The sequence below is a fragment of the Dongia sp. agr-C8 genome (assembly GCF_054658695.1).
Genome location: NZ_BAAGHZ010000003.1, coordinates 328934 through 386604 on the forward strand (window position 1 = coordinate 328934; position 57671 = coordinate 386604).

Here is a 57671-nt window from a genome sequence, read left to right on the forward strand (position 1 = left end):
GCGCTCGGGGTCTGGCTGTTCGTCGGCACGTGCATCGAATGGATCGAGCGGGTGAAGCTGTTCCGAGTCCATCCGCGGGAGAACTGGAATCGCGCCCAGCACCTGCCGCGCCGCGCTTATGGCATGACCCTCGCCCATATCGGCCTCGCGGTCGCGATCGTCGGCATGACCGGCTCGGCGGCCTGGAAGACCGAGAGCGTCAAGACCATGCAGCTGGGCGAACAGGTGACGCTCGGCGACTACACCTATCGCTTCGACGGCGTCGAGCCGATCCGCGGGCCCAACTATCTCGCCGAGCGCGGCACCTTCAGCGTCAGCCGCGACGGCAAGCCCTACACCACGCTCCACCCCGAGCGCCGGCAATACGAAGTCCAGGAGATGCCGACCACCGAGGCCGCGATCGAATCCTCGATCCGCGGGGACATCTATGCGGTGATCGGCGACCGCACCGGGCCGCAATCCTGGACCGTGCGCATCTATCACCAGCCGCTGGTGCCCTGGATCTGGACCGGTGGTCTGCTGATGGCCCTGGGCGGCATCGTCTCCCTCTCCGACCGGCGCTATCGTGTCGGCGTGCCCAACCGCCTTCCCGTCGTGCAGGCGACCGGAGCCTGAGGAACAATGCCCTTGCGTCGCCTGCTTTACGCCCTGCCGATTCTGCTGCTGGTGCTGTTTGGCTGGCTGGCTTGGCGCGGCCTGGCGCCCGACCGCAATCCTTCGGCTTTGCCCTCGGCGCTGATCGGGCAGCCGGTGCCGCAATTCGATCTGCCGCCGCTCGATCCCGCCGCGGCGAGGCTCGCGACCGCCGACGTCGGCGGCCATGTCACCGTGATCAACTTCTTCGCCTCCTGGTGCCTGCCCTGCAAGGCCGAGCACCCGTTGCTCTTCGCGCTGGGGAAAGACTACGGCGTGCCGGTCTACGGCATCGCCTTCAAGGACAAGCCCTCGGCGACCGCCGCCTATATTCAGGAGCTTGGCAGTCCCTATGCCAAGATCGGCCTGGATGAGACCGGTCGCACCGGCCTCGACTTCGGCCTGATGGGCGTGCCGGAGACGTTCATCATCGACAAGGACGGCATCGTGCGCTATCGGCTGCCGATGCCGCTCGATCCTGACCGCATCCGCGACGAAATCGGCCCGCTGCTGAAGAGCCTGCAGCCGTGAAGACCTGGCTGCGCTTTCTCGCCGTCCTCGCATTGGTGCTCGGCGCGCAGCTGGCGCAGGCGGATCCGCAGGACCCGACCCGCGACCAGCCCTTGCCCGACCCGGCGATGGAAGCGCAAGCCCGCGCCTTCATGCGCGACATCCGCTGCGTGGTCTGCCAGAGCCAGTCGATCGACGAATCCGACGCCGAGATCGCGGCGCAGCTCCGCAACGTGATCCGCGAGCAGATGGCGGCGGGCAAGAGCCCTGACGAGATCCGCGAATTCCTGGTCGCGCGCTACGGCGACTTCGTGCTGCTGAAGCCGCCATTCAAGGCCTCGACCCTGCTGCTTTGGGGCGGGCCGTTCATCCTGGTTGCGATCGGGCTCGGCGTGATCCTGCTGCAGCGCGGGCGAAGGACCGCCGCGGCGCCGGGTGCCGGCCTGGCGCCGCCGGATTTGAGCGAGAGCGAACGCGCCCGGGTGCAGAGAATGCTGAAAGGCGAGGACGCATCATGATCCTGCTCTGGATCGTCCTCGGGGTGATGACCCTGGCGGCGGCGCTGATTCTCGCCTGGCCGTTGTTCGATTCGCGGCGTTTCAAGAACGACAGCGCCTTCGCGCTCGCCGTCTATCGCGACCAGCTGGCCGAGATCAACCACGATGCGGCGCGCGGCATCCTCGACGAGACGCAGGCGCGCGCGGCGCAGATCGAGATCGAGCGCCGCATCCTCGCGCTCGCCGACGCGCCGAAATTCCAGCCGGCCAAGGCCCCGGCGCCGGTGCTGATCGTCGCCATGGCGGTGGTGCTGCCCTTGGCGGCCTTCGGTCTCTACCTGCAGCTGGGAAGGCCGGATCTGCCCGGTTCGCCGGCGCAAGGTCTCGCCGAGTCCGTCGCCGCCTCGCCGGAGTTGCAAGCCCTGCAGCAGGCGGTCGAGAAAGCGCCGACCGATCCTGCCGCATGGCGAGCGCTCGGCGAAGGCCTGATGGCGGCACGGCGGCCGAGCGATGCCGCCAATGCCTTTGCCAGGGCCTTGGGCCTGGGCGACAAGGATCCGAAGCTGCAATCGCGCTATGGCTCGGCGCTGGTGCTGGCGGCGCAGGGACGAGTCGATGACAAGGCGAAGGCGGCCTTCAGCGGGGCGCTCACAGCCGATCCGACCGATCCAATCGCGCGATTCTTCTTGGGCCTCGCCAAGGAGCAATCCGGCGACGCAGCCGGCGCCCTGACCGACTGGCTGGCGCTGGAGCGCGACCTGCCGCCGGACATGCCCTGGCACGCCGACCTCACCCAGAACATCGACCGCGTCGCCCGCGAGCTCGGCAAGGATCCCGCGACCTTGCCCGGCCGGGCACCCGCGGCGAATGCGCCGCAGCAAGGCGGGGCGCCGAGCCAGTCCGATCTGGACGCGGCGGCGCAAATGTCCGACAGCGAGCGCCAGGCCTTCATCGAAAGCATGGTGGCGAAGCTCGCCGAGCGTCTGAAGAGCGAGCCCGACGATCTCGACGGCTGGATGCGGCTCGCCAAGGCCTACGGCGTGCTCGGCAAGCGCGAGGATGCGCGCGCGGCCTGGGCCAAGGCCTCGGCGCTGGCGCCGACGCGGCTCGACGTACAGCTCGATTATGCCAATGCGCTGATCGATGGCAGCAGCGATCTTTCGAAGACCCTGCCGCCGAGTTTCGCCGAGACCGTCACCAAGATCCGCACCCTGGCGCCGGACAATCCGCTCGGTCTCTATTACGGCGGGCTGGTGGCGCGCGCCGAGGGCGACAGCGCGTCCGCCAGGGAAATGTGGCTGAAGGTGCTGGCGCTCATCCCCGAAGGATCGGCCCAGCGCGAGAGCCTGCAGCACGAGATCGATTCACTCTCGAAGTGAGGCGAAGCGTCTGCCTGGTAGAACCGCGGATCAGATGACCTTCTTGAGCGCGCCGAGGAAATCGGCGACCGAGCCCGAGAGTCGGCCGCTGTGGGTCTCGAGGGCGGCGCTGGACTGGTTCAGCTGGGTCGCCGAGTTGCGGGTCTCCGCGGTCGCCCGCTGAACGCCGTCCATGCTGGCGGTGACGGTGGTCGCATTGGCCAGTGCCTGCTCGACATTGCGGGCGATCTCCTTGGTCGCGGCACTCTGCTCCTCCATGGCCGAGGCAATGCTTTCGGCGGCCTCGTCCATGGCGGCGATCACGCCGGACGCGGCGCGGATCGCGCCGGAGACGGCGCCGACGCCGCTTTCGATCTCGTTGACCTGGCTGGTGATCTCGTCGGCGGCACGGGCGCTCTGCCCGGCGAGATTCTTCACTTCGTTCGCGACCACCGCGAAGCCGCGACCGGCCTCGCCGGCGCGTGCCGCCTCGATCGTCGCATTGAGCGCGATCAGGTTGGTCTGGTCGGCGACCTCCTTGATCATGGCAACGACCTGGCGCACCCGTTCGGCGCTCTTGATCAAGGTTTCGGTGCGCTGGCTGGCCTCTTCGGTCTCGCGCTTGGCTTCATGGGCGATTTCCGCCGAGCGATGAATCTGCTGGTTGATTTCGCCGATCGAGGCGTTGAGCTGCTCGGTCGCCGTCGCGACCGTCTCCAGGCTGCTGCGGGCCCCGCCGCTGGCGTCGGCCGCCGCGACCGTGCTTTCGGCAGTTGCGCCGGCCGCGAGGCTCAGCTGTTTTGCCGTGGCGCCGATCTCCTGGGTCACCGCGGCGAGATCCGAGACGATCAGCGCGGTGTTCTGCTCGAAGGTGCCGCGCGCGGCGGCGAAGTCGCGGATCTTGCCCTGCATTGCGCCGGTCGCGGCGTTGATCGCCTCGGCGCCGTGCTGGTAGGCGCCGGACATGCCGGTTTCCACCACGCGGCGGTAGTAGACGTGCCGACTGACCGCCTCCAGCGACGCGGTCGCTTCGCGCACGAAGGCATCGGCGCGATCGATCACGTCGTTGGCCTCCCAGGCCAGCCGCTCGATCGGCGAATCGCCTTCGATGCGCGCAACGCGGGCCTCGAGGTCGCCCGCCTTCAGGCGGCTCAGCATGCCGGTAACCTGGGCGACCAGCCGGCGCTCACGGACCAGGCCGACCAGCGCCAGGAGCTGCAGCAGCAAGGCGACGCCGCCCAGGAACGCGGCGGCGGCCGAAAAGCCGAAGAACGCGACAATGCCGGCGATGAGGACGCCGGCGCCGGCGAGAACGGCCAGCAGCAATGGGCTAAATCGAGAAAATAAATTCGTCATAGGAAACCTTGGCGCTCTTCAATTTTTCGGTCAGGGCGGCGACGGCGGCATGCATGCCGTCCTTGCGGTTGGCATGGCTGTTCTCGATCGCCAGCAGCTCGGCATAGATCGGCTTGATCACATTGTCGATCGGCTCGCGGCGCGGCACCCGGCGATTCGAGTGATAGCCGATGATCTCGCGCTTCTCGTTGAAGCTCGGCGTCACATGGGCGAAGACCCAGTAATGGTCGCCGTTGGTCGCGCGGTTGAGTACATAGGCGAAGATCTCCTGGCCGGCCTGGATGGTTTCCCAGAGCAGCCAGAACACCGCGCGCGGCATGTCGGGATGGCGGATCAGGCTGTGCGGCGCGTCGAGCGTGTGACGCACGTCGAGATTGGCGATGTCGAGGAACGTGCGATTGGCATAGGTGATCCGACCCTTGAGATCGGTCTTGGTGACGATCACGTCCGACGGATCGAAAAATCGCTCGCGACCCGTCAAGGATCGGTCGATGGTCATGAAGCCTGGCTCCTTGGAAGCATAGGAAAAGTCAGGCCTATCCTTGGTCAGGGTGGTTAAAAAACCCTCAACTTCGTTGGGGATTTGCCGCGTGACGGAAGCGCGCAGGGTTTAAGCCTTGGCTTCACTTCGACGTGACCGGTGTCGGGCGATTTAAACTCGACTTGTAGCCACTGGTGTGTTCCGCCCAGTATTCCGCCATGTCGTCCAATCCGTCCCGTTTGTTGACACCGGCGCTCACGGCGCTGCTGCTTTGCGGCTGTTGGGGCGGCGGGACGGCACCACCGCCCCGGGAATCCGTGGTCAGCCATTTCGTGCGCGGCGCACCCGATCAGATCCAGACCACGATCGTCGATCCCCTGCCGGTGCAGGCGGCGGTGCTGCGGCTGCCCGATGGGCAGACGGTCGCCGCCTATCAGATCGATCGGGATCGCAACACCTATACCGATACCACGGATTACTATGGTTCCGGCCTCGGCGTCGGTGTCGAGGGCGGCTCCAATGGCGGCGTTTCCACTGGCGTCGGCTTCGGCTTCCCGCTGTTCGGCGGCAGCGGTCCGGACCAGCGCAGCCATTCCACCACTACCAGCACGCTCCGCTTCAAGGTGCCCGACATGGCCGCCTATCGCCGTGACTGGCAGCATTGGGTGCTGCACGTCGACCTCGACGACGGCGCCAACCGCCGCTCGATCGAGACCCTGCCGCCGGCGCCGCCGCTCGAATAGACCCCGGCCCGGAACCGCGTGACGGGAAGTTGGAGTAGCTCTATCATTCCGATGAACGGGGTGTTGGAGCGCCATGAACCAGCCTGTGCAGAGCTTCTCGACCACGCCGGTACGGTCCCTGCCCGCCGCCTGGTATTGCGATCCCGCGGTCTACGAAGCTGAGCGCGCGGCGATCTTCGCCAGGACCTGGCAGTTCATCGGGCCGGAAGCGGAGTTGGCGCGGCCCGGCGATTATCGCGCGGTGCAGATCGCCGGTTATCGCCTGTTCGTGATCCGCGAGCGCAACGGCCAGCTCCGGGCCTTCCACAATCTCTGCCCGCATCGCGCCGCCCCCTTGCTCAGCGAAGGCGACGGGCATTGCGACGTACTTCGCTGTCGCTACCACGGCTGGACCTTCGCCACCGACGGCCGGCTGATGGCGATGCCGAATTTCGGCGAGGCCGCCTGGTTCGACAAGCAAGCGCACGGCCTGATGCCGGTCCGGGTCGAGACCTGGCGCGGCCTGGTCTTCGCGTGCCTGGACGACAGCGCCGTGCCGCTGGTCGAGTTTCTGGGCGACCTGCCCGCCTTGCTCGAGCCCTATCCGATCGAGAGCTTCGGCAAGCTGGACCAGGCCGAGTTCGCGATGGACTGCAACTGGAAGACCTATACCGACAATTTCGTCGAGGGCTACCACATCCCCGGCATCCATCCGGGCCTGAATGCCGCGGTCGATATGTCGCGCTTCGAGACCACGCATCAGAAGGGCGTCGTGATCATGAAGGCGCCGCAGAAGGGCGGCTCGATCTACGGCGGACTCTGGCTCTGGATCTGGCCCAACATGACCTTGTCCGTCTACCCCGACGGGATGAACACCTCGCGTATCATCCCGACTTCCGAGACCCGCACCGAGCTCCGCTACGAGTTCTATTTCGCCGACCGGAGTCCAGGGCTGCTGGAAAAACACCGCGCGACGATCGAGACCAACTGCGAGATCGTGCGCGAGGACTTCGGCATCTGCGAAGAAGTGCAGCAGAATTTGAAAGCCGGCATCTACCGCGATGGGCCGTTGAGCCCGCGGCACGAGGACGGCGTGCATTATTTCCAGGACATGGTGCGGCAGAGTCTCGGCAATCATGTCGGCAGATAGGAACCGGCGCGTCGTCCTCGCGGCGCGGCCGAAGGGATTGCCAAAGCTTTCGGACTTCCGCCTCGAGGAAGCGCCGATCCCGCAGCCGCAGGACGGCGAGGTCCTGCTGCGGATCCAGTATCTCTCGCTCGATCCCTATATGCGCGGGCGGATGGACGATGGGCCCTCCTATGCGACGCCGACCGCGATCGGCCAGGAGATGGAAGGCGGGACCGTCGCGACGGTGCTCGAATCCCGGCATCCGGATTACCAGCCCGGCGAAACCGTGCTTTCCTATTCCGGCTGGCAGAGCCATGCCGTCGCCAAGGCTGAAGCGCTGCGCAGGCTCGATCCTAACGCGGCGCCGGTCACAACGGCTTTGGGCGTGCTCGGCATGCCGGGCTTCACCGCATACGCGGGTTTGCGCAATATCGGCAAGCCGAAGCCCGGCGAGACCGTCGTCGTCGCGGCAGCGAGCGGTGCGGTCGGCGCCATTGTCGGCCAGATCGCGAAGCTGCAAGGAGCGCGAGCCATCGGCATCGCCGGGGGCGCGGAGAAATGCGCCTTCATCCGCAATGAGCTCGGCTTCGACGCGGCGATCGACCATCGGGCGCCGGACCTGGCGGCGCAACTGGCCAAGACCTGTCCCAAGGGCATCGACGTCTATTTCGAGAATGTCGGCGGCCCTGTCTGGGACGCGGTCTTCCCGCTCTTGAACAACTTCGCCCGCATTCCAGTCTGTGGCCTGATCGCCCAGTATAACGATGTCCCGCCTTTTCCCGGACCGGACCGCTTCCCGGTGGTGATGGAGGACGTCCTGACCAAGCGCTTCCACATCCAGGGCTTCATCCAGTTCGACTACGCCGAGCAGCGCCCGGACTTCTATCGCGACATGGCGGAATGGATACGGGAGGGCCGGGTCAAGTATCGCGAGGACATCATCGACGGGCTGGAGAAGGCGCCGGAAGGCTTGATCGGGCTCCTGCAGGGCAGGAATTTCGGCAAGCTGATCGTGCGGGTCGCGCCGATCTAGCTGACACCACGCCCTAATATTGTGACTGCGGATTATACGGGAGATCGGTATTGCCGTAGTCGATGCCCATCGCGTGCAGGGCCGAAGTCACTTGCGCGCGGTGATGGGTGCCGTGGTTGAAGAGCTGCATCAAGGTGAACTGGCGCGGGTGGCTGCGCTCGCGGCCAAGGCGCGGGTGGTGGTAGCTCACCGTCTCGTCCAGCCAGGTCTTCGGCTGCAGGCGGATCTTGTCGAGCAGCATGGCATCGAAGGCGACGCGCTCCGCCCGCAGGGTCGCGTAGTCGTCGGTGACCTTGCGGTTGGGATCCCAGTCGCGCGGCGGCAGACCGCTCACCGTGAAATCCCAGAGCACGCGATCGACCATCAGGATGTGGTCGAGCGTGCAGTGGATGGAGCCGAAGAAGAGGCCACGGTCCTGCTTGCGGTCCGCGTCGCTCAGGCCGTCGCAGATGCCGTAGAGATTCTGGTTCTGCCACTGGCTGTAGAGCGCCATTTCCAGCGCCCATTCTTTCGTCCCATTGGCTTTCGTGCTCATTTCAGGCCGACCAGGCCGCGGAGCTTATAGAGCAGCTCCAGCGCCTCTTTCGGCGAGAGCTCGTCGGGATTGACTGCGCGCAAGGCGTCTTCGGCCGCGCTCGGTTCGGAGAGCTTCGTCGGTTCCGGCGCCGCGGCGGCGGCAAAGAGCGGCAGATCGTCGGCGAGACGGGTCAAGGCACTCGCCTGCTCGCCTTGCTCCAGCGTCTTCAGCACTTCCTCGGCACGCTTGATCGCGGCCGCGGGCACACCCGCGAGCTGCGCCACATGGATGCCGTAGGACCGATCGGCGGCGCCCGCTGCGATCTCATGCAGGAACTTCACCTCACCCTGCCATTCCATGACCTTCATCGTGTAGGGCTTCAACGCCGGGAGCCGCGCGGCGAGGCTGGTCAGCTCATGGTAATGCGTCGCGAAAAGCGTGCGGCAGCGATTGACCTCGTGCAGATGCTCGAGACAGGCCCAGGCGATCGAGAGGCCGTCGAAGGTCGCGGTACCGCGGCCGATCTCGTCGAGGATGACCAGCGCGCGGTCGCCGGCCTGATTGAGGATGGCCGCGGTCTCCACCATCTCGACCATGAAGGTCGAGCGGCCGCGGGCGAGATCGTCGGCGGCACCGACTCTGGAGAACAGGCGATCGACCACGCCGATCCGCGCCATCTTCGCCGGCACGAAAGACCCGATCTGCGCCAGGACGGCGATCACGGCGTTCTGGCGCAAGAAAGTGGATTTACCGGCCATGTTCGGGCCGGTCACCAGCCACAAGCGTCGTTCGGGGGAGAGGTCGCAGTCATTGGCGACGAAGGCACCGGCATTCTGGCGCCGCAACGCGGCCTCCACCACCGGATGGCGGCCGCCTTCGATCTCGAAGGTCCGGCTGTCGTCGCATTTCGGCCGCACCCAATCCTCGTCGCGGGCGAGAGCCGCCAAGGCGGCGCCGACGTCGATCAGCGCCAGGGCCGCGGCCGCCTCGGCGATCGGCGCGGCACGGGCGATCACCTCGGCGGTGAGATCGGCGAACAGGCGCAATTCCAGCGCCAGCGCGCGGTCGGCGGCATGGACGATCTTCTGCTCGAGCTCCGCCAACTCTCCGGTCGAGAAGCGCATGGCATTGGCCATGCTCTGCCGCAGCACGAAGCGGGGATCGCCTTTCAGCTTGTCGGCATGGACCGGCGTTGCCTCGATGTAATAGCCGATGACGTTGTTGTGACGGATCTTGAGGCTGGGGATGCCGCTCTCGCTCTTCAGCCGCGCCTCCAGCTCCAGCACCAGCTGTCGCGAGCCGTCGCGCAGCTTCAGCAATTCGTCCAGCTCCGGCGCATAACCGGGCGCGATGAAGCCGCCGTCGCGGCTCAAGAACGGCAGCTCGGCCTTCAATGCGCGGGAGAGACGGCCGACCAGCTCGCCATGATGGCCGAGACCGATTTCTGCGGCTTTCAGGAGCTTCGGCGCCGGGTTGCGGGGGGCGGCGATGACGGCGCGCAAGGCCGCGGCCTGTTGCAGCCCGTCGCGGATCGCCGCGAGATCGCGCGGGCCGCCACGGCCGGCCGTGAGCCGTGACAAGGCGCGCTCGAGATCCGGCACCTGGCGGAGCGCCTCGCGGAGAGCCTCGCGCAGCCCGTCGTCGCCCAGCAGGAACTGCACCAGGTCCTGGCGTTCGGCGATGGCGGCGGGGTCAGTGAGCGGCGCGGAAAGAAATTCATTCAGCAGACGCGCGCCCGCACCCGTGACCGTCCGGTCGATGGTGGCGAGCAGCGAGCCCGCGCGTTCGCCGGAGAGGGTGCGGGTGAGCTCGAGGTTGCGCCGGGTCGCGGCATCGATCTCCAGGATCGCGGCGGCGGAGATGCGCTTCAGCGCCGCGAGGCGCGGCATCTTGCCCTGCTGGGTGAGCTCGACATAGTCGAGGATGGCGCCGGCGGCGGCGATCTCGGCGCGGCTGAAGGCGCCGAAGGCATCGAGGGTCGCCGCACCCAGGAAGCGCTCCAGCCGCAGCCGCGCGTTCTCGCTGTCGAAGCGGCTGCCGGGCAGCGGCGACAATTGCCGGCGCCAGTCGCCGAAGACCTCGAACAAATCGGGTGTCGCCAGCAAACGGTCGGGCAGCAGGATCTCGTTGGGATCGAGCCGCGCCAGCGCTGCGGGAAGTGCCGGCTTCTCGATCGCCTGCACGAAAAAGCCGCCGGTCGAGATATCCACCCAGGCGAGGCCGAGGCCGCCGGCGGCGTCGGCGAGGGCGACGAGATAGTTGTGCGCGCGCGCTTCGAGCAGCTCATCTTCGGTCAGGGTGCCCGGCGTCACGATGCGGACGACCGCGCGCTTCACCACCGATTTCGCGCCGCGCTTCTTCGCCTCGGCCGGGTCCTCGATCTGCTCGCAGACCCCGACCTTGAAGCCCTGGCGCACCAGCTTGGCGAGATAGGCGTCATGCGCATGGACCGGCACGCCACACATCGGGATGTCGTCGCCGTCATGCTTGCCGCGCTTGGTGAGCGCGATGTCGAGCGCCGCCGCGGCCTTCACCGCATCCTCGAAGAAGAGCTCGTAGAAATCGCCCATCCGGTAGAACAGCAGGCAATCCGGATGCGCGCGCTTGGCCGCGAGATATTGCGCCATCATCGGCGTGACGGCGTTCTTTTCTCCCGTGGATTTGCCCTGGGGGGATTTATCCACAGGGGCTGGCGATTCCAGAGGTGGCGTCTGGTCGTTCATCCGATCCGATTAGCATTCCGCGGGGCGATCGGTCCATCCTTCGGCCCAGTTATCCGGCCTCCCTGTTGTCCGTTGGCCGGGGCTCGGCCATAGTCGGCCGGGGGACGAGTTAGGACGGGACCGAATGCAGGACTCGAAGGGCGACTCCGCGGGGGAGTCCAAGGGAGGCCTGCGCCTCTGGCTCCTCCAGGGGAAGACCTCCGGCGACAATGCGCAAGTCCTGGCGCTGGGCGAAAGCCTGGCCGGCGCCGGCTCGGGCTGGCAGGCGGAGATCAAGACCGTCTCGCCCGAGCTGCGGCAGGCGGCAAAGCGGCGCTGGCCCCGGCGTCCGGCGCTCGAAGTCTTCGCCGATGCCGGCATGGCGCCACCCTGGCCGGATGTGGTGATCGGCTGCGGCCGCACCCCCTGCATCGTCGCCCAATGGCTGAAGGAACTGAGTGGCGGCCGGCTCGTGCATGTGCAGCTCGGCCGGCTCGGCACCAAGCCGAAGGCGATCGATCTCATCCTCGAGACCGCGCAATACGGCGTGGCGCCGACCGCCAACATGATCTCGCTGACCTTGCCGATCGTGCGGCGCGACCCCGTGCGCGAGGCCGCCGCGCGCGAGACCTGGGAGAAGCAGCTCCAGGACCTGCCGCGGCCCTGGCTCGGCGTTCTGGTCGGCGGCCCAGCCTCGCCGATCCCGTTCGACGCGGCGGATGGCTCGCGCCTGCTGCGCCGGATGACCGAGCTTCGGCGGGTGCTCGGCGGCTCGCTGCTGATCGCCTATGGACCGCGTACCCCCAACCCGGTGCGCGAGATCCTGGAGCTCGGCCTTTCCGGGGATCCCTCCGAGAACCGGGCACATCGCGTGTTCGGCTGGCCGCCGCAGCAGCCCAATCCCTATCCGGCGTTGCTGGCGCTGGCCGACAGGTTCCTGGTCACCTGCGACAGCGCCTCGATGATCGCCGATGCCTGCGTGACCGGGAAGCCGGTCGAGATCTTCACCCTCGCGATGCCCGAGTATCTGACGCGCTTCTCGTCCCGCGGGCTCGGGCTCTCGATCGATGCGCGACGGCGGCGGCGGCATCGCGCCGGCCTGGCTCCAGACTTTCTCGACCGGCTGCGCGACTTCCTGGTGACGGAGCGCCTTCTCTTTCCTTATCGCGACATGCGCGACCTGCTCCATGTCTTGAACATGGCCGCCATTGTAGGCAGTCTGGAGGCGCAAGCTGATGAACCTCCGGTTGCAGGGAGGGGCAGGGCGCTGCAGGAGCGCGAGATCGCCGGCGTGAAGCAGCGCATCATCGGCCTGATCCGGGCAAGACAGAACGGGACGTGAGTATGAGTACGAAAGCACCGACCAAGATGCGCGCCGCGGTTTTGCGCAAGCTGAAGACCAGGCTGAAGATCGAGCGCCTGCCGATTCCCGAGCCGGGTCCGGGCGAGATCCTGATCAAGGTCGTGGCCTGCGGCGTCTGTCACAGCGATCTCCACGCGATCGACGGCGACTGGAATCCGGGCCCGGTCCTGCCGCTCATTCCCGGCCATGAGGTTACCGGCCATGTCGCCGAGCTCGGCGCCGGCGTCACCGGTTTCCGCAAAGGCGATCCGGTCGGCGTGCCCTGGATGTGGAGCGCCTGCGGCCATTGCGAGGCCTGCCTCTCCGGCATGGAGACGGTCTGCCGCAGCGGCCAGGCCACCGGCTATTCCAAGCCGGGTGGCTATGCCGAATACATGGTGGCGCGGGCCGATTTCGTGGCACGCCTGCCGAAACGCGCCGATCTGGTCGCGATCGCGCCGATCCTCTGCGCCGGCGTCACCACCTATCGCGGCCTGAAGCGCACCAACGCGCGGCCCGGGCAATGGGTCGCCGTGGTCGGCATCGGCGGGCTCGGCCATGTGGCCGTGCAATATGCCGTTGCGATGGGCCTGCGGGTGGCCGCGGTCGACATCGACCCGAAGAAGCTGGCGCTGGCGAAGAAGCTCGGCGCCGAGTTCCTGGTCAACGCCAAGCAAGAGAATCCGGTCTCGGCGATCCGCAAGGGTATCGGCGGCGTCCACGGCGCGGTCGTGGCCGCGGTCGCCACCCAGGCCTTCGAGCAGTCGATCGGCATGCTGCGGGCCGGCGGGACCGTGGTATTCCTGGGCCTGCCCGGCGGCAAGGCCGACGAGCTGCGCGCCTCGATCGCACAGATATCCGGCCGCGAGCTCTCGGTGCGCGGCTCCAGCGTCGGCACAAGGCTCGATCTCGACGAGGCGGTCGCCTTCGCGCTGCGGGGCGAGGTCGCTGCCAAGATCGAGACCGCACCCCTGAGCGCCGCCAATGCGGTGCTGAACCGCATGCGCCGGGGCAAGATTGTGGGTCGCGTGGTGCTGACCATCGGCTAGGCGAGCGAGGACGATGTCCGACAAGGAAGGGCATGCGCATCACGATCATGCCCATGATGAATCGAGCCCGCTCTCCGATATCGCGCTGCGGGTCCGGGCGCTCGAAGACCTGCTGGTCGAGAAAGGCGTCGTCGACCGCGCGGCCCTGGACAAGATCGTCGAGACTTATGAAACGTCGATCGGCCCCAGGAACGGCGCTCGGGTCGTGGCCCGGGCCTGGAGCGATGCCGGCTACAAAGCGCGCCTGCTGACGGATGCGACGGCCGCGATCGCCGAACTCGGCTATCGCGGCCTGCAAGGCGAGAACATGGTGGTGGTCGAGAATACGCCGGCGGTCCACAACCTCGTCGTCTGCACGCTCTGCTCCTGCTATCCCTGGCCGGTCCTCGGCCTGCCGCCGGTCTGGTACAAGTCGGCGCCCTATCGTTCGCGGGTGGTCAAGGACCCGCGCGGCGTGCTCCAGGAGTTCGGAGTCTCATTGCACCCTGAGACCGAGGTCCGGGTCTGGGACAGCACCGCGGAGATCCGCTACATGGTACTGCCGATGCGCCCCGCCTCGACGGCGGGTAAGACCGAGGCCGAACTCGCGCAATTGGTCACCCGCGACGGCATGATCGGGACGGCGCCCCTTTGAACACTGTCCATGACATGGGCGGCATGGACGGGTTCGGCCCGATCGCGCGCGAGACGGAGGAGCCGGTCTTCCATGCCGAATGGGAGCGCAGGATGTTCGCGCTCGCTTTCGGAATCGCCGTCGCCGTGCCGAAGACGGAGGACGACCACTTCCGACGCGAGATCGAGAGTCTGCCGCCGGTCACCTACTTGAAGGCGAGCTACTACGAGCTCTGGTACCGCGCCTACAGCGCCATGCTGCGCCGGCATGGCTTGCTGGGCGCGGCCGCGGCCAGCGCAACAGCGCCCACGGGGCTCAACCCACCGCTGACGGCAGAGCAGGTCCGGCCGGCGATCGAGGGTGGTGCCTCGACCCGCATGCCGGACGAAGGAATCGTTGCCCGCTTCAAGGCCGGCGACGCGGTGACGGCGCGCAACATCCATCCGACCGGACATACGCGCCTGCCGCGCTATGCCCGCGGCAAGCGCGGCGTCATCCACGCCGATCGCGGCGTCTTCAGCTTCGCCGACAGCAAGGCGCGGGGCGATGGGCCTTGCCCGCAGCATCTCTACACCGTGGCCTTCACCGCCGAGACGCTCTGGGGCGCGGGCGGGCACGCGGACAAGGTCTACCTCGACCTTTGGGACGCCTACCTGGATCCCGCCATTTCCGATTAGCGATTGTATACAGCCGCTTATGTCCCGCCGCTTGGTTCGGCGGCGGGGATGATGCAGTATTGCCCGATGCGCGCCAGCGGGCGAAGACCGGCAGCGCCACCACTGTCAGGACATGGCCCCGATGACCGCGATCAAGCCGACCTTCACCGAGGAAGACGCCCTCAGCTTCCACATGCAAGGGCGGCCCGGGAAGATCGAGATCATCTCCACCAAGCCGCTGACCACCCAGCGCGATCTCTCGCTCGCCTATTCACCGGGTGTCGCCTGGCCGTGCCTCCGGATCGCCAAGGACCCGAACGCGGCCTACGACTACACCTCCAAGGGCAACCTGGTGGCGGTGATCTCCAACGGCACGGCGGTGCTGGGCCTGGGCGATCTCGGCGCGCTCGCCTCCAAGCCCGTGATGGAGGGCAAGTCCGTCCTGTTCAAGCGTTTCGCGGATATCGATTCAATCGACCTCGAGGTCGACACCAAGGACGTCGACGCCTTCGTCAACAGCGTGCGCTATCTGGGGCCCTCCTTCGGCGGCATCAATCTCGAGGACATCAAGGCGCCGGAATGCTTCATCATCGAGCAGCAGCTGCGCGAATTGATGAATATCCCGGTCTTCCATGACGACCAGCATGGCACTGCGATCATCACCGCGGCTGGCCTGATAAACGCCCTGCATCTTACCAAACGCGAGATGAAGTCTACGCGACTGGTGATCAACGGTGCCGGCGCCGCGGCGATCGCCTGCGCCGAGCTGGTGAAAGCCATGGGTATGCCGGGCGAAAACGTCATGCTCTGCGACACCAAGGGCGTCATCTATACCGGGCGCACCGAAGGCATGAACCAGTGGAAGTCGGCGCACGCCGTGACCACCAAGCTGCGCAGCCTGGAAGAGGCGATGGCCGGCGCCGATGTCTTCGTCGGCCTCTCGGTCAAGGGCGCGGTGACGCCGGAGATGGTGCGGACCATGGCCAAGCAACCGATCATCTTCGCCATGGCCAATCCCGATCCCGAGGTGACGCCGGAGGAGGTCCGCTCGGTGCGCGACGATGCGATCGTGGCGACCGGACGCAGCGACTACCCAAACCAGGTCAACAACGTCCTCGGCTTTCCCTATATCTTCCGCGGCGCCCTCGACGTGCGCGCGTCGACCATCAATGAGACCATGAAGATCGCGGCGGCGCGCGCGCTCGCCGAGCTCGCGCGCCAGGATGTGCCGGACGAGGTCGACGCCGCCTATTCCGGACGCCGCCTGCGCTTCGGCCCGGATTACATCATCCCGGTGCCGTTCGACCCGCGCCTGATCTCGCATGTGCCGCCGGCGGTTGCCCGCGCCGCGATGGACAGCGGCGTCGCGCGGCGGCCGATCATCGACATGGAAAGCTATGTCGCCTCACTGAAGGGCCGGCTCGATCCGAGCGCCGGCTCGCTGCACATGATCTTCGAGCGGGTACAGCACAACCCGAAGCGCGTGGTCTTCGCCGAGGGCGAAGAAGAGAAGGTGATCCGCGCCGCGATCGCCTTCCGCGCCGCGGGCTACGGCACGCCGGTCCTGGTGGGCCGGACCGAGCGGATCGAGGAAACCATTCGGCAATCGAGCCTTACCGACGCGGCCAATCTCGAAGTGGTCAATGCGCGGGTCTCGCCGTACAACAAGCTCTATTCCGACCGGCTCTACAACCGGCTGCAGCGCCAGGGCATCCTCACCCGCGACGCCCAGCGCATGGTGAATCAGGACCGCAATATCTTCGCCGCCTGCATGGTGGCGGAGGGGCATGCGGATGCGATGGTCACCGGCGTCACCCGCAGCTTCTATGTCTGCCTCGACGATGCGACCAAGGTGTTCGACACCCGCGAGGGCCAGACCCTGATGGCGGTCTCGATCCTGATCGCGCGCGGCCGCACCGTGCTGATCGCCGACACCTCGGTGCATGAACTGCCGACGCCCGACCAGCTCGCCGACTTCGCCGTGCAATGCGCCTCGATCGCGCGGCACCTGGGGCATGAGCCGCGGGTCGCCCTGCTCTCCTTCTCCAATTTCGGCCATCCGCCGCGGGAGAAGGCCGAGCGCATCCGCGAGGCGGTGCATGTGCTCGACGACCGTCGGGTCGATTTCGAGTATGACGGCGAGATGCAGGCCAATGTCGCCCTGAACTACGGCCTGATGAAGGAGCTCTATCCCTTCTGCCGCCTGGGCGGCCCGGCCAATGTGCTGATCATGCCGGCGCTGCATTCGGCCAACATCGTCGCCAAGCTGATGGCCGAGCTGGGCGGCACGGCGATCGGCCCGATCCTGGTCGGCCTGGAAAAGCCGGTGCAGATCGTGCAGACCGGCGCCACGGTGAACGAGATCGTCACCGCCGCCGCCTTCGCCGCCCTGGCGACGACGCCGCTCAGCCGGTGAGCATGCCGGCCGCCGCGCAGATCCGCGCCGCGGTGGTGGAAGATTGCGACGCGCTCGGCCGGCTGCACGTCCGAGGCTGGCGCGAGACCTATTCCGGCCTGATGCCCGATTGGGTGATCGAGCGGCTGACGCCGGCGGAGCGCTCGCTGCAATGGCGCAAAGGCCTGGAGCGCGGCGCCCGGGGACCCATCGTCTTCATCGCCGAGGCGGAGGATCGCTCGCCGGCCGGATTCGCCGCGGCCGGCCCGGCGCGCGATCCGGCCTTTCCCTGGCAGGCCGAGATCTATGCCGTCTACGTGCTGCGGCGCCATCAGCGCCAGGGCCTCGGCCGCGCCCTGCTCCGGCGGCTGGGCGCGGAACTGGCCGCGCGCGACCGGCGCCGAACGGGGACTTGGGTCTTGAGTGGCAATGCCCCGGCCCGGTCCTTCTATGAAACGCTCGGCGCGCAGATGGTGCATCAGCGGGTCGACGCGTCCGAAGGTTGGTCTTGCGACGAGACCGCCTATCTCTGGGATGACTTCCCGAGCGCACTGGGCTTGGAGCCGCCGCGCTGAAGGAAGCCGCCGCGGTCACGGCATTGCCGCAGCCTTGGCCGCAAAGGCCTGCTGGAATTTGCCGAGCTCGGCGCCGTCGGCGTCGCTGACGGCGGTGAAGGCAAAGCCGGCCTGCCGCCAGGCAAGCACCGAGAAGCCATCGAGCTTGGCGAGGCGCGGCGCGCGCTCGCCCGCGGCCGGACGCATGTAGAGGCTGATCAGATGCGGGCCGGCGCCGTAGACGATGGCCGGCATGGCGCGGTCGAGCGGCACGTCGAGGCGGCCGCCGACCAGGGGAAAGCCGGCGTCGCTCAAGTCCGCGACCAGGGGTGCGATCGTGGTCTTGCCCGAGAACCACGGTTTCACCGTGTGCCGGCTCGACGAAGCGACATCGATCGCATGTCCGGCCAGGAGTGCGCGCTCATGGGCGTTCACGATGCCATGGAGCCAGAGGCTCTCTTCGCTCGGCTGCTCCAGATAGAAGGTGGTGCCGCTGGAGACCATCGCCACCATCGCCGCGGCCACCGCCAGCTTCTGCCAGCTCCAGCCGCGGCGACGGACCGGCGCCTCGTCCTCTAAGCCTGAATCGAGGCTGGATTGGATCTTCTGCTGCAACCCGTCGCCCGCCGGCATGCGGGTGAGCTCGGCTTGCAGGTGGCGGCGGATCTCGCGGAACTCGGCGAGGTCGGCGCGGCATTGCGCGCAGGTCTCGAGGTGCTTCTCGAAGGCGATGGCGGCGACGGTGTCGAGTTCGCCGTCGAAATAGAGATGCAGCGATTCGCAGTCCATGATGTAGCCGAGAGGATCGAACACGCTCATCCGACGGCCTCCTTCAGTTGGATCTGCAACAGCTTGCGGCCGCGGGCGATCCGCGACATGACGGTGCCGATCGGCACCTCCAGGACCGCGGCGATCTCCTTGTAGGAGAGCTCCTCGATCTCCCGCAACAGGATTGCCTCGCGGAAATCCGGCGGCAAGGCGGCGACCGCGCGGTCGATCTGGCTGCGCAATTCGCGGGTCTCCGATTGCTGCTCGGGCGAGGGCGCCGCTTCTTCGGGACGATCCGACTCCGCTTCCGCGGGATCGCCGACCAGGGTCAAATGACGTGGCCGGTTCCTCACCATCCAGCTGGCGGTTGTGTTGCGCACGATCTGGAGCAGCCAGGGCCGCACCTTCTCGCCGGAGAAGCGGTCGAAATACTTGAACGCCCGCAACACCGCCTCCTGCGCGATGTCCTCGGCATCGGCGCGGTTTCCGGCCAGCCACCAGGCGAGGTTCACCGCATCATCGAGATGCGGCAACACCATCGCGTGGAATCTGGATTGCCGCTGCCGCGCTGTATCGGTCTGCCGCTCGCCCACACCAACTCCGGAATGACGCCTAGAGATCCTGATACCTCGGCGTGCGCGATTTTATTCCCTGCGGCGAATCTTCGGAATAGCCGGCAGCATCCTTCGGTCTTCTGGGCGTTGCTCATCCCAGAAGGATTCCTCTCCATGTCGAACAGTGCCAAATCGGACAAGTCCGTCAGCTTGCTGGCAAGCCGGCGCGACCTGCTGCGTATCGCCGCCTTCGGCGGTCTCGCTTTCGCCTCGGGCCTGCCGGGTTTCAAGGCGGCCGCCGCGGCAGCGGACTTCTATTTCGTGCAGCTGAGCGATCTGCATTGGGGCTTCGCCGACCCCAGGGTCAACCCGGACACCCGCGCCAGCCTGGAACACGCGATCGCCGCCATCAACGCGGCGAGCCCGCAGCCGGATTTCATCGTCTTCACCGGCGACCTCACGCATATGACCAAGGATCCCGCCGAGCGCCGCAAGCGCATGACCGAGGTGAAGGCAATGCTCGGCAGCCTCGCCACGAAGAGCCATGTCTATCTCGCCGGCGAGCATGATGCCGGCGCCGACCATGGCGTCGCCTTTCAGGAAGTCTTCGGCGCGCTCAACCAGAGTTTCGACCACAAGGGCTTCCACTTCATCGCCCTCGACAACGCTTCCGATCCCAAGGGCGCGCTCGGGAAGGCTCAGCTCGAATGGCTGGCGGCAGATCTCAAGGCCCATGACGCCGAGACGCCGCTGGTCGTGCTGGCGCATCGCCCGCTGTTCGACCTGAAGCGCGACTGGGACTGGTTCACGCCGGATGGCGCCGAGGCCGTCCAGCTGCTGCGGCCGTTCCGCAACGTCACCGTCTTCTACGGCCATGTGCATCAAGAGATCACCCGGCCGGATGGCAACGTCCTGCATGTCTCGGCCCGCTCGGCGATGTACCCGCTGCCGGCACCGGGCGCCCAGCCGAAGAAGGCGCCTCTGCCCTGGGATCCCGCGGCCAAGGACCACGGCATCGGCTGGCGCCAGGCCGAGAGCGGCAGCCCGATCCGCTTCGACGACCATCCCACCGCCTGATTCCAAGAAAGGACTTCATCATGCGAGAGACTTTGCGCCTCACCCTGATCGCCGCCATGCTGCTGCTCGGGGCCGCTCCTCCGGTCGTTTCCTTGGCCTTTGCCGAGGACGACACCCCGACGCCGGACAATGCCGCCAATCCGGAATACATGGCGGTGAAGGCCGAGGTCGATGCCGGCGACTACCAATCCGCGCTGACCCGGCTGATGGCGCTCGACCAGGAGACGCCCAACGATCCCGACATCCTCAACCTGATCGGCTTCTCGCTGCGCAAGACCGGCCATGCGGACCAGGCGCTCGACTATTACGGCCGCGCGCTGGCGCAGAAGCCCGACCATCTCGGCGCCAACGAGTATCTGGGCGAGCTCTATCTCGAGCTGAAGCAGCCGGCGAAGGCGGAGGAGCGGTTGGCGGTGCTGCAGCAGGCCTGCGGCGACTGCGAGGAATACCGAGAGCTGAAGGGGAGGATCGCGCAGCAGGCGGCGGACTGAGGGACGACGAAGCGCCGTCGCGATACGATGCGGCGGCTCTTCGACATTTTTCCCAACAATCTCGCTTGGAGCGCGGCGATTTGCCGTCAGCCGATGCGCGCCGGAATATTCTTCGAGGGTGTTCGTTGAAGAAGCGGCGTAATCCACGCAGCGGGGCGCGGCGCGACTAAAGCCATAGATTCTAAGCTCCGGAACGCGAAAGCGCGAAGGAAGCGCGAGTTCGCTGCGTAGGAGTTCGCATCGTCGAGTGCGAACTCTACTGGCAAAGGCAGCTTCCCCCATTATGATTCAGCGCAAGCGTATCTTCGATTTCAGCGAACGCATCTCCGACCGCCTGTTGCACCACGCGGCGCAGATCGCCTTTCCCGGACGCGGTGAGCCGCTGCCGCCGGTGTTGATGATTGCCTTGCCGAAATCGGGCAGCATCTACCTTCAGCGCGCCCTGCGCCGCACCTTGCGCGTACCGATTCACCACATCGCCGCGGCCGGCATGTCCGGGGCCACCTTTCGGCATGCCGATCTTTGCCGCTTCGAACGTGGGAATGTGGTCTGCCGCGAGCACCTGCAGCCGCGCGACTTCACCCTGAAAGTGCTGGCGCGGCACGGCGTGCGCCGGGCGGTGCTGCATGTCCGCGATCCGCGCGCGGCGATCGTGTCCTGGACCCGGCACATGGACCGGGTGCTGACGAGCCGCGGGCTCCGCTCGGTCGAGCTTTCCTGCGAGCTGCCGGTACCGGAAGATTACGGCGAATGGAGCTTCGATCAGCGCCTGGGCTGGCAGGTGGCGCAAAAGCTGCCGGGCTTCGTACGCTGGATCGAAGACTGGCTGCGCCTTGCGGAAAGCAGCCGTGACGTCGAGATCCTGGTTACCGACTACGCCGAGCTCTGCGTCGATGCCGGTCAACTCGTGCGGCGGATCCTGGACTTCAACGGCATCGAGTACGATCCCAGCTGGGTCACCATGCCCTCGACCCGATACGGCAAGAACAACATCTTCAGCATCCTGGAGCCCTGTCGCTACGGCGAGGCCAAAACTCCCGACTGGATGGCACGGATGTCGCCGGAAGCGCTGGCTGCGGCGGACGCACTGGTTCCGGCGCGGCTGCGCGAACGTTTCGGCTGGACGAAGATTGCGAGCCGGGCGGCTCCGCACCGCCCGGCCTCGATGCTCAGTTCGACATCACGGTGATGTCGCGGAGGTAATAGGCGCCGCCGGAATTGATGAACAGCAGCCCGGCCATGTCGCCCTTGATCGAGGTGTCGGTCGCGGTCGCGACCTCCTTGTCGTCGAGCTTCACCGCCATCTTGCCCGCCGCGTCGCGGGTGAAGAGCAGAGTATGCGGCTTGCCGTCCTCGAGATTGACGATGCTGTTCAGGCTGCCCAGCGTGGTCGCCCCGGCCGAGGTCACTTTCTGAATCGCGATGCCCGGCGCCGCACCCGGCTGATAGACCATGCGATAGAGCGTCGAGCCCGAGGCCCCCTGATAAGCGCCGAGGTTGAGCCCGCCCTGCTTGTCCTTCGAGGTCAAGGTCACCTTGAGGCTGAAGGCATTCGGGATCTTGACCGGCGTATAGATCGAGGCGAACTGGTTCTGCGCGGTGCCTTGCTGGTTCGAGAGCAGCGCGCCGAGCACGTTGTTGAGATTGACCTTCTGCGGCCGCACCTTGCTGACCAGCCCCTTGTTGGTGCCGCCCTGGTCGATCGCCCAGGTGCCGGCGCTGACTTTCCAGGTCGGGTTGCTGGTGTAGTCGCCGTCGCTGAAATCGTCGGCGAAGATCTTGGTGGCCGGTGCCGCGGCACCACCGGAGTTCTGCATCGCCTCGTATTTCGCGACTGTCGCTTTAAGGTCCTCGAGGAAGTCCGGCGATGCCGCCTGCGACTGCTCCGCCGCGGCGATCTTGGTCTTCAGCTCCGCGATCATGCTCTTCATCTGCTGGCCCGCGGCGCCGGCCCAGGGCTTGTAGGTCTGGGTGGTGGTGCCGGCGGCGTCCTCGGCCAGGACGGCGGGCGTCGTCGTCAAGGCCATCAGGCTGACGACGCTCGCCGCAAGCAGCAGCCGAAACTTGTGATTCTGCGAAGTTTTCATGACATCCTCCCCTCGACCAATGGAATTCCGCTACTTTGGTTGCCGCTCGAATCGCCCGAGCGTGCTGCCTAGCATACAGCGGACATTATGTGGGCTCTCATGCGTTTGCCGAAGCTTATTCTGTCCTCGATCGGTGCCCAGGGCGGCCGCAAGGCCGAGGACCCGGCGCCGGCCGGCGGAGCGGATGCTCTGGTGAACGGGGCGGCCGTCGAATCGCTCGGCCGCATGCTGGAATCGATCCCGGCACCCCTCTTCGCCCTCGACCATAACCGCCAGGTGGTGGCCGCCAATGCCGCCGCCGGCAGGCTGTTCGGCGGTACCATCACCGGGCGCAACCTCTTGGCCTTCCTGCGCCATCCGCCGCTGGTGGACGCGGTCGAAGCCTGCGAGGCCGGCCGGTCGGTCGAGCCGGTCGATCTGCCGGAAAGCCAGGGCCGCAGCGGCCAGCGCCGGCTGGTGGCGCGCCTGCAGGCGATCCGGCCGCCGATGGCCGGGGCTTCGGTGATGGTGCTGCTGGAGGACATCACGGCGGCCGAACGGGCGCTCACCTTGCGGCGCGATTTCGTCGCCAATGTCAGCCATGAATTGAAGACCCCGATCGCGGCGCTGCTCGGCTTCATCGAGACGCTGATGGGGCCGGCGCGGGACGATCCGCTGGCGCGCCAGCGCTTCCTCGGCATCATGCGCGGCGAGGCCGAGCGGATGAACCGCCTGGTCTCCGAGCTGCTGTCCCTCTCACGCATCGAGATGAACGAGCATCAGCCGCCTTCGGGCCGGGCCGATCTCGGCAATATCCTGAAGACAGTGCGGGACAGCCTCTCCCTCAAGGCGGAGCAGCGGCAGATCCGGATCGCCTTCCCCGGCCTCGCCGAGCTGCCGACCATCCCGGGCGATTCCGACGAGCTGACCCAGGCAATCCAGAACCTGGTCGATAACGCGATCAAATACAGCCCGGAAGGCGGCGAGGTCCTGGTGCGCTTCGAGCGGATCGAGGATCCGGTCGCCTGCCGGGAGAAGCTGCAGGGCATCCGCTCGCCCAAGGCGATGATCTCGCTGAGCGTCGCCGACCAGGGCGAAGGGATCGGCAAGGAGCATATCCCGCGCCTGACCGAGCGCTTCTACCGGGTCGATGCCGCCCGCTCCCGGGAGCTCGGCGGGACCGGCCTTGGGCTTGCCATCGTGAAGCATATCGTCAACCGGCACCGGGGCAGCCTGGACATCGAGTCCGAGCCCGGAAAAGGCAGCGTTTTCACGCTGTTCCTGCCCGCCTAGGTTCAGCCACCGCCCGGAAGCCCGCGTGGAAATCCACCCGGGGCTTCGTCACGGAAGCGTCATACAAGGGCAACATTGGCGTCATTGGAGGGACTTAAATTGCCGGGCGCGGACAGGTGCGTCCGAGTCCATGGCGGCTGCCTTGGGCATTCATAAAACTGTCACAAAACGGTAGTATCTATGCCGAACAAAGCTTTGGACGCCGCGCACGAGAACCCGAACATGGCCCATGACCACACGGTGAAGAGCTTCGACGTCGAGCTGCGACGCCTGGTCCAGGAGATCGCCCAGATGGGCGGCCTGGCCGAGGAGCAGCTCGCCCAGGCGATCGACGCGCTGGCGCGGCGGGATTCCGAGGCCGCCACCAAGGTGATCGAGAGCGACCGCCGCATCGATACGATGGAGCACGAGGCGGGCAACCTCGCGGTGCGCATCCTGGCCCTGCGCCAGCCGATGGCGACCGATCTCCGCGAGGTCGTGGCCGCGATCAAGATTTCCTCCGACATCGAGCGCATCGGCGATTATGCGAAGAACATCGCCAAGCGCGCGCTGCAGCTCAACCAGCTCGGCCCGTTGCGTCCGGTCTCGTCGATTCCACGGATGGGGCGCCTCGCGCAACAGATCGTCAAGGACGTGCTCGACGCCTATGTCGAGAAGGACGCGGCGCTGGCAATGGCGGCGTGGCGGCGCGACGAGGAGATCGACGATCTCTACACCTCGCTGTTCCGCGAGTTGCTCACCTACATGATGGAAGACCCGCGGAACATCGGGCCTTCCACCCATCTGCTCTTCATCGCCAAGAACATCGAACGCATCGGGGACCACGCCACCAACATCGCCGAGACCGTCCACTTCCTGGCGCTCGGCCGCACGATCGACGAAACCAGACCGAAGGGCGATACCACGAATGTTGCAATCGATGGCTGACCGAACCCGTCCCGCCCATGCGGGGCGGGAGACCGATCGCGACCCCGCCAACCGGCCGACGGTGCTGGTGGTGGAAGACGAGCCGGCGCTGCTGGCGCTGCTGCGCTACAACCTCGAGAGCGAAGGCTACCGGGTCCTCGAAGCCAAGAACGGCGAAGAAGGCCTGACCCTGATCCGCGAGACCAAGCCCGACCTGGTGCTGCTCGACTGGATGCTGCCGTTCCTTTCAGGCATCGAGGTCTGCCGGCAGATGCGCCGGCTGCCCGACCTGAAGTCGATCGCCGTGATCATGCTCACCGCCAAGAGCGAGGAGGCCGACAAGCTGCGCGGCCTCGAGGTCGGCGCCGACGACTACGTGACCAAGCCGTTCAGCCCGAGCGAGCTGATGGCGCGGGTGAAAGCGGTCTTGCGCCGCGCCCGGCCGCAGCTCTCGACCGAGACGCTGGCCTACAAGGATCTCTCGATGGATCTTGCGACCCATCGGGTGAAGCGGATGGAGAAGGACGTGCATCTCGGCCCGACCGAGTTCCGCCTGCTCCGCTTCCTGATGGAGAACCAGGGCCGCGTCTTCTCGCGCGAGCAGCTCTTGGACCATGTCTGGGGCCGCGACATCTATGTCGAGCCGCGGACCGTGGACGTGCATATCCGCCGCTTGCGCAAGGCGATCAACATCGAGGGTGCGGCCGACGTGATCCGCACCGTGCGCGCCGCCGGCTATTCGCTCGACGTCGAGGGCTAAGTCGCTTCCGGCTTCTTATCGGAATGGCCGAGCGGCTTCTCCGGCGCGACCACGTCGCGCACGATCTGCTTCAGCAGCTTGATGTCGGGGAAGCGCCCTTCGGCCTTGCGCGACCAGAGCAGCTTGCCGCCGCTCCGCACCTCGAAGATGCCGCCAGTGCCGGGCACCAAGGTCACGCCGCCGATCTCGGTCTCGAAGGTGGTGAGCAGCTCCTGCGCCATCCAGGCCGCGCGCAACAGCCAGCGGCATTGGGTGCAGTATTCGATCTCGATCCGCGGAAGGTCGGTCATGCGGCCGGCGCCTGGTCCGGCACCAGCTTCTTCTCGTTGGGATAGAGACGCGTGATCCAGACGAGGAAGACCAGGCCCGGGATCGCCATCAGCGCCGTCGCCGCCCAGAACTCCACCCAGGGCATGTGGTCGGCGAGCCAGCCGCTGCCGCTCGACATCAGGGTACGGCCATAGGCCATGAACGAGGTGAGCAACGCGTATTGCGTCGCTGTGAAGGCGCGGTTGCAGAGATCGGAGAGATAGGCGACGAAGGCCGCCGCGGCGAGGCCGCCGGCGAGGTTGTCGGCGCTGATCGCAATGCCGAGCCAGAGCAGGTCGTGCCCTTGCATCGCCAGCATGCTGAACAGCAGATTGGTGACGGCCTGGAGCACACCGCCGATCATCAGGGTCTTGAAGACGCCGATCCGCGCCACGACAGCGCCGCCGACGATGGTGCCGAGCGCGGTCGCGAGCACGCCCCAGACCTTGGTGATGGCGGCGATCTCGACGCCGGTGAAGCCGATCTCGTTGTAGAACGGCGTCGCCATCGTGCCGCCGAAGGCATCGCCGAATTTGTAGAACAGGATGAAGATCAGGATGATCACCCATCCCGGCCGGCGGACGAAGTCCATGAAGGGCTGGACCACCGACCTGTCGATCCATGCGCCATAGGTTCCCCCGGGTATCATGCGCTGAACGGTCGGCGCCGTGGCGGCGTGACGATCGGGCTCCGGTACGAACAGGGTGAAGACGGCACAAATCAGAATGGCGCCGGCAAGAAACGCGAACACCACCTGCCAGCTGACGAAATCCGAGAGCGCAACCGCACCGGCACCGGCGAGCAGCAGGCCGATGCGATAGCCGACCTGGGTCGAGCCCGCGCCGGCGCCCTGCTCTTCCGGCTTCAGGATCTCGATGCGATAGGCGTCGACGACGATGTCCTGGCTGGCCGAGAAGAAGGCAACGGCCAGCACAACGATGGCCGTCATCTGCGGATCGATCGCCGGATCGGTGAAGCCGAGCGCGAAGATTGCCGCGGCGAGGAACAGCTGCAGCAGGAACAGCCAGCCCTTGCGTTGGCCGAGGAGCCGCGTCAGCACCGGCAGCGGCATCTGATCGATTGCCGGCGACCAGAGGAACTTGAAGGTGTAGGGCGTGCCGGCCAGAGCGAAGAGACCGATCGTGGTCTTGTCGATGCCGACTTTGGAGAGCCAGTAGGACAAGGTCGAGAGCGTGAGCAGGAGCGGCAGCCCACTGGCGAAGCCCATCACCAGAATGATGAACTGGCGCGGCTCCAGATAGACGGCGAGCGCCTGACCCCAGCTCTTGCGTGGAGTTGCCGTCGACTCGCTCATAGGTTCAGCTCCTTCACGCGGATGCTGAATCATCGCGGGTGATTCGGCAATCTCGGTTCTTGGCCAATCGGTTCTTGGCCAATCAGTTCTTGGAGTGCGCGAAGTCCCAGTAGAGGCGGCGCGCCAGGGAGTAGATGGCGCCGATCGGCTTCTCGCGGTCTTCGACGCCGGTCACCGGCAGAACCTTGCCGTAGTTGCCGGAGGAGAAGACCTCGTCGGCCTCCAGGACTTCCTCGAAGCGGAAGCTGCGCTCGTAGACCGGCACGCCGGCGGCGGTGAAGAGCTTGATCAGCCGCTGCCGGGTGATGCCGTTGAGGAAAGTGCCGTTCGGCGCCGGGGTGATGGCGGCGCCGTCCTTGGCGATCCAGAGATTGGCGGCGCTGTATTCCGCGACATTGCCCAAGGGGTCGAGCATGACCGCGTCGTCGAAGCCCCTGGAGACGGCTTCGCCCGCGGCGCGCCCGGCCTGGGCATAGAGGCAGACCGCCTTCGCATCGGTCGGCGCGCTCTCCGGCGAGGGGCGGCGGAACTTGGAGAGTGTCACGCGAAACGGCTTCGGCTCCGGCATCGGCGTCGCGGTCAGCGAGATCGCGATCCGCGTGCTGGCCGGATCGGGCTGCATCCAGCCGGCGGTCGACCACAGGAAGGGACGGATATAGAGCGCGGTGCCGCGCGGGAACTTCGCCACGCCGTCCAGCACGATCTCCTGAATCTCGCCAGCCGAGAGCGGCGAGGCGAGTCCCAAGTTGCGCGCCGAGCGCACCGCGCGGGCGCAATGCAGATCAAGATCCGGGGTCACGCCTTCGAAGGCGCGCGCGCCGTCGAACACGCCGCCCATCAGCCAGGTCGCGTGGTCGAAGGCCCTGAGGATGTAGGGATCGCCCTTCACCCAGCTGCCGTCTATGAAATGCAGCGCATCGGGCACGATGGCGCTCACGATAGATCCTCCCGGTACTTCCGCCGCACCCCTTCTCCACTCCGCCGGCTCACTGTCCGTCGGATTGTCAAACCTCGGGTGTCGCTTGGAAGTCTGACTGCGTTCAGCCGCCTTGCTGCGGCGTGGTCGAGAGGATCAACGGTAGCGGGGCCGGAGCCGCGCGGTCAAGCCAGCGCTTGATCGCAAACGAAACGGCGGCCAACCAGGGCCGCCGCACCGTCGTGAAACCGTTCGTCGCTGCCGAATTACTGGCTGGCCCAGAGAATGCGGGCGATCCAGCGGGTCTGCGCCGCAGGCACGTATTCGCCGGCGCCGGAGGAGGCCACCGGCTCGAGCAGCACGCCGTCGGCGTCCTGGCGGCCGACGCGGCGGATGCGGACCGAGCCGTCGCCGCTCTGCACCACGACGCGATCGCCGCGACGGATCTCGGCGCTGGGCGACACCACGACGACGTCGCCATCGCGATAGATCGGGTCGAGCTCGCGGCCGCTGATCTCGATCGCGAAGGCGCCGCGGTCGTTGACCGTGCCGAAGCTCATGCGGCCCCAGCTTTCGCCTTTCGGCTGGCCGTCGGTGCTGAAGCATTCGCCTTCGCCGAGGCGCTCCAGGGCGATGATCGGCAGGGCGCGCGCCGTCGGGCGCGCCGCCATGCGGCCGGCGCCGAGCGCATCGTCATAGCCGCTGGCGCCGCTGCCCGCGGCACCGGTCAGCTGCACGAAGCTCGAAAAGCTCTCGCCGGTTACCGCCAGAATCTTCGCGACCGATTCCGTGCTCGGCCAACGCGGCCGCCCTTCCCGGGTGATGCGCTTCGACGGGTTGAAAGCGGTCGGATCGAGGCCCGCGCGCCGCGCCAGGCCCGAGGCCGAGAGCCCGTGCTTGGCGGCAAGCCGGTCGATGCCGCGCCACACATCGCCATGCTGCAGCATCTGCGTGTGGATGATTGGATTGTTCACGCGCCCCTCCTCGTCATTCGGCTCGCTCGCCAACTTGGCCATCGTCATCTGCCAGTCCCCAGTCGCCCTGCTCCAAAGCACCTGCGCGAAGCAGGGCGGGTGTCACCGGCCACCATTGATTTCATGGGCCGGTGATAATCGATAATCGGGTCTGATACAGCGCCCAGGCCGCGGCAGCGGATCCGATTGACTCGCGAGGGCAGTTTAAAGATTCGGTCTTCAGGAATAAATGGCGCTACTGGGAAAAAGATGACGGTGCCAGCACAATTTGGTGCTGTTTTGGCAGATTTTGGTATCCAGTTGGAGCCACCCATTCGCAAATTGCGAAAAATCTGGTCTGTGAATGGTTATGCCGAACGCCAAGCCTTCGGTTCAAGTCTACAATCCTGTCACGCCTCGCTTTTTGCGAATCGCATGCAGCTGATAGCTTTTGCACAAGTCCTCTTCATCGGGGCCTCTTCAACAGGCCTCAGCAGCGGCGGTGGCGATGCTATATCAACGGGCTTTCCCGCTCCTCGACCGGATCGATCCGGAGCGGGCGCACCGGCTGGCGCTCGCCGCGCTGAAAACCGGCCTCCTCGGCAGCAATCGGCGACCTGACCCTCCCAGCCTGGCCCAGACCCTGTTCGGCATGGGCTTCCCCAACCCGGTCGGTCTGGCCGCCGGCTTCGACAAGGACGGCGAGGTCTATCGTCAAACGCTCAAGCTCGGTTTCGGTTTCGTCGAGCTGGGCAGCGTCACGCCGAAACCGCAGCCGGGCAATCCACGACCGCGGCTCTTCCGCCTCACCGCCGACCGTGCGGTGATCAACCGGATGGGGTTCAACAACCGTGGCATCGCCGCGATGGCGGAGCGGCTGAAGTCCCGCAACACGGCGCAGGGCATCGTCGGCATCAATCTCGGCAAGAACAAGGACCAGACCGACGCCGCCGCGGATTATGCCACAGGCACGAAGCTGCTGGGTCCGCTTGCCGACTATCTGGTGATCAACGTCTCCTCGCCGAACACGCCGGGCCTGCGCGCCCTGCAGAGTCGCGACGCGCTCGCTGCACTGATCGCAGCGGTGCTGGAAGCGCGCGCCACGCTCGCGCGTCGGCCGCCGCTGCTCCTGAAGATCGCGCCCGATCTGACCGATGCCGACCGCCAGGACATCGCCGAAGTGGCGCTCGCTTCCGGCCTCGATGGGCTCATCGTCAGCAACACGACGATTGCTCGGCCCGCCGGCCTCGATCCGCGCTTTGCGCAGGAAGCGGGTGGGCTCAGCGGCCGGCCGTTGTTCGAACCAGCGACCGAGATCCTGCGCGATATCTATCGCCGCACCGGCGGCGAGCTGCCGATCATCGGCGTCGGCGGAACCAGCAACGCCGCGGACGCCTATGCCAAGATCCGCGCCGGCGCCAGCCTGGTACAGCTCTACACCGCCCTGGTGTTCGAAGGCCCGGGCCTGGTGCAGCGGATCAAGCAGGGGCTCGCGGAGCTGCTGGCGCGCGACGGCTTTGCCAACATCGCGGATGCGGTTGGCGCCGATCATCATTGATGGTTTAAGGTGCTGTTAACCATCATGGGATAAGCCAGACGCCATGTCCTCGGGGCGCCACTTTCTTCTGCTGATCTTGAGCATTGCCGCGGCCGTCGCCGCAGCCTTGTTCCTGCCGCAGCAATTCCCGGCCACTGTCTCGCCGCAGATGGGCTATGTCATCGGCGGCTTCGTGTTCGTGATCGGCGCGCTGGTGGTCCTGGCGCTGCGCCAGCGCGCGACGCTGCGCCAGTGCGCCGACATCATGGGCCAGATGAACGAGACGATGGGCCTGATGATCGCCGATCAGCGCCGCGTCGAAGAGCAGGTGCTGAATATCCAGAGCGCTTTGAGCACGCTCGGCGCGGAGCCGCAGCGCGATGTCGGGGAAGTCGTCGCCGAGGTCAAAGTGCTGCAAAGCCTGATCGAGCAGCTCTATCAACAGCGCGGCGCCGCGGCGTCCGCGGCAGCGGCGGCACTGGCAATGCCGGCCGCTCCGCCGAGCCTGCGGGTGGTCGACAACCCGAACCTGCCGAAACGGCAGGAGCCTGCGAAGGCCACGCCGACGGCGGCCAAGGACGATGCGTCCGGCAGCACGGCGATGCCGCCGGTGATGCAGGGCCTGGGCGAGCGGCAGATTCTCGATCTCCTGCGCGACGGCCTGCGCGAGAACCGGGTCGAGCTGGCGCTGCAGCCGATCGTCAGCCTGCCGCAAAGGAAGCGCCGCTTCTTCGAATGCTATTCGCGAATCAAGGCCGCCGACGGCAAGATCCTGGTGCCCGAGCAGTATATCGAGATCGCCGAACGCCACGGCCTGGTGACCGCGATCGACAACATGCTGCTGTTCCGCTGCATCCAGCTGCTCCGGAAGCTGCGCAAGGCGAACGCAAGCGTCGGCTTTTTCCTCAACATCTCGCAGCGCACCTTGTCCGACCGCGACTTCTTCCGCGAGTTCATCAACCTGATGGCACAGAACGCCGAACTCGCGCCGGCGATCGTCTTCGAGTTTTCGCAGAAGGCCTGGGACAGCGCCGACAATACGCTGCACCGCGATCTCGACCGGCTGGCCCAACTCGGCTACCGCTTCAGCCTCGACAAGGTCACCCATCTCGACATCGACGTGCCCGGTCTTTCCAGCCGACACTTCCGCTTCATCAAGGTCGAGGCGACGCGCCTGGCGCAGGCAGCGGCCAGCGGCGCGATCGGCGACGATCCCAAGGCCTTCAAGCGCATGCTCGACTCCTATGCGATCGACCTGATCGTCGATCGCATCGAGTCCGAGCCCATGCTGCTCGAGCTTTTGGAGCTTTCCATCGACTTCGGACAGGGCTATCTCTTTGGCGAACCCCGGATCGCCAAACCGGACCTCGCCACTGCCGCTTCACAGTAGTTCATGCCCGATCCCTTCATTCTCAATCAGCAAGAGCCCGTCACCCGCATCCTCACCGGCCTTCGAGAGATCGCCGACAGCTTCGACCTCGTGCTCATGGACCTCTGGGGCTGCGTGCATGACGGCGTGAAGCCCTATCCGGCGGCGCTCGACTGCCTGGCGCGCCTCCGCGATGCCGGCAAGGCTGTCGAGATCCTGTCCAACGCGCCGCGCCGGGCCAGTGAGGTCGAGGCCAAGCTGACCGAGATGGGCGTCGACCGCGCGCTCTATACCGGCGTCTACACTTCCGGCGAAGAGACCTGGAAATACCTGAAGACGCGGCCCGACGGCTTGGGGCAACGGCTGGGCCGGCGCGTCTACGCCATCATGCCGGAGCGCGATGCCGGGCTGATCGACGGGCTGGACCTGGAGCGGGTCGATGAGGTCGGCGCGGCGAGCTTCCTGTTGGTGACCGGCGTCGAGGACGACAAGGCACAGGCCAAGGATTTCGACCCGGTGTTGCGGCTGGGTCTGAAGCAGAGCCTGCCGATGCTCTGCGCCAATCCGGATCTCATGGTGCATCGCGGCGGCGTCGAGGAGATCTGCGCCGGCGCGATCGCCCAGCGCTATGAGAATCTCGGCGGCCGCGTGGTCTATCACGGCAAGCCGCATGTGAAGATCTACGAAGCCATCTTCAAGGCGCTCGGCACCGTCCGCGGCCGTGCGCTCGGCATCGGCGATTCCTACCGGACCGACATTCGCGGCGCCAAGGATGCCGGCGCCAAGGGCCTGCTGGTCGCCGGCGGCATCCACCGCCGGGAATTGCTCTATGCCGCCAAGATCGACCCGAAGCAGCTCCGCGACCTGAACCGCGGCTTCGAGACCTTCCCCGATTACGGCCTCCCCCTGCTCGCCTGGTAGCGCTGCGGGAGTGATCTGGCCGCGCGCCGGCTGCGTATTTTAGGATGCCCCGTGGGGACGGCCTGCGGATTCCGGGGGAGACGAAGCGTGGGCGAGAGATCGGTCACCTGGACCTGGCATTTCGATCGGCCGCCGGCGGATATCTGGCCCTTGCTGGCCGATACCGCCCGGGTCAACGAAGCGGCCAAGGTGCCGAAACACGCCATCACGGAGATTCCGCAGCCCGACGGCAGCGTGAAGTACTTCGGCCGCGTGAAGCTGGGGCCGTTCGACCTCAGATGGCGCGAGAAGCCGGTCAACTGGATCAACGAGCAATGGTTCGAGCATTGCCGCAATTTCGAATCCGGCCCGCTGAAATCGCTTTGCGCCGAGCTCTCGCTGGCGCCCCAGGGTGAGGGCGCGGTCGGGCATTACAAGCTCTCCGCGGCGCCGGCCAATCTGATCGGCCGCATCATTCTCGCGACCGGTTTCTTCCCCTCCGCCGAGAAGACCTTCGGCCGGATCGCCCGCGAGGCAAATGCCTTTGCCAAGGGCGAGACTCCGGCCGCGTTCAGCTACGAACCGCCCGCGCCGAAGCCCGAGGTCGAGGCGCGCGTTGCGCGGATCGTGAAGGAGATCGACGCCTCGCCGAACGGCCATGGCCTCGCGCGAAAACTCGCCGACCATGTACTGCGGGCCCAGGAGGCGGATCTCTGGAGCCTCCGGCCGCTGAAGCTCGCGCGCGACTGGGACCGGCCGGCGCTGGAAGTGATCGAGCTCTGCCTGCAGGCGGTGCGCGCGGGCCTGCTGGAGCTGCGCTGGAACCTGCTCTGCCCGCGCTGCCGGGTCGCCAAGGCCTGGTCGGGCGGGCTCGACCGCCTGCCGGACGGCGCGCATTGCGGATCCTGCAACATCGACTATGGCCGCGATTTCTCGAAGAACGTCGAGGCGAGCTTCCGGCCGGCCGAGGCTATCCGGGTGCTGGAGAGCGGCGAATACTGTCTCTGGGGCCCGGTCTCGACCCCGCATATCAAGCTGCAGATCGCGCTCGATCCGGGCGAGACACGGGAGATAAAGGCGCAGCTCTCCTTCGGCCCGTATCGCTTGCGCACCCTGGAGGTCGGCCCGGAATGCGATGTCGACGCGGGCATCGAAGGCTTCCCGACGGTGATCCTGGAAGACGATGCGGTCGCGGCCGGCGTGCCGGCGCCACGCGGGATGATCCGGCTGGAGAATCGCAGCCGGCGCCTGCTCACGGCGATCGTTGAGAGCCGCGCCTGGGTGGCGGATGCGCTGACCGCCGACCGGGTCACGGCCTTGCAGGCCTTCCGCGACCTCTTCTCCGAGGACGTGCTGCGCCCCGGCGACGAGGTCAGCATCGGCCGGGTGACCCTGCTCTTCTCCGATCTCAGGGGCTCGACCGCGCTCTATCAGAAGATCGGCGATGCCACCGCGTATCATCTGGTGCGCGACCACTTCGCCTTCCTGGCGCAGACCATCCGCGACCACCAGGGCGCCATCGTGAAGACGATCGGCGATGCGGTGATGGCCGCCTTCGCCCGGCCGGAAGACGGACTCCAGGCCGCCATTGCCATCCAGCGCCAGGTCGCTGCCTTCAACCGCGAACACCCCGTTGGAGATGGTGATGCGGTGGCGATCAAGCTCGGCCTCCACCAGGGCCCTTGCATCGTCGTGACCCTCAACGACCGGCTGGACTATTTCGGCTCGACCGTGAACCTGGCGGCGCGGCTCCAGGGCCAGAGCAAGGGCGGCGACATCGTCTTGAGCCGGGAGATCGCCGAGGACCCGGCGGTGGCGCCGATCCTCGCCGGGCTCGCCGCCGAGGGCGTCCCAGCGGAGGCCGACCAGGCGGCCCTCAAGGGCTTCGCCGAGCCCCTGGCCTTCCGGCGGATAAATTTCCCCGATTGCGGGCCTTCAGCGGATAGTTCTTTGGTTTGAGCAGGTTACGTCGTCCCCCGATACACATAACTGGTTAACCTTCTTTTGCTCATACTGACCCTCCGTCCCTCGCCGCCGCCATGGGATCTTCCGCGCGGCCGGCGCTGGAACGCGCGTGGAGGCTTGGGGTAGATCGAGGGTGATCGGCGAAGTCGGCATGACAGGGCATGGCAGCGACCACGCGGCCCGGACGCGGGAACTCTGCGAGCGCGCCCGCGGCTCCAACGTCAACGAGAAGACGCTGCTGGCGACCGACTATCTCAATCACATCAACGAAATCGTCATGCTGTTCGACCTGGTGCCCGACGCGCCGGAATGCCTAGAGGATTGCAAGGCCTGGCAGCCGCTCTCCTACCAGGACCATTTCCGCGCCAGCCACATCGCCGACCGCGACCTCGCGATCGAGGCCTATGACTTCTCGCCGCCGGCCTACAAGGAGCCGTTCGACCAGCTGGTGGGCGAGATGAACCGGCTGGTCGCGATCAGCATCGAGAAGCTCGACGCCGCGCTCGCCGAAGGCAACGAGGACGTGACGCGCATGATCGCCGAACGTGCCTCGCGCAACCTGCAGGACCTGATCGGCCAGGCCAGCGCCGTCATCCACGGCACAGACCACGCGGTCGACCAGGCGCAGATCGACGCGCTGATGGAGTTTTGATCTCGAGCGACTACGACGCGATCCTGTTACCCGCGGCGAAACAGCGCGCGAGTTCCTCCGGCCGCGGTACCGCGATCCGCTCCATCTCCTTCGGTTCGAACTTGATCAAGCCGCCGGCATAGGTGCGACCCGATGCCTGCGCGACGTTCTCGCGCAGGAATGCTGCCAGGGCGTCGAGCACGGTATCGTCCAACGGTTCGCGCGGGTAGAGGCCATGGGCGATGTTGATATGGCGGGCGCCGCAGAGATTGCGCACGAAGGCCGGCGGGCGGCGCGCCATGTAGGTGCAGAGGATCGGCGCCGGGGCCTTCAGCTCGACCGACCACCAGGCCTTGCGGTGCTGCGCGATATAGCTGCGGTCGGCGCCTTGTTCGCGGGCCCAGGCGAGGAAGCGCGCGATCGCATCGCTCTGCACGGCGTCGAGATCGCGCGGCAGGTCGATCACGCGCCGCAACCGCGCGGGATCGCGCAGCACGTCGCCCGCCCGCAACTCATAGGCCTTGGTGATCGCGGGGAAGAGGAATTGCGGCGGCAGGTGCTCGCTGTGCGGGCCGGCGATCCAGACCGCGTTGCCGCCGGTCACCTGGCCGCGGTGCACGCGGCAGATCTCGCCCAATTCGATCCAGCCCGGCGGCAGGGCCGGCGCGGGGCGGGCGATCCGGCTCCAGCGCGGCGTGGCGGCCAGCGTCTCGCGCGGCACATCTTCGCCGCTGCTGAGATCGCCCAGCCTCGCGACGGAGGACACTCGGTCGACCCGCACGCGCGCCGGCCTCGCGCCGATCTCGAAGCCGGTGATGACGCCGGTGGTGACAGCGTCGGCGAAAGGCAGCGTCTTCGGGTCGAGCTGGTGCAGGCTGGTGATGCCGAGCGTCGAGGCGAGCAGCTGCCGCAGCGGCGCGCCGTAGTTCACGTCCAGCCATTCGGCGGCGGTGACGAAGCAACCGCGGTCGCCAGGCCTGGCCAGCTCCAAGGTCCGCAGGAAGAAATGCAGGTGAAGACCGGCAAGCCGGCTGGCCGCAACGCCGAGGCGCCGCGCGGTCGCCGCGTACCAGTCCTTCCATTCCGGCGCAATGCCGTGGTGGCGCAGATAGGGCGGGTTGCCGATGAAGAGCGCGCGACCGCTCGCCGGCGGCAGGTCGAGCGCGCGGTAGTCGCCGACCACCACGCGCGCCCTCTGCGTGAGGCCGCGCGCGGCGAGATTGGCACGCAACAGCAGGGCTGCGAGCGGGTCGATTTCGATGCCGACCAACTGCGCCGCGGGAAAGCGCTCCGCCGCCGCCAGCAGGAAACGCCCCGAGCCGGCGCCGGGATCGACGATCCGCGTCGGCGCGGCACCCTCCTGTCGCGCGCTCCAGTCCAGCATCGCCTTCACGATTTCGTGCGGCGTGTAGGTCGCGCCGAGGGCGCGTCGTTGCTTCGCGGCGCGGATCCGCGCGAAGGCTTCGCCCAGGGGATCGCCGCCGCTCGCGATCTCCGCGTGCCATGCCGCAAGTCTAGCGCCCGGCGGCTCGGGCGCGACGCCCGCCAGAATCTGCCGCTCGCCTGCCGACAAGGCGGCCCCCGGCCCGACCAAGGCCAGGCATGCGGCGATCAGCGCGGGCTCGGTTGCGGGCAAGCGAGACTCCCCATCTCGACTCGGGTGCAGGTGATGGGTAAATTCGCGCCCAAGCTGTCGACCGCGATCGGGGATGTCAAGGTAAGGCCCGGGGTTACGCCCGGGAGTAACGCCGGTGGCAAGCGGGACGGGCTGGGAACCTTCAGTTCACGCCGGACATTGGCGGAGCGGGTTCCAACACAGTGGGGAGTAGCAGCATGCATTTCGTCTTCGGTACGATTTCTCGGGTCCTTGTTCTGGCGGCGGTCGCCGCCTTGGCCGCCTGCGGCAGCAACGGCAACAGCATGAACACCTCCGGCCCCGGCGCCAATCCGGGCGACAACACGCGCATCGCGACCATTCCCGATGCGCCGGCCCCGGACACCGCCAGCCTGACGCCGGCGAACCAGACCTTCACCATCGCCAAGCATATCTGGGACGATTACCAGCTCTACCTCTCGCGGGTCGGCCGCATCGGCAACGGCTACTACGCCATCACCACCGACGGGATGGGCGGCGCCAGCTGGTCCTGCAGCGATGCACTCTGCGGCGGCAGCTACAACGGCAAGGAGCTGGCGATGCAGCAATGCCAGACCTCGAACCCGGGCAAGACCTGCATGATCTTCGCCAAAGACAACCATCCCCAGGTCAAATACGAAATCGCCCCATGAAGCGCATCGTCATCATCGCCGCCGCCCTGCTGCTCGGCAGCCCGGCTTTCGCGCAAGACGCCGCCAAGATGCAGATCACCAAGGCGGCCTGGCAGGGCTATCAGCAATACCTCAGCAGCGCGACCGAGCAGCGCCACACCTTCTTCGCCATGTCCAAGGACGGCCAGAACTGGGGCCAGTCCGGCTGCCCCAAGGGCTCCTGCCCGCCGGACGAGCAGGTGAAGGCCAGCGCCATGAAGCGCTGCGAGCAATTCAGCGCCGGCGTCCCCTGCCTGATCTTCGCCGAGGACCGCAACATCCTGGTCCCCTACGAGGTCAAGGAATACACCATGTACGGGCAGTAGAGCGCGCGGCCGGGCGTCACCGCCGCGGCCGAATCTCCGTCGAACCGGCGACCAGACCGCGTTCGCGCATGCGCGAGTCGATGTTGGAATCGATCTTTCGGGCCGCGGCATAGTCGGCCGCTGCTGCTGTCATGTCGCCGGCCCGCTCATGGGCGTAGCCCCGGCCGAACAGGTAATCGGCGTCTTGCGGCACCTCGGCGAGCGCCCGGTCCCAATCGGCGATGGCCTTCTTCCATTCTCCCAGGCGGACCCAGGCATAGGCGCGGCCGTCGCGGTAAAGCGGATCGTCCGGTTTCGCCGCCAGCGCCTTCTCGCAGTGCGGAAGCGCTTCGGTTGCGAAGCCGTAGAGAGCGAGCTGGAAGCAGACCCCGTCCTCGGTCGCCCCACCGGCCGGGGCGCGCTTGTACCAATCCCGAATATCGGCCGCCGCGCCGGTGACGTTGCCCGAAAAGAAGCGCGAGCGGCTGCGGTCCAGATAGGTCCAGGCGTAGTCCGGGTCGAGCTCGATCGCCTGGTCGTAATCCTGGAGCGCGCGGGCGTCGTCTCGCTTGCCGTAATAGGCGAGCCCACGGCTGTAATAGTCATAGGCCGCGTCCGGCCGCTGCTTCAGCGCCGCATTGCAGTCCGCGATCGCGGCATCGAAGCGGCCCAGCTTCTCATAGGCAAAGCAGCGATTGCTGAGAGCGTCGGCGTCCTGCGGGTTGAATTGGAGGGCCCTGGTGAAGTCGGCACCTGCCCGCTCGTAATCGTCCTTGTTCAGATAGGCGATGCCGCGGTTGTAGTAGGCATCGCCATAGCTGGGATCGGTACGGATCGCCTGGTCGTAATCCTCGATCGCCCGATCGGTTTCACCGAGCTCGTCATAGGCGTTGCCCCGGCCGGACAGTGCACCGGCGATCTCCCGGTCGGTGAGATCACCGGAGCGGATCGCGCGGGTGCAGAGCGAGATCGCGGTGTCATAATCGCCGCGCCCATAAGCATCGTCGCAGGCGTCGAGGTCATCAAGCCCGTCGGCATGGGCCGCGGCGGCCGATCCCGCCAACAAGAGCAAGGCGACGAGAACCCCGCCGCGCCGGAGTCGGCGCTTCCACATTCCCCGCACCAGGCACTCCTTGGCCAATTCATCATGAGATTAGGCCCAGGCTCGGCGGCCGGCCATTCAGCACGACGTCACAGCGTCACTATGGCGCGCTGGTGGCCCCTACCAGATTCCCTTTCTCTTTCCAGGCCTTAAGACCGAGGGGCCGTTCCTGGACTTCCCCGCCGGGCCTCTGTTATCGTTCATCGTGTTGCAGCGCAGAAAAGGCCGGAGATGGCGCGCCAGATGGTGGACGAACCCAAGCGCACGCTCGATGACTGGGCGAAGCTCGCAGCCTCGGAGCTGAAAGGCGCGGACGCGTCCAGTCTCGACTGGGTGACGCCGGAGGGCCTGAAGGTCAAGCCGCTCTATACCGCGGCCGATCTCGAAGGCCTGGAAACGCCCAATGGACCACTGGGCTCCCTGCCCGGCTTCGCGCCCTATACCCGGGGCCCGCGCGCCACGATGTATGCCAACCGGCCCTGGACTATCCGGCAATATGCCGGCTTCTCCACGGCGGAGGATTCCAACGCCTTCTACCGCGAGAACCTGAAGCGCGGGCAGATGGGCCTCTCGGTCGCTTTCGATCTCGCCACCCATCGCGGCTATGACAGCGACCACCCGCGCGTGGTGGGCGATGTCGGCAAGGCGGGCGTCGCGATCGATTCCGTCGAGGACATGAAGATCCTGTTCGACGGCATCCCCTTGGACAAGATGTCGGTCTCGATGACCATGAACGGCGCGGTCCTGCCGGTGTTGGCGAGCTTCATCGTCGCCGGCGAGGAGCAGGGCGTGCCGCTGGCCAAGCTCTCCGGCACGATCCAGAACGACATCCTCAAAGAATTCATGGTGCGCAATACCTATATCTATCCGCCCGCGCCCTCGATGCGCATCGTCGCCGACATCATCGAATACACGGCAAAGAACATGCCGAAGTTCAATTCGATCTCGATCTCCGGCTATCACATGCAGGAGGCCGGGGCGACGGCGGTGCAGGAGCTCGCCTTCACGCTGGCGGACGGACTGGAATACGTGCGGGCGGCGCTGTCGAAGGGCCTGAAGGTCGACGAATTTGCGCCGCGGCTTTCCTTCTTCTTCGCGATCGGCATGAACTTCTTCATGGAAGTCGCGAAGCTGCGCGCCGCGCGCTTCCTCTGGGCCAAGCTGATGCGCCAGTTCGATCCCAAGGACCCGCAATCCTCGGCCTTGCGCACCCATTGCCAGACTTCCGGCGTGTCGCTCACCGAGCAGGATCCCTACAACAACGTCATCCGCACCACGATCGAGGCGATGGCGGCGGTGCTGGGCGGGACACAGTCGCTGCACACCAATTCCTTCGACGAGGCGATGGCGCTGCCGACGCCGGCCAGCGCCGCGATCGCCCGGGCGACTCAGCTGGTGATCCAGGAAGAGACCGGCATTCCGCATGTGGTCGATCCCTTGGGCGGCAGCTATTACGTCGAGCACCTGACTGCCAGCCTGGCCAAGGCGGCGGAGGAGTTGATCGCCGAAGTCGAGAAGCTGGGCGGCATGACCAAGGCGGTCGAAAGCGGCATGCCCAAGCTCCGCATCGAAGAGGCGGCGGCGCGGCGCCAGGCGCGGGTCGATCGCGGCGAGGACGTGATCGTCGGCGTCAACAAGTACCAGACCGACGACCGCCACCAGATCGACATCCTGGACGTCGACAACAGCAAGGTGCGCGAGAGCCAGATTGCGCGCCTCAACACGGTCAAAGCCAACCGCGATGCCGGCGCGGTGACTGCCGCGCTGACGGCACTCTCCACCGCCGCCGCGGAAGGGAGCGGCAACCTGCTGGAGCTTTCGGTGGCAGCGATGCGGGCGCGCGCGACTTTGGGCGAGGTCTCCAGCGCCCTGGAGCAGGTCTACAGCCGCCACAAGGCGGAAGTCCGCTCGATCGCCGGGGTCTATGGCGCAGCCTATCGCGAGGATCCCGATTTCCAGATGATCCAGCGCAAGATCCAGGACTTCGCCCGGGACGAGGGCCGCCGGCCGCGCCTGCTGGTGGTGAAGCTCGGCCAGGACGGGCATGACCGCGGCGCCAAGATCATCGCCACCGCTTTCGCCGATATCGGTTTCGATGTCGATGTCGGACCCCTGTTCCAGACCCCGGAAGAAGCGGCGCACCAGGCTATCGAGAACGACGTGCATGTGATCGGCGTTTCCTCGCAGGCCGCCGGCCACAAGACGCTGGTGCCGCAGTTGATCGCGGCCCTGAAGGCATCCCAAGCCGACGACATCCTGGTCGTGGCGGGCGGCGTGATCCCGGCCCAGGATTACGACATGCTCGCCAAGGCCGGAGTCGCCGCGATCTTCGGCCCGGGCACCAATATTCCTAAGGCGGCGGCCGAAATCCTCCGCCTGATCCACCGCCGCGCGCAGGCTGCCGAGTAGGGGCTGCCGAATAGGGGTCGCGGAATAGGGACCTGGACCCGGCGGATTCGCGTTACCATTCCGCGCGTCTTCTGCGTCGACTTTCGCGGTATGACGCGCCAATAAGACTTCAAGCGTTTTGGGAGGCATCGGGTCGAGGCTCATGAACACCAACGATCGGATTCACCGGATCGCCGCCATCGCCGCGGGCAGCGTCAGCGTTGCCTGGGTGCTGCTCTACGGCTGGTACCTCTCGGCTTCGCTCGGGCTCGACACGCTGACGGTGCTGCCGCCCGAGCAGGTGGCCTCGATCATCTTCGCCCTGATCCTGGTGCCGGTGCTGGCTTGGGTACTCACCGCCTATTGGGTCCGCGGTCGCGAACTCGCCAGGCAGACCGATCGCCTCAACACCGCACTCGAACGGCTCACCATCTCCGACAACCACGCGACGCAGCGGGTCAATGATCTGGCCGGCGCGCTGAAGCAGCAGAGTGCGGAGCTGGAGCGCGCCAGCGCCCAGGCCGCCGAGGTGATCGACAAGATCCGCGGCCAGTTCAAGGACCAGACCGCCGAATTGCAGAGCGCCGCCAAGGCGGCCGAAGCCGAAGCCGCGGCGATCGATGTCCGGCTCGGCCAGCAGCGGCTCAACCTCGGCGATCTCGCCAAGACGGTCGCGCAGCAGAAGGACCTGCTGGTCGATGTCGCGGCCAACCAGGCCAAGATGATCCAGAATGCCGCCGCCGATGCCGCGCGCCATGTCGCCGATGCCTTCGCCGCCCAGCAGCCCGAGATGGAGGCGGTGGTGGACCGCATCCTGGAGCATGGCGGGGTGGTCAAGGCGGCGATCGAGCGGCAGATCGAGGGCCTGCGCAACGAGGCGCAGCAATCCGCCGCGGATTTCGAGAGCGCTTCGGACGGCATCGTGAAGCGGATCGACGCGGCCGCGGAGGGCCAGCGCCGCCAGGCGCAGTCGATGATGGATGCGACCGAGCGCCTCTCCGGCCTGTTCGGCAGCGCCGCCGACGAGGTCAGCGCCAAGATGGGCGAGGTTGCGGATGGACTGACCGCGCGCTTCTCCGAACGGATCGAAGCGGCGCAGCGCGCCTCGGTCGAGCACGAGGCCGCCCTGCAACGCGCCGCGCGCAGCCGCCTGGACGATGCCAACAGCCAGGCCGACACCTTGCTGAAGACGCTGGAGCAGCGCCTAGCCGCGATCACCTTGAGCCGCGGCCAGATCGCCGCCGCCGAGGCCGAGTTGCGGGAGCTGTTGGAGCGGCAGTCGAATTCGCTGGTCGACAGCGCCAAGGACACGATGGGCAACCTGCACCAGCAGATCGCCGCCGAGTTCGCCAAGATCAGCGAGGTCGTGCATGCGACCGAGGCGAAGCAGCGCGACTTCGACCAGATTTTGGCCCGCCATGTGGATTCGCTGGGCGATGCCATCACCAACAACGTGCGGGTGCTGGCCAACGCCACCGTTGCCGAGCGCGACAGGCTGGGCGAGGCGCTGCAGGCCGCCGAGGAGCGGCACAAGGCCCTCGCCAATGTCATGGGCGAGCAGCGCGACACCATGGTCGCGGCAGCCGAGGAAGCGGCGCAGAAGTTCAATGCCGCCTTGAAGCGGCACCAGGAGATGACCGCGGCCAATGCCACCGCCATCGTCGCCGACATGATGCGCAAGACCGGCGACGTGCAGCGCGCGATCCGCGACCAGGGCGACGGCGTGGTGACCGCGATGCGCGGACTGTCCAGCACTTTCATCGACAGCCTGAATCGGATCCTGGACCAGATCGGCAACGCGACCGAGCGGGCCCAGGCCGACAGCGCGGCGCTGGAGCAGGCGAGCCGAGTACAGATCGAGCGGATGAGCCATGCCGCCGAGATCGGGGCGCAGCATTTCCGCGGCCAGATGAACGAGATGATCGTCGAGGTCGAGGCGCTGACCAAGTCGGTCGCCGACCGGGTGATCGCGCATAACAACGACGTGAAGACCGTGATGCGCGCGGAATCGGACGCCTTCGGCGCCAGCGCCGAGCGCGCGGCGCAGCTGTTCGGCCGGCGCGTCGCCGAGCTCGCCCGCGAGATCGAGAATGCCAGCGGCCTGGTCAAGGAGCGCACCGAGGGCCTGGAGCAGGTCGCGCACAGCCAGGGCGATCGCCTCGCCGCGGCCGCGCATGAGGCCGGTCAGCGCTTCCGCGCCGAGATCGACAGCCATGAGAACCGGCTGCAGACGATCAACGACGCGGCCGCGGCCCAGGCCCGCGGCCTCGCCGAGCAGGTCGATGGCCTGGCCGGGCGTCTCGCCGCGGCAGCCGACATGGTCGGCGAGCGATTCGGCAAGCGACTGGAGGCCGAGCAAGAGGCTCTGCAGCGCCTCGCCGAGGCCACCGACCAGCGCGGCCTCGCCTTCCAGCAGGAAGCCGCCTCTCAGGCCGAGCGGCTCGGCCAGGCCAGCGAGGATCTGCTGGCGCGCTTCGCCCAGCGGGTGGCCGAACTCCGGAGCGAGATCGACCGCCATGCCGGTCGGCTCGGCGACCAGGCCAACTCCGCCGCCGATCGCCTGCGCGAGCGGATCGACCTCCAGATCCGCTCCATGGGCGAGGTCGCAGCCGCGGTCGGACGCCGCACCGACGAGATCGACCAGATGATCCGGGCCGAGGCCGAGCGCATGGAGGTCGCGACCAACACTGCCGGCGACAAGTTCCGCGCCATCTTCCACGATGAGAGCGAGAAGCTCGGTGAACGCGCGGTCGCTTCGGCGCAGCTCCTCAAAGAGCGGATCGAAGCCGAGATCGCGGCCTTGTCCGAGCTCTCGCGCAATGTCAGCAGCCGCGCCGACGAGACCGACCAGCTGCTGCGCGGCGAGAGCGAGCGGCTGGCCGCGACGGCGAGCACGATGTCCGACGGCTTCCGCGCCAGCTTCGCCGCCGAGACCGGCAAGCTGGACGAACGCGCCGCCGCGGCGGCAGAAATGCTGAAGCAACGGATCGAGGCGCAGATCAGCAGCCTCGAGGCCCTGTCGCAGACTGTCAGCCAGCGCTCCGACGCGACGGAGCAGACGATTCGCGGCGAGAGCGAGCGCTTGACCGCGGCGGCAGGCAGTGCGAGCGATCTCTTCCAAGCGGCAATCAACCGCCAGGCGGAGCTGCTGCGCCAGCTCGCCGGCGACATCACCACCACGACGGAGGCGGTCGGCACCCGAACCCAGGAGATCGGCGCCGCCGCCCAGGCCCAGGCCGAGAAACTGATCGCGACCGTCTCCGACAGCGCCCAACGTTTCGGCGACCAGGCGCGCGAACATGCCGAGCTGCTGGCGGGCACCGGCGTCAATGCGGCGCAGAAATTCCTGGAACGGATCCGCGGCGAAACCAACGCGATCCAGGCGACCCTCAGCGCGATGCTGGAACATGGCGAGCGGATGTCAGTCGCGCATCGCAACCAGACCACCGATCTCGCCAGCGCCAGCCAGAACGCCGCCGACCGCGTGGAAGAGATGCGCTCCGCCCTGGCTGACCAGGCACAGCAGGCGGTGACCGCCGGCGAGGAGGCGCAGCGCCGCGCCACCGCCGCCGGGGACACCCTTGTCGAGCGCAGCGAGGAGGCCACCAAGGCGTTGATCGCCCACCTCGGCGACCTGACGCAGCGGGTGCCGGCGCTGATGCATGCCCAGGCCGACGGCGTCCGGCAGGCGAGCGAGGCCGCGGCGCAGAGCGCCACCCTGCTGCACGAGACCTTGCAGCGGCAGAATCGCGATCTCGCCGATGCGCTGGAGCAGACCAACGACGCGACCCAGATCGTCAAGGAGGCGCTCGCCGCACAGATCGGCGAGATGACCGATACCGCGCATAAAGTGACCGACGAGGCCCGCGCCATCGGCGCGGTGCTGCGCGGCGAGGTCGAGGGGCTGGCGCAAGTGACCGGCAACGCGTCGAGCGCCGCCGCGCAGTTGCAGGACGACATGCGCCGCCATGTGACCGAACTGGACGCGGTCGCCCAGCGCGCGCTCAATGGCGCCGAGGCCCTGCGGCAGAATGTCGAGCGCCAGGCCGAGCTGCTGCGCGCCGCGGGCCGCGAGACCGGCGAGCGCTCGGCGCAATTGGCCGAGCTCTATCACGTCCACGCCCAGCGTCTCGGCGAAGCGGCCGATGTCGCGACCGCGAGCCTCAACGCCACCGGCAAATCGATGCAGCAGCATGCCGAGACCTTGCACAGCATGGTGACGGCCGCGACCGAAAACCAGAAGCAGCTGACCAGCGCGCTGGAGGCGCGCGTTGCGCTGGTGGACAAGGCCGGCAGGCATGGCGAGCAGGAGATCGTCGGCCTCGGCCAGGGCCTTTCCAGCATCGCCGAGTTGCTGCGCCGCACCACGACCGAGAGCGCCGCCCAGGCGGAGGCGGTGATCAAGTCCTTCCGCGAGGGCGGCGAAGCGTTGGCGGAGGTCTCGCGCCGCACCGCCTTGCAGATTTCCGGCGTGAAGCTCGCGGTGGACGAGCAACTTCGAGAGCTGACCGAGATCTCGACCCAAGTCGCCTCGCTGGCGCAGACCGTCCGCAACCAGCTGCAGTCCCATGCCCAGGAAGTCGCCAGCGTCGCCGCCACCGCGCGCGCCAGCACCTCGGCCGCCCGCGAGGACACCGCCGAGATGGGCAAGATCATGGAGGTGCAGCTGGCCTCGATCTCGAACGCGACCCAGGAGCTCAATCGCCAGCTCAGCCTGATCACCGCCGATGTCGATCGCAAGGTCCGCGACATGACCGACGCCTCGATTCGCGCGGTGGCGCGGGCCAGCGGCATCGGCCAGGGCTTCGAGCAGCAGGCCGACAAGCTCACCAAGCTGATAGAGACCGCCAACGTGAAGGCGACCGAGCTTACCGAGAAATTCCGGGCGCAGAGCGCCGAGCTGAGCACCGCCTCGGCCACCGCCGTGGAGCGGATCGGCCAGCTGCAGAAGACCCAGGCCGTGATCAGCCGCGACGCCTTCTTGAAGGCCGCGACGCAAATGATCAGCGAGCTGAACGGCATCGCGCTGGACATCCACGAGCTGCTGGACAGCGAGATTCCGGACGAGATCTGGAAGAAATACCGCGAAGGCGACCGCTCGATCTTCGCCCGGCGCCTGTTCAAGTCGAAGGACAGCTACGTAGTTCCGGCCCTGGAGCAGCGCTACCAGCGCGATGAGCGCTTCCGCGACCTGGTGGACCGCTATGTGGCCAAGTTCGAGACCCTGCTCGGCCAGTCGCAGCAGGCTGACAACGAATCCGTGCTCTCGGCGGCGTTCATCACCGCCGATGTGGGCAAGCTCTACCTGATCCTGGCCAAGTCGCTCGGACGGGCGGTGGAGCACTGAGCCGGGGCTTGCGGAATCTCCTCCGAACGCCTTAATTCAGTCGTCATGCCCGGCTTTAGGCCGGGCATCCACGAGTTTGGAACGGCCGCAGGGAAACTCGTGGATCCCCGGGCCAAGCCCGGGGATGACGACCGAGTAGAGGATCCGCCCCATTTCCATGACCCAGGCTTCGTCCCCCGGCACCCGCGGCTCGCTGAAGAGCCTGCTGCCCTATCTCTGGCCCGCGGGCGAGGCCGAGCTGAAAACCCGGGTGGTCCTCGCTTCGGCGTCACTGGTCGTGGCCAAGATCGCCAATGTCTATGTGCCGATCGTCTTCAAGCACATGGTGGACGCCCTGGGCACGCCGGGCGCCCTGGTCGCCTTGCCCTTGGGGCTGCTGGCGGCCTATGGCCTGGCGCGGGTCATGGCCCAGGCTTTCGCGGAGTTGCGCGACGGCATCTTCGCCAAGGTGGCGCAGCGCGCGATCCGCTCGCTCGCCTTGAAGACTTTCCGCCATCTGCACGCGCTCTCCTTGAGCTTCCATCTCGAGCGGCAGACCGGGGGCCTCAACCGTGCGATCGAGCGCGGCGCGAAGGGCATCGAGTTCCTGCTCTCCTTCCTCCTCTTCAATGTGATCCCGACCCTGGTCGAGATCGGCCTGGTCGCGATCATTCTCTGGACGCTCTACGACTGGCGCTTTGCCGCAATCACCGTGGTGACCATCGGTCTTTACATCGCCTACACGCTCCGGGTGACCGAATGGCGGATCAAGCTCCGCCGCACCATGAACGAAAGCGACCAGTCGGCCAACACCAAGGCGGTCGACAGCCTCCTCAATTTCGAGACCGTCAAATACTTCAACAACGAGGAGCATGAGGCGCGGCGCTACGACGAAGCGCTGAAGACCTATGAGACCGCCGCGGTGCGCTCGCGGGTCTCGCTTGCGGCGCTGAACATCGGCCAGGTAGTCATCATCGCCATCGGCTCGACGCTGATCATGGGAATGGCCGCCGCGGGCGTGGTCTACGGCGAGAACGGGCGGCACCTCACCGTCGGCGACGTGGTGCTGGTCAACGCCTATCTGCTGCAGCTCTACATGCCGTTGAACTTCCTCGGCACGGTCTATCGCGAGATCCGGCAGTCGCTGATCGACATGGAGGCGATGTTCTCCCTGCTGGCGATCGGCGCCGCGATCAAGGACGCGCCCGATGCCAAGCCGCTTTCCATTCCGGCCGGCGAGGTCCGGTTCGAGGATGTCGCTTTCGGCTACGACCCGCGCCGGCCGATCCTGAAAGGCATCAGCTTCACCGTCGGCGCCGGGCAAACCATGGCGATCGTCGGACCCTCGGGTGCGGGCAAGTCCACGATCTCGCGGCTGCTGTTCCGCTTCTACGATGTCAATGCCGGGCGGATCCTGATCGACGGCCAGGATATCCGCGGCGTGACGCAAGCCAGCCTCCGTGCCGCGATCGGCATCGTCCCGCAGGACACCGTGCTGTTCAACGACACTGTCGAATACAATGTCGGCTATGGCCGTCCCGGCGCCACGCGGCCAGAGATCGAGAATGCGGCGCATCTCGCTCATATCCACGACTTCGTCGCGGCTTTGCCCGACGGCTACCAGACCAAGGTCGGCGAGCGCGGCCTAAAGCTCTCCGGCGGCGAGAAGCAGCGGGTCGCGATCGCCCGCACGATCCTCAAGGCGCCGCCGATCCTGCTGTTCGACGAGGCGACCTCGGCGCTGGATTCCAGGACCGAGCGCGAGATCCAGGCCAACTTGATGGAGATCTCGCGCCGGCGCACCACGCTCATCATCGCCCACCGGCTCTCGACGGTGATCCATGCCGACGAAATCATCGTGCTGGAGGAAGGCCGCATCGCCGAGCGCGGGCGGCACGAGGACCTGCTGGCGATGAATGGCCGCTACGCGGCGATGTGGCGGAGACAGCAGGAGGCGATCGATCGGCCGGATCTCGCGGATGTCGATGCATCGCCGCCGGCAACCGCGCCGGTGCCGGCGAAGTGAGCGATCTCTGGTGAACGGAAGACGGAACTGCGAAGATCGGACCAGGATTCGTCACCGCGCTGGATCGACCGACGAGCTCATGCCTGCAAGATCTGCGGCTGCATCAACCCCCTCCCTAACCCTCCCCCGATCTCGGGGGAGGGGATTTGGCAATTCACGATGAGCGGCGCGAAGTCCCTCGCCGAACGCGTTATCGCCGGCGACCGGCGCGCGCTGGCGCAAGCCATCACCCTGGTGGAATCGACCCGGGCGGATCATCGGGCGGAGGCGGAAGCCCTGCTCGACGCGCTGCTGCCGAAGACTGGGAAGGCCTTGCGCATCGGCATCTCCGGGGCGCCGGGCGTCGGCAAGTCCACCTTCATCGAGGCCTTGGGCCTGCATCTCATCAAAGAGGGCAAGCGGCCCGCGGTGCTGGCGGTCGATCCCTCCTCGCGCCTCTCCGGCGGCTCGATCCTGGGCGACAAGACGCGGATGGCGGAACTGGCCAAGCGCAAGGAGGCCTTCATCCGGCCATCGCCCTCGGGCTTCGGCAGCGATGGGCTGGGCTTCGGCGGCATCGCACGGCGGAGCCGCGAGGCGCTGCTGGTCTGCGAGGCGGCGGGCTTCGACCCGATCCTGGTCGAGACCGTCGGCGTCGGCCAGTCCGAGACCGCGGTCTCGGAGATGACCGATATGTTCTTGCTGCTGCTCCTGCCCGCGGCGGGCGACGACCTGCAAGGCATCAAGCGCGGGATCATGGAGCTGGCCGATCTCGTCATCGTCAACAAATCCGACGGCGGGCTCGAGACCGCGGCGATCCGCACGGCTTCGGACTATGCCCATGCGCTGCGGCTGATGCAGCCGCGGCACCGTGGCTGGAAGCCGGAGGTGCTGCGCAGCTCGGCGCTGAACGGCATCGGCATCGCCGAGATTGCGGCGAAGGCGGAAGAGTTTCGCGTCGCGCTGGACGAAACCGGCGAGCGCGCCGCACGGCGCCGCGAGCAGGCGGCGCTCTGGTTCCACCGCGAGCTCGGCCTCTCGATCATCGAACGGATGACTGGAGATCCCGCCGCGGCCGAGACGCTGCGTGCCGTCGAAGCCAAGGTCTCGCGCGGTCAGCTCGCCCCGGCGACGGCGGCGCGGCAGGTCATCGCCACGCTCCTGAAAGCCCCGCGCTGATATCGCCGGCCGACAGCCGCTTGGGGCGGGTAGCTTACGCCGCCTTGCAACCTTACCGGCTGATCTGGATGGGAAAGAACCAATTGGTTCTGGGATCTTTATCCCAAGAACATCGATTTTTGCACGGTATACAGCCTGAATTTTAAGAAGGTCATAACCTTCTTCCGCAATCATCAGCCACTTGTGCACGCAATGTGCAAGCGGGTCTATGCGGAGAGAGGACTATGAAGACGGGCTTCGGTGTGGCGGGCAAGCTGGCGCTGGCGATCTCGCTGTTCATTGTTCCAATCGCCGTCCTGCTCTACCTGCTTTACCAGTCACAGCAGGTTGCGATCGCCTTTGGCGAGAAGGAAGCTGTCGGCAACGATTACCTGACCGCGCTCCGCCCGGTTCACGCCGCGATGGTCGATCCTACGAAGGAAGTCGATCCTGCCGCCCTGAAGGCCGCGATTGCCAAGGCCGAGGCGGATTTCGGCGCCGAGATGATGACGGCCGACCAAGCCAAGGCCGCCATCGACTCACTTGATGCCGACCCGCGCGACACCACGGCGATGCGGGCGCTGATCAACCAGGTCGGCAACATCTCCAACCTCATTCTCGACCCCGATCTCGACAGCTACTACGTCATGGACCTGGTGCTGCTGAAACTGCCCGAGCTGCTGGATTCCGTGCACCGGACGGCCGCCTATGCGCAGACCAAGACCGGCGCCGAGAAGCTCGAGATGAAGGACATGGCTGGCTTCCTGCAGCTGATCGGCAGCCTGCAGGCGACGCTCGACGGCGCCAAGTTCTCGCTGCAATCGGTCTATGACGGCAACGAGAAGTTCGGCAACGAGCCCAAGGATTCCAAGCAGCGCCTCGACCCGCCGGGCCAGGCGATGTTCGGCGCAATCGGCAAGCTGATCGAGACCTTCAATGCCTCGACCCTGGCGGGTGGCGCCACGCCGCTCACCGCCGAGGGGATCACCGCGCTGGAGACTGCCGCGCGCGAAGCCACCGTCGCATTTGCCGACCAGTCCGCCGGCGTTATGAACGACCAGTTCGACCGCCGTATCGCGATCTTCTATATGCAGCGCTACAAGTCCTTCGGCATCGCGATCGGCCTTTCGCTGCTCGCGGCGCTGGTGATCTTCTTCGCGATCCGCTCCACCGTGCTGAAGCCGATCGGCAGCCTGACCGGCACGATGGGCCGCCTGGCCGAGGACGACACCACGGTCGACGTTCCCATGCTCACCCGCGGGGATGAGCTCGGCGCCATGGCGCGCGCGGTCGGCCAGTTCAAGATCGGCATCGAGAAGCGCGTGGCGCTCGAGGCCGAGACCCGCGCCGAGCATGCGCGCCGCGAGGAATCCTTCAACGCCATGCAGGCGCTGGCACGCCGCTTCGAAGGCGAGATCAAGCAGGCCTTGGGCGAGATGGTGACCCGCACCGGCACCTTGCGCCAAGCCTCCGGCGTGATGGGCGAAGCCGCCGCTACTTCGGGCGAGCGCTCCAATTCCGTGGTCGAGCTGGCCGGCATCGCCGCCGGCAATGCGCAATCGATCTCCGCCGCGGTCGAGGAGCTCTCGGCCTCGATCGGCGAAATCGGGCGACAGGTGCATGGCGCCGCGGAAAGCGCCGAGACCGCCGCCAAGGACGGCGCCGCCGCCGCCGAGATCGTCACCGGGCTGACCCGCACCGCCGACAGCGTCGCCGGCATCCTCAACATCATCCGCGAGATCGCTGACAACACCAACCTGCTCGCCCTGAATGCGACCATCGAGGCGGCGCGCGCCGGGGAAGCCGGCAAGGGCTTCGCGGTGGTCGCCAATGAAGTGAAGGGCCTCGCCAACCGCAGCGCGCGGGCGACCGAGGAGATCCGCGCTCAGATCCAGGCGGTGCAGGAGATCTCCGGCTCGGCCGCGGCCTCGATCTCGCAGATCGTCGGCAAGCTGGATGCGATCCACAGCGCCGCGACCGGCATCGCGGCGTCCGTGACCCAGCAGAACGCCGCCACCCACGAGATCGCCAAGAACGTGACCGAAGCCTCGAAGCGCCAGCAGGAAATGGCCGGCCTGGTCGGCGACGTGAAGAATGCAGCCGAGACCACCGGCGCCGAATCCAGCCAGGTCAACAGGGTGGCCGGCGAGGTCGCCGACAGCGTGGATTTCCTGAAGGCCAGGGTCGATGGCTTCCTGAAGGAGATGCTCAGCACCAGCGAAAGCCGGCACGGCAGCGGTTCGACCGGGGCGGCGCGGCAGGGAACGGCCGCCTAGGACTTTCAGCCCTTCCCTGCCGCCCGCCGGCCCGGGTTTTCAGCCCCTAAACCTTGACGGCAGCGCCGGAACCGCCTAAAAACCCGGCCGACCGCGTGTCCGGCCGTCGCTCAAGTGTCCGACCCTGACCGCAAGATATTGATCCAAAAGGACTAAGATTATGGCTCGTCGCTGTGGCATCACCGGCAAAGGCGTCCAGGTTGGCAACAATGTCAGCCACGCCAACAACAAGACCAAGCGCCGCTTCATGCCCAACCTGCAGGTCACCCGGCTGCTCTCCGACGCGCTGGGCCAGCAGGTGCGCCTGCGCCTGACCGTCAACGCGATCCGCACCATCGAGCATAATGGCGGCCTCGACGCCTACCTGCTCGGCACCTCGGACCTGAAGCTCCCGGCCGAAGCCAAGCGACTGAAGCGCCGGATCGAGCGCGCGCAGGCCGCGAAGGCGGCGTAAGCCGCTCTTTTCCAAGAGTTAAATCCGGATCCGACCGCCCCGCTTGCGCGGCGCGCAAGCCTGTTGTCATGCCCGTGCGTGTTGTGAGCCCTGGGCCGCCCCGCTAGATTCCGCGGGCAATGGCAGCGAGTGGACACCCCATGCAGACGAAGCTACCGGCCGACGCCCCGATCATCGGCGTGCCCATGTGCGTCAAGCACCTGGACAACCACAACTTCCACACCGTTGGTGAGAAATACCTGACCGCGCTGATTGAAGCGGCCGGCGCCTATCCGCTGTCCTTCCCGGCCCTGGGCGAGGCGATTCAGCCCGCCGCGCTGCTCAGCCATCTCGATGCCGTCCTCTTCACCGGCAGCCCGTCCAACGTGGCTGTACACCACTATGCCGGCGCGCCAGACCGCGCGGACAGCCCGCAGGATCCCGGCCGCGATGCAATCACCCTGCCGCTGATCCGCGAAGCCCTTGCGCAGAAAGTGCCGATCCTGTGCATCTGCCGCGGCTTCCAGGAACTGAACGTGGCACTCGGCGGGACCTTGCACACGCGCATCCACGAGCAACCTGGATACAGCGATCACCGTGGCCGCATCGACGTGCCCTTCGACGAGATGTATGGGCCGGCGCACCCGATCGAGTTCACGCCCGACGGCGTCTTCGCCAAGCTGATCGGGAAGACTTCGACCATCGTCAACAGCCTGCACTGGCAGGGGATCGACCGCGTCTCCGATCGGCTCGTGGTCGAGGGCCGCGCGCCGGACGGCGTGGTCGAGGCGGTGCGCGTAAAGGATGCCGGCTTCGCGCTCGGCGCTCAGTGGCACCCGGAATTCCGCGCCATGGAGAATCCCGATTCACTGAAGCTGTTCCAGGCCTTCGGCGCCGCGGCGCGCGAGCGGGCCCGGCAACGGCGTGCGCGACAGCCTGCCGCAGCCTGAGCAAACCGGTCCGCGACAAAACCCGACTCAAGTTTCTGTGAGCCGCGGAAATGCTGGCGAATCAGGCGTTTGCAGTTATGCGGTTTGACTCCCTCTGACATGCAAACAACTAGGCTGTGGCGCCTTGATATCGGGTGTATCAACCACATCTATCAGAACACTAGCAGTGACCGCCGGCGCAATGCCGACGGTTAACCGGAAGCGGTCTCCCCCACCGCAACCGGACTCCGACAACGGAGTATAGAACGCCCGGTCCTCCCCTGGCCGGGCGTTCGCTTTTGGAGCGAACGACCAGCCAATGCTTGAGCGAGGCGCGCGAAGCGCGCTGGCCGGGCGTTCGCGTTTGTGGCAATCGTTTCGCCGCCGAATCACACGAACACACGAAACGAATTCTTCATGCGCATCGTCAGTTGGAACATCAATTCGCTCCGCATGCGGATGGAGCTGGTGCGACGCCTCATGCAGCAGGAGCAGCCGGACGTGGTCTGCCTGCAGGAGATCAAGGTCGACGATCCCTTGTTTCCGATGGATGACGTGAAGAGCCTCGGCTTCGACCATGTCCTGCATCACGGTATGAAGGGCTATAACGGCGTCGCCATTCTCTCGAAACATCCGATGCAGACCCGCGCGCCGCGGAACTGGTGCCTGAAGAACGATTCGCGGCACGGCGTCGTGCTGCTGCCGGGCGATGTCGAGCTGCACAACTTCTATGTTCCGGCCGGCGGCGACATTCCCGATCCCGCGGTCAACGTGAAGTTCGCGCACAAGCTCCAGTTCCTCGATGAGATGCGCGACTGGTTCAAGACCGAGAAGCGGTCGGAGAATGCGATCATGGTCGGCGACCTCAACATCGCGCCGCTGGAGCACGACGTCTGGTCGCACAAGCAGCTCTTGAAGATCGTCAGCCACACGCCGGTCGAGGTCGAGAAGCTGAACGCGGTGCAAGCCGCCGGCGACTGGGTGGATGGTGTCAGGCACTTCACGCCGGAGACCGAGAAGCTTTATTCGTGGTGGAGCTATCGGGCGCCCGACTGGCAGAAGGCCGACAAGGGCCGCAGGCTCGACCATATCTGGGTCTCACCGGCGATGAAGAAGCGGCTGAAGGCGGCGAAGATCCTGCGCGAATCCCGCGGCTGGACCCAGCCCAGCGACCATGTGCCGGTGATCGTCGATCTGGACTGACGGGCGACGGCCGAAGGCGGTTGACTAGGATCAAGGCCGATCCCTTTGACAGGCTCCGCGCGGCCAACTGAAAGCAAAGCAAAGGTTTTTCCACCCTCGACGCGGACCTGCGGTCGTCTCGGCGCAAGATCGGCGCGGGGCGGAAAGCCGCGGAATTTCACACCGAGGTAAACATCTGTTAGGAATTCAGAGGCAGTCTTGGAGGATGGGAGTCACATCACCCCTCCAGCCGGCCAGCGGGGCCGATCCGAGCGGCCGCGCCAGGGCGCGCGCAACGCAGCGCATGGCACAGCACCGCTTCTGGCGGCCGGCGATCATTCTCATTGGCCTGCTGATCTCCGCCGCCGTCGCCGGCGTGGTCCATGACATGCTCGGCGAGGAAGCGGCCGCGCAGCGCGAGATCGCCCGTCAGTCGCTGGCGGCGGGACTGCAGAGCCACATCGAACGGGAGCTCGAGTTCGCGCAATACTTCCGCGGCCTCTATGATTCATCGGACTTCGTCAGCGCCGACGAGTTCCGGCGCTTCGCCGAGCTCGATCTCGACATCCGGAAGAAGAACTGGTGGGTCAAGATCGGCTGGGCGCCGCGGGTGAGCGCGGCCGAAGCGGAGGATCGCTTCCCGTTGACCTATGTCGAGCCGATGCCGAGCGGCGAGAAGCTCGGAGAGGATATCGCCGCCGATCCGGAAGACCGCACCGTGATGACGCGCGCCGCCGCCCTCGGCCAGATGCTGATCGCGGCTCCACGCCCGATGACCATCGCCGGCCACCGCACCATGGCAATCCGGGCCTTCTTGCCGGTGTTCAAGGGCACACCTTCGAAGCGACAGACCCCGCTGGACGGGTTTCTGGTCGCCACCATCTCGCTCGAGGGCTTCTTCAACCAGTTCCTCAGCGACGCCTTCGTCGACAGCTCGCTCTCGGTCAGGATCTTCGACGGAGACACCCTGGTCTTCGCCAGCGGCACCGCTTACGAGACCGTAGCACCCACTAAGCTGAAGGTCGCCGACCGCGAGTGGCTGCTGGAAGTGGACGGCCAGGCTCAGCCGATCCAGTCCGGGCTCTGGCTGCCGGGCTTGATCTTCACGATCGGGCTGGCGCTCACCATATTGCTCTATCTGCGCCTGCTGCGGGCCGACACCGAATACCAGCGCATCGCCGAGGAGGTCGGCATGGCGACCGCCGAGCTCGCCAATGCCAACCACCGCCTGGCGGAGCGTTCCGCCGCCCTGCAGCAGGTCGCCGACGATCTCAGCCGCACCTCGCAGGAAGCGCAATTCGCCAACGCGGCGAAGACCGTTTTCCTCGCCAACATGAGCCACGAGCTCAGGACGCCGCTCAACGCGGTGATCGGCTTCTCCGAGATGATCGCCAGCCGCGCGCTCGGCGAAAATTCGCAGCGCTACTTCGAATATGCCAGCGACATCCGGGCCAGCGGCCGCTACCTGCTTTCGATCATCGAGGACCTGCTCGACATGTCCCGGATCGAACTCGGGCAGATGCAGCTGAAGGAGGAGCCGACGTCGCTCGCCGACGTCGCCGGCGACGTCGTGAAGTTCCTCACCCTGCGCGCCCGGGACAAGCGGATCGAGATCCGCCAGGAGGGCCTCGACAACCTGCCGAAGGTGATGATCGATCCCAAGGCGATGCGGCAGGCGCTGATCAACCTGCTGACCAATGCCGTCAAGTTCTCATCGCACGGCGCCGAGGTGATGATCCATGCCGAGCTCGAGACCACCGGGGTCGCGCTCTCGGTGATCGACCGCGGCCTCGGCATCAAGGCCGAGGAGCTGCCGCGAATCTTCGAGCCGTTCTGGCAGAACGAGGCCTATCGCCGCCAGACCAAGGAAGGGATCGGCCTCGGCCTCGCCATCACGCAACGCCTGGTCCAGGCCCATGACGGATCGATCGAAGTGCAAAGCCGCGAGGGCGAAGGCACCACCGTCACCATCCACCTGCCCGCCAGCCGCATCATCCGCAGTACCCCGAAGCTCTCGGTGGTCGGTCAGTAGACGTCTTCTACGCGCGCCACACCACCGGAAACCAGTCTTCGCGCAGGCGCTCCCCGCTGTGCTGGTCGATGCCGGGAAAAGGCGGCGAGGTGCGGCCGGGGCGCTCCAGGAAGGTGACGTCGTCGCCGACATAGCGGGCGGAGAAGGCGCGGCGGCGACTCTGGCCGACATTGCCCGGCGCGCCGTGCACGCAATGGAAATCGAAGACGATCGCATCGCCTGGCTCCAGCGCCGAAAAGAGGATCCGCGGGTCGTCGTCGCCGATCGCCGGCATGTCCATGAAGTCGTCTTCCGAAGCGTAGAAATTCTCGTTCGAGGCCCAGCGCTTGGGGCGCACCAGCTTCGGCCAGAGATGCGAGGCCTTGACCGCGCGGAGCGTGTTCGCCTCGGTGACCGGATCCAGCGGGATCCAGTAGCTCGCGGTCTGGCGGCCGGTGACACAGTAATAGGGCATATCCTGGTGCCAGGGCGTCGGCTTGGCGGTGCCCGGCTCCTTCACCAGGATATGCTCGTGGAAGATCTGGACCGCGCTGGCGCCCATGACGCGCCCGGCGATTTCCGCCGCGGGTGAGTTCAGGATGAAATCCTTGAACTCCGGGATGCGCTGCCAGTTGCAGTAATCCTCGAAGAACCGGCCGCGCTCGCCGTCGCCGACATTCTCGATCGCGAAGGGACCTGGCGCGGCGAGGTTGCGTTCGAAGCCGGCGCGCAAGGTCTCAACCCAGTCCGTGAAGGCGCCGCGGATGACGACGACGCCGTCCCGGGCATAGGCCGCCCGCAGGTCGGCGAGGGTCGGCGCTGAGAGCGGGGCTGGCGGCATAAATAAGGTCCTCGTTGACCACGCGGTTTCGCGCCAACCTAGGCGGCGGAAGCG

The 57671-nt window shown here is 66.7% G+C and carries 49 protein-coding genes (1 of these 49 cut by a window edge); 35 read left to right on the top strand and 14 right to left on the bottom strand.

Annotated features, from left to right (window positions below; translation table 11 throughout):
- The 4 genes in view from ACYQ4T_RS15750 to ccmI are tightly spaced (at most 12 nt apart) and all read left to right on the top strand, a layout consistent with a single transcriptional unit that may run on beyond the window.
- Nucleotides 1–615, top strand: partial view of a heme lyase CcmF/NrfE family subunit gene (locus tag ACYQ4T_RS15750; RefSeq protein WP_459855921.1) — the 3' end only. 1362 nt of this gene lie to the left of the window's left edge; the window shows 615 of its 1977 coding nt (coding positions 1363–1977); its start codon lies off the left edge, out of view; the stop codon is at nt 613–615.
- Nucleotides 616–627: 12 nt separating this feature from the next.
- On the top strand, nt 628–1164 hold the full coding sequence (locus ACYQ4T_RS15755; RefSeq protein WP_459855924.1) for a DsbE family thiol:disulfide interchange protein: 537 nt from the start codon (nt 628–630) through the stop codon (nt 1162–1164).
- Nucleotides 1161–1661, top strand: a complete 501-nt coding sequence (locus tag ACYQ4T_RS15760) for a cytochrome c-type biogenesis protein (RefSeq protein ID WP_459855927.1) — start codon at nt 1161–1163, stop codon at nt 1659–1661. Before ACYQ4T_RS15755 ends, ACYQ4T_RS15760 begins: the two co-directional genes overlap by 4 nt.
- Entirely contained in the window at nt 1658–3019 is a 1362-nt protein-coding gene (ccmI, locus tag ACYQ4T_RS15765) for a c-type cytochrome biogenesis protein CcmI (RefSeq protein WP_459855929.1), read from the top strand. The genes ACYQ4T_RS15760 and ccmI overlap by 4 nt, the downstream gene beginning before the upstream one ends.
- 30 nt (nt 3020–3049) lie before the next feature.
- On the opposite strand, the gene ACYQ4T_RS15770 is transcribed toward ccmI, so the two are convergent.
- Both ACYQ4T_RS15770 and ACYQ4T_RS15775 read right to left on the bottom strand, forming a co-directional pair.
- A complete protein-coding gene (locus tag ACYQ4T_RS15770; protein ID WP_459855932.1) occupies nt 3050–4324 on the bottom strand; it encodes a methyl-accepting chemotaxis protein in 1275 nt (424 codons plus the stop codon).
- A 4-nt stretch (nt 4325–4328) separates the two neighbouring features.
- Nucleotides 4329–4853, bottom strand: a complete 525-nt coding sequence (locus tag ACYQ4T_RS15775; protein WP_459855934.1) for a PAS domain-containing protein — start codon at nt 4851–4853, stop codon at nt 4329–4331.
- A 200-nt stretch (nt 4854–5053) separates the two neighbouring features.
- Between ACYQ4T_RS15775 and ACYQ4T_RS15780 the strand changes: the two genes are divergently transcribed.
- From ACYQ4T_RS15780 to ACYQ4T_RS15790, 3 genes are all read left to right on the top strand, one after another.
- Nucleotides 5054–5578 carry a hypothetical protein gene (locus ACYQ4T_RS15780; RefSeq protein ID WP_459855937.1) on the top strand — a complete coding sequence of 175 codons (525 nt, stop codon included), beginning with the start codon at nt 5054–5056 and terminating at the stop codon, nt 5576–5578.
- 73 nt (nt 5579–5651) lie between these two features.
- Nucleotides 5652–6707, top strand: a complete 1056-nt coding sequence (locus ACYQ4T_RS15785; RefSeq protein WP_459855939.1) for an aromatic ring-hydroxylating oxygenase subunit alpha — start codon at nt 5652–5654, stop codon at nt 6705–6707.
- Entirely contained in the window at nt 6694–7719 is a 1026-nt protein-coding gene (locus ACYQ4T_RS15790; protein ID WP_459855942.1) for an NADP-dependent oxidoreductase, read from the top strand. Before ACYQ4T_RS15785 ends, ACYQ4T_RS15790 begins: the two co-directional genes overlap by 14 nt.
- Before the next feature lie 13 nt (nt 7720–7732).
- On the opposite strand, the gene ACYQ4T_RS15795 is transcribed toward ACYQ4T_RS15790, so the two are convergent.
- Nucleotides 7733–8254, bottom strand: a complete 522-nt coding sequence (locus ACYQ4T_RS15795) for a DinB family protein (protein ID WP_459855944.1) — start codon at nt 8252–8254, stop codon at nt 7733–7735.
- Nucleotides 8251–10959: a DNA mismatch repair protein MutS gene (gene mutS, locus ACYQ4T_RS15800; RefSeq protein ID WP_459855946.1), complete on the bottom strand. Its 2709-nt coding sequence runs from the start codon at nt 10957–10959 to the stop codon at nt 8251–8253. The genes ACYQ4T_RS15795 and mutS overlap by 4 nt, the downstream gene beginning before the upstream one ends.
- A gap of 124 nt (nt 10960–11083) precedes the next feature.
- Between mutS and ACYQ4T_RS15805 the strand changes: the two genes are divergently transcribed.
- From ACYQ4T_RS15805 to ACYQ4T_RS15830, 6 genes are all read left to right on the top strand, one after another.
- A complete protein-coding gene (locus tag ACYQ4T_RS15805; RefSeq protein ID WP_459855949.1) occupies nt 11084–12280 on the top strand; it encodes an ELM1/GtrOC1 family putative glycosyltransferase in 1197 nt (398 codons plus the stop codon).
- A gap of 2 nt (nt 12281–12282) precedes the next feature.
- Nucleotides 12283–13329, top strand: a complete 1047-nt coding sequence (locus ACYQ4T_RS15810; RefSeq protein ID WP_459855951.1) for an alcohol dehydrogenase catalytic domain-containing protein — start codon at nt 12283–12285, stop codon at nt 13327–13329.
- A 13-nt stretch (nt 13330–13342) separates the two neighbouring features.
- Complete coding sequence (gene nthA, locus ACYQ4T_RS15815) at nt 13343–13963, top strand: nitrile hydratase subunit alpha (protein WP_459855953.1); 621 nt, start codon at nt 13343–13345, stop codon at nt 13961–13963.
- Nucleotides 13960–14619, top strand: coding sequence for a nitrile hydratase subunit beta (gene nthB / locus ACYQ4T_RS15820; protein ID WP_459855955.1), 660 nt, complete (start codon nt 13960–13962; stop codon nt 14617–14619). Before nthA ends, nthB begins: the two co-directional genes overlap by 4 nt.
- Nucleotides 14620–14740: 121 nt before the next feature.
- Entirely contained in the window at nt 14741–17014 is a 2274-nt protein-coding gene (locus ACYQ4T_RS15825; RefSeq protein ID WP_459855957.1) for an NADP-dependent malic enzyme, read from the top strand.
- A gap of 2 nt (nt 17015–17016) precedes the next feature.
- Complete coding sequence (locus ACYQ4T_RS15830) at nt 17017–17568, top strand: N-acetyltransferase family protein (protein ID WP_459855960.1); 552 nt, start codon at nt 17017–17019, stop codon at nt 17566–17568.
- Between the two features lie 15 nt (nt 17569–17583).
- Here the strand turns inward: ACYQ4T_RS15830 and ACYQ4T_RS15835 are convergent, their stop codons facing one another.
- Complete coding sequence (locus ACYQ4T_RS15835) at nt 17584–18366, bottom strand: anti-sigma factor family protein (RefSeq protein ID WP_459855962.1); 783 nt, start codon at nt 18364–18366, stop codon at nt 17584–17586.
- Nucleotides 18363–18854 carry a sigma-70 family RNA polymerase sigma factor gene (locus ACYQ4T_RS15840; RefSeq protein ID WP_459855965.1) on the bottom strand — a complete coding sequence of 164 codons (492 nt, stop codon included), beginning with the start codon at nt 18852–18854 and terminating at the stop codon, nt 18363–18365. Before ACYQ4T_RS15840 ends, ACYQ4T_RS15835 begins: the two co-directional genes overlap by 4 nt.
- A gap of 189 nt (nt 18855–19043) precedes the next feature.
- Here ACYQ4T_RS15840 and ACYQ4T_RS15845 point away from each other — a divergent pair, with 189 nt between their 5' ends.
- From ACYQ4T_RS15845 to ACYQ4T_RS15855, 3 genes are all read left to right on the top strand, one after another.
- On the top strand, nt 19044–19946 hold the full coding sequence (locus tag ACYQ4T_RS15845; RefSeq protein ID WP_459855967.1) for a metallophosphoesterase family protein: 903 nt from the start codon (nt 19044–19046) through the stop codon (nt 19944–19946).
- A gap of 20 nt (nt 19947–19966) precedes the next feature.
- Nucleotides 19967–20437 carry a tetratricopeptide repeat protein gene (locus tag ACYQ4T_RS15850; protein ID WP_459855969.1) on the top strand — a complete coding sequence of 157 codons (471 nt, stop codon included), beginning with the start codon at nt 19967–19969 and terminating at the stop codon, nt 20435–20437.
- Nucleotides 20438–20720: 283 nt separating this feature from the next.
- Nucleotides 20721–21626 (top strand): sulfotransferase domain-containing protein, encoded by a 906-nt coding sequence (locus ACYQ4T_RS15855; protein ID WP_459855972.1) that lies wholly within the window; start codon nt 20721–20723, stop codon nt 21624–21626.
- Here ACYQ4T_RS15855 and ACYQ4T_RS15860 read toward each other — a convergent pair.
- Entirely contained in the window at nt 21607–22524 is a 918-nt protein-coding gene (locus tag ACYQ4T_RS15860; RefSeq protein ID WP_459855974.1) for a hypothetical protein, read from the bottom strand. The two genes, ACYQ4T_RS15855 and ACYQ4T_RS15860, sit on opposite strands and share 20 nt — an antisense overlap.
- Before the next feature lie 99 nt (nt 22525–22623).
- Here ACYQ4T_RS15860 and ACYQ4T_RS15865 point away from each other — a divergent pair, with 99 nt between their 5' ends.
- The 3 genes from ACYQ4T_RS15865 to phoB all read left to right on the top strand — a co-directional run bounded on the left by ACYQ4T_RS15865 (nt 22624) and on the right by phoB (nt 25462).
- Nucleotides 22624–23796, top strand: a complete 1173-nt coding sequence (locus ACYQ4T_RS15865; protein ID WP_459855977.1) for an ATP-binding protein — start codon at nt 22624–22626, stop codon at nt 23794–23796.
- A gap of 222 nt (nt 23797–24018) precedes the next feature.
- Complete coding sequence (gene phoU / locus ACYQ4T_RS15870; RefSeq protein ID WP_459855980.1) at nt 24019–24723, top strand: phosphate signaling complex protein PhoU; 705 nt, start codon at nt 24019–24021, stop codon at nt 24721–24723.
- Nucleotides 24716–25462, top strand: a complete 747-nt coding sequence (phoB, locus tag ACYQ4T_RS15875) for a phosphate regulon transcriptional regulator PhoB (protein ID WP_459855983.1) — start codon at nt 24716–24718, stop codon at nt 25460–25462. The genes phoU and phoB overlap by 8 nt, the downstream gene beginning before the upstream one ends.
- On the opposite strand, the gene ACYQ4T_RS15880 is transcribed toward phoB, so the two are convergent.
- The 4 genes from ACYQ4T_RS15880 to ACYQ4T_RS15895 form a co-directional block, all read right to left on the bottom strand.
- Nucleotides 25459–25752, bottom strand: a complete 294-nt coding sequence (locus tag ACYQ4T_RS15880) for an Rdx family protein (protein ID WP_459855985.1) — start codon at nt 25750–25752, stop codon at nt 25459–25461. The two genes, phoB and ACYQ4T_RS15880, sit on opposite strands and share 4 nt — an antisense overlap.
- Nucleotides 25749–27086, bottom strand: coding sequence for an AmpG family muropeptide MFS transporter (locus ACYQ4T_RS15885; RefSeq protein WP_459855988.1), 1338 nt, complete (start codon nt 27084–27086; stop codon nt 25749–25751). The genes ACYQ4T_RS15880 and ACYQ4T_RS15885 overlap by 4 nt, the downstream gene beginning before the upstream one ends.
- 82 nt (nt 27087–27168) lie before the next feature.
- Nucleotides 27169–28023, bottom strand: coding sequence for a branched-chain amino acid aminotransferase (locus tag ACYQ4T_RS15890; protein ID WP_459855991.1), 855 nt, complete (start codon nt 28021–28023; stop codon nt 27169–27171).
- A 245-nt stretch (nt 28024–28268) separates the two neighbouring features.
- Nucleotides 28269–29024, bottom strand: a complete 756-nt coding sequence (locus ACYQ4T_RS15895; RefSeq protein ID WP_459855994.1) for a S24 family peptidase — start codon at nt 29022–29024, stop codon at nt 28269–28271.
- A gap of 433 nt (nt 29025–29457) precedes the next feature.
- Here ACYQ4T_RS15895 and ACYQ4T_RS15900 point away from each other — a divergent pair, with 433 nt between their 5' ends.
- The 5 genes from ACYQ4T_RS15900 (at nt 29458) to ACYQ4T_RS15920 (ending at nt 35378) form a co-directional block, all read left to right on the top strand.
- Entirely contained in the window at nt 29458–30513 is a 1056-nt protein-coding gene (locus tag ACYQ4T_RS15900) for a quinone-dependent dihydroorotate dehydrogenase (protein WP_459855997.1), read from the top strand.
- Between the two features lie 43 nt (nt 30514–30556).
- Nucleotides 30557–31882: an EAL domain-containing protein gene (locus ACYQ4T_RS15905; protein WP_459855999.1), complete on the top strand. Its 1326-nt coding sequence runs from the start codon at nt 30557–30559 to the stop codon at nt 31880–31882.
- A 3-nt stretch (nt 31883–31885) separates the two neighbouring features.
- A complete protein-coding gene (locus ACYQ4T_RS15910; RefSeq protein ID WP_459856001.1) occupies nt 31886–32782 on the top strand; it encodes a TIGR01459 family HAD-type hydrolase in 897 nt (298 codons plus the stop codon).
- 87 nt (nt 32783–32869) lie between these two features.
- Nucleotides 32870–34720, top strand: a complete 1851-nt coding sequence (locus ACYQ4T_RS15915; protein WP_459856004.1) for an adenylate/guanylate cyclase domain-containing protein — start codon at nt 32870–32872, stop codon at nt 34718–34720.
- Between the two features lie 139 nt (nt 34721–34859).
- The gene (locus tag ACYQ4T_RS15920; RefSeq protein ID WP_459856007.1) at nt 34860–35378 is read left to right on the top strand and encodes a hypothetical protein; all 519 of its coding nucleotides are present in this window, start codon (nt 34860–34862) and stop codon (nt 35376–35378) included.
- A 10-nt stretch (nt 35379–35388) separates the two neighbouring features.
- Here the strand turns inward: ACYQ4T_RS15920 and ACYQ4T_RS15925 are convergent, their stop codons facing one another.
- Nucleotides 35389–36993 (bottom strand): Eco57I restriction-modification methylase domain-containing protein, encoded by a 1605-nt coding sequence (locus tag ACYQ4T_RS15925; protein WP_459856009.1) that lies wholly within the window; start codon nt 36991–36993, stop codon nt 35389–35391.
- Nucleotides 36994–37190: 197 nt separating this feature from the next.
- Between ACYQ4T_RS15925 and ACYQ4T_RS15930 the strand changes: the two genes are divergently transcribed.
- A complete protein-coding gene (locus tag ACYQ4T_RS15930; RefSeq protein WP_459856012.1) occupies nt 37191–37643 on the top strand; it encodes a hypothetical protein in 453 nt (150 codons plus the stop codon).
- The gene (locus ACYQ4T_RS15935; protein ID WP_459856015.1) at nt 37640–37987 is read left to right on the top strand and encodes a hypothetical protein; all 348 of its coding nucleotides are present in this window, start codon (nt 37640–37642) and stop codon (nt 37985–37987) included. The genes ACYQ4T_RS15930 and ACYQ4T_RS15935 overlap by 4 nt, the downstream gene beginning before the upstream one ends.
- Before the next feature lie 16 nt (nt 37988–38003).
- Here the strand turns inward: ACYQ4T_RS15935 and ACYQ4T_RS15940 are convergent, their stop codons facing one another.
- Nucleotides 38004–39080 (bottom strand): tetratricopeptide repeat protein, encoded by a 1077-nt coding sequence (locus ACYQ4T_RS15940; RefSeq protein ID WP_459856018.1) that lies wholly within the window; start codon nt 39078–39080, stop codon nt 38004–38006.
- 231 nt (nt 39081–39311) lie between these two features.
- Here ACYQ4T_RS15940 and scpA point away from each other — a divergent pair, with 231 nt between their 5' ends.
- From scpA to ACYQ4T_RS15985, 9 genes are all read left to right on the top strand, one after another.
- On the top strand, nt 39312–41477 hold the full coding sequence (gene scpA, locus ACYQ4T_RS15945) for a methylmalonyl-CoA mutase (protein ID WP_459858028.1): 2166 nt from the start codon (nt 39312–39314) through the stop codon (nt 41475–41477).
- Nucleotides 41478–41619: 142 nt separating this feature from the next.
- Nucleotides 41620–46803, top strand: coding sequence for a hypothetical protein (locus tag ACYQ4T_RS15950; RefSeq protein ID WP_459856021.1), 5184 nt, complete (start codon nt 41620–41622; stop codon nt 46801–46803).
- A 157-nt stretch (nt 46804–46960) separates the two neighbouring features.
- Nucleotides 46961–48808 carry an ABCB family ABC transporter ATP-binding protein/permease gene (locus ACYQ4T_RS15955; RefSeq protein WP_459856024.1) on the top strand — a complete coding sequence of 616 codons (1848 nt, stop codon included), beginning with the start codon at nt 46961–46963 and terminating at the stop codon, nt 48806–48808.
- Nucleotides 48809–48967: 159 nt separating this feature from the next.
- A complete protein-coding gene (gene meaB, locus ACYQ4T_RS15960) occupies nt 48968–49966 on the top strand; it encodes a methylmalonyl Co-A mutase-associated GTPase MeaB (RefSeq protein WP_459856026.1) in 999 nt (332 codons plus the stop codon).
- 224 nt (nt 49967–50190) lie between these two features.
- Complete coding sequence (locus tag ACYQ4T_RS15965) at nt 50191–52221, top strand: methyl-accepting chemotaxis protein (RefSeq protein WP_459856029.1); 2031 nt, start codon at nt 50191–50193, stop codon at nt 52219–52221.
- Nucleotides 52222–52381: 160 nt separating this feature from the next.
- The gene (gene rpmB / locus ACYQ4T_RS15970; protein WP_459856031.1) at nt 52382–52675 is read left to right on the top strand and encodes a 50S ribosomal protein L28; all 294 of its coding nucleotides are present in this window, start codon (nt 52382–52384) and stop codon (nt 52673–52675) included.
- A 140-nt stretch (nt 52676–52815) separates the two neighbouring features.
- Entirely contained in the window at nt 52816–53604 is a 789-nt protein-coding gene (locus tag ACYQ4T_RS15975) for a gamma-glutamyl-gamma-aminobutyrate hydrolase family protein (RefSeq protein ID WP_459856033.1), read from the top strand.
- A gap of 396 nt (nt 53605–54000) precedes the next feature.
- Complete coding sequence (xth, locus tag ACYQ4T_RS15980) at nt 54001–54786, top strand: exodeoxyribonuclease III (RefSeq protein WP_459856035.1); 786 nt, start codon at nt 54001–54003, stop codon at nt 54784–54786.
- Between the two features lie 283 nt (nt 54787–55069).
- Nucleotides 55070–56797: a sensor histidine kinase gene (locus ACYQ4T_RS15985; protein WP_459856038.1), complete on the top strand. Its 1728-nt coding sequence runs from the start codon at nt 55070–55072 to the stop codon at nt 56795–56797.
- 7 nt (nt 56798–56804) lie between these two features.
- On the opposite strand, the gene ACYQ4T_RS15990 is transcribed toward ACYQ4T_RS15985, so the two are convergent.
- Complete coding sequence (locus tag ACYQ4T_RS15990) at nt 56805–57617, bottom strand: phytanoyl-CoA dioxygenase family protein (RefSeq protein ID WP_459856040.1); 813 nt, start codon at nt 57615–57617, stop codon at nt 56805–56807.
- Between the last annotated feature and the right edge of the window lie 54 nt (nt 57618–57671).

Excerpts from the sequence above, each read along its gene's own strand:
- ccmI (WP_459855929.1), top strand. The coding sequence starts at position 1,658 with ATGATCCTGCTCTGGATCGTCCTCGGGGTGATGACCCTGGCGGCGGCG.
- ACYQ4T_RS15775 (WP_459855934.1), bottom strand. The coding sequence starts at position 4,853 with ATGACCATCGACCGATCCTTGACGGGTCGCGAGCGATTTTTCGATCCG.
- ACYQ4T_RS15780 (WP_459855937.1), top strand. The coding sequence starts at position 5,054 with ATGTCGTCCAATCCGTCCCGTTTGTTGACACCGGCGCTCACGGCGCTG.
- ACYQ4T_RS15785 (WP_459855939.1), top strand. The coding sequence starts at position 5,652 with ATGAACCAGCCTGTGCAGAGCTTCTCGACCACGCCGGTACGGTCCCTG.
- ACYQ4T_RS15790 (WP_459855942.1), top strand. The coding sequence starts at position 6,694 with ATGTCGGCAGATAGGAACCGGCGCGTCGTCCTCGCGGCGCGGCCGAAG.
- ACYQ4T_RS15795 (WP_459855944.1), bottom strand. The coding sequence starts at position 8,254 with ATGAGCACGAAAGCCAATGGGACGAAAGAATGGGCGCTGGAAATGGCG.
- mutS (WP_459855946.1), bottom strand. The coding sequence starts at position 10,959 with ATGAACGACCAGACGCCACCTCTGGAATCGCCAGCCCCTGTGGATAAA.
- ACYQ4T_RS15805 (WP_459855949.1), top strand. The coding sequence starts at position 11,084 with ATGCAGGACTCGAAGGGCGACTCCGCGGGGGAGTCCAAGGGAGGCCTG.
- ACYQ4T_RS15810 (WP_459855951.1), top strand. The coding sequence starts at position 12,283 with ATGAGTACGAAAGCACCGACCAAGATGCGCGCCGCGGTTTTGCGCAAG.
- nthA (WP_459855953.1), top strand. The coding sequence starts at position 13,343 with ATGTCCGACAAGGAAGGGCATGCGCATCACGATCATGCCCATGATGAA.
- ACYQ4T_RS15825 (WP_459855957.1), top strand. The coding sequence starts at position 14,741 with ATGACCGCGATCAAGCCGACCTTCACCGAGGAAGACGCCCTCAGCTTC.
- ACYQ4T_RS15830 (WP_459855960.1), top strand. The coding sequence starts at position 17,017 with ATGCCGGCCGCCGCGCAGATCCGCGCCGCGGTGGTGGAAGATTGCGAC.
- ACYQ4T_RS15835 (WP_459855962.1), bottom strand. The coding sequence starts at position 18,366 with ATGAGCGTGTTCGATCCTCTCGGCTACATCATGGACTGCGAATCGCTG.
- ACYQ4T_RS15840 (WP_459855965.1), bottom strand. The coding sequence starts at position 18,854 with ATGGTGTTGCCGCATCTCGATGATGCGGTGAACCTCGCCTGGTGGCTG.
- ACYQ4T_RS15845 (WP_459855967.1), top strand. The coding sequence starts at position 19,044 with ATGTCGAACAGTGCCAAATCGGACAAGTCCGTCAGCTTGCTGGCAAGC.
- ACYQ4T_RS15850 (WP_459855969.1), top strand. The coding sequence starts at position 19,967 with ATGCGAGAGACTTTGCGCCTCACCCTGATCGCCGCCATGCTGCTGCTC.
- ACYQ4T_RS15855 (WP_459855972.1), top strand. The coding sequence starts at position 20,721 with ATGATTCAGCGCAAGCGTATCTTCGATTTCAGCGAACGCATCTCCGAC.
- ACYQ4T_RS15860 (WP_459855974.1), bottom strand. The coding sequence starts at position 22,524 with ATGAAAACTTCGCAGAATCACAAGTTTCGGCTGCTGCTTGCGGCGAGC.
- ACYQ4T_RS15865 (WP_459855977.1), top strand. The coding sequence starts at position 22,624 with ATGCGTTTGCCGAAGCTTATTCTGTCCTCGATCGGTGCCCAGGGCGGC.
- phoU (WP_459855980.1), top strand. The coding sequence starts at position 24,019 with ATGGCCCATGACCACACGGTGAAGAGCTTCGACGTCGAGCTGCGACGC.
- phoB (WP_459855983.1), top strand. The coding sequence starts at position 24,716 with ATGGCTGACCGAACCCGTCCCGCCCATGCGGGGCGGGAGACCGATCGC.
- ACYQ4T_RS15880 (WP_459855985.1), bottom strand. The coding sequence starts at position 25,752 with ATGACCGACCTTCCGCGGATCGAGATCGAATACTGCACCCAATGCCGC.
- ACYQ4T_RS15885 (WP_459855988.1), bottom strand. The coding sequence starts at position 27,086 with ATGAGCGAGTCGACGGCAACTCCACGCAAGAGCTGGGGTCAGGCGCTC.
- ACYQ4T_RS15895 (WP_459855994.1), bottom strand. The coding sequence starts at position 29,024 with ATGACGATGGCCAAGTTGGCGAGCGAGCCGAATGACGAGGAGGGGCGC.
- ACYQ4T_RS15905 (WP_459855999.1), top strand. The coding sequence starts at position 30,557 with ATGTCCTCGGGGCGCCACTTTCTTCTGCTGATCTTGAGCATTGCCGCG.
- ACYQ4T_RS15910 (WP_459856001.1), top strand. The coding sequence starts at position 31,886 with ATGCCCGATCCCTTCATTCTCAATCAGCAAGAGCCCGTCACCCGCATC.
- ACYQ4T_RS15930 (WP_459856012.1), top strand. The coding sequence starts at position 37,191 with ATGCATTTCGTCTTCGGTACGATTTCTCGGGTCCTTGTTCTGGCGGCG.
- ACYQ4T_RS15935 (WP_459856015.1), top strand. The coding sequence starts at position 37,640 with ATGAAGCGCATCGTCATCATCGCCGCCGCCCTGCTGCTCGGCAGCCCG.
- ACYQ4T_RS15940 (WP_459856018.1), bottom strand. The coding sequence starts at position 39,080 with ATGTGGAAGCGCCGACTCCGGCGCGGCGGGGTTCTCGTCGCCTTGCTC.
- scpA (WP_459858028.1), top strand. The coding sequence starts at position 39,312 with ATGGTGGACGAACCCAAGCGCACGCTCGATGACTGGGCGAAGCTCGCA.
- ACYQ4T_RS15950 (WP_459856021.1), top strand. The coding sequence starts at position 41,620 with ATGAACACCAACGATCGGATTCACCGGATCGCCGCCATCGCCGCGGGC.
- ACYQ4T_RS15955 (WP_459856024.1), top strand. The coding sequence starts at position 46,961 with ATGACCCAGGCTTCGTCCCCCGGCACCCGCGGCTCGCTGAAGAGCCTG.
- meaB (WP_459856026.1), top strand. The coding sequence starts at position 48,968 with ATGAGCGGCGCGAAGTCCCTCGCCGAACGCGTTATCGCCGGCGACCGG.
- ACYQ4T_RS15965 (WP_459856029.1), top strand. The coding sequence starts at position 50,191 with ATGAAGACGGGCTTCGGTGTGGCGGGCAAGCTGGCGCTGGCGATCTCG.
- rpmB (WP_459856031.1), top strand. The coding sequence starts at position 52,382 with ATGGCTCGTCGCTGTGGCATCACCGGCAAAGGCGTCCAGGTTGGCAAC.
- ACYQ4T_RS15975 (WP_459856033.1), top strand. The coding sequence starts at position 52,816 with ATGCAGACGAAGCTACCGGCCGACGCCCCGATCATCGGCGTGCCCATG.
- xth (WP_459856035.1), top strand. The coding sequence starts at position 54,001 with ATGCGCATCGTCAGTTGGAACATCAATTCGCTCCGCATGCGGATGGAG.
- ACYQ4T_RS15985 (WP_459856038.1), top strand. The coding sequence starts at position 55,070 with ATGGCACAGCACCGCTTCTGGCGGCCGGCGATCATTCTCATTGGCCTG.
- ACYQ4T_RS15990 (WP_459856040.1), bottom strand. The coding sequence starts at position 57,617 with ATGCCGCCAGCCCCGCTCTCAGCGCCGACCCTCGCCGACCTGCGGGCG.